The following is a 54,994-nucleotide window of genomic DNA, read 5'->3' on the forward strand; positions in this document are numbered from 1 at the left end:
GCACGGCGCCACGGGGCGTCCGCCGACTTGTAGATGATGTGGCGGAGATCGTTGAGGCGGCCGGGACTGGCCGGCTTGCCGGCGGCAAGCCACGCCTCACGCGATTGCCCGCCCTTCCAGGCGCGCGTGGTGAAGCCGAGAATCTCGACCTTGACGCCGCAGCGCTCCAGCGTGCGGGCGAGAATGTCGGCGCAAGTCGCCGCGACCGTGATCGGCCTGCCGCGCATCGAGCCGGAATTGTCTAAGAGCAGCGTCACCACGGTGTCGCGGAACGTCGCCTCCTTCTCGTGCATGAAGGACAGCGGGTGATAGGGATCGGTCACCACGCGCGACAGCCGCGCGGGGTCCAGAATGCCTTCTTCGAGGTCGAACTCCCAGGCGCGGTTCTGCTGCGCCATCAGACGGCGCTGCAGCCGGTTGGCGAGCCGGGCGACGATGCCCTGCAGATGCGCGAGCTGCTTGTCGAGATAGGCGCGCAGCCGCTCCAGCTCGTCATGGTCGCAGAGGTCCTCGGCGGCGATGACCTCGTCGAACTTCGGCGCGAAGGCGTGGTATTCCGGCCCGCGCGGCTCGTTCTTGCCATGCGAATTCGGCCGCGTCGCCTCGCCCGGCGTCTCGTCGTCGCCGAGCTCGCCGTCATCGAAGGTGTCGGAGGTCGAGGCCTGCGCGCTTTCCATCGCGCTCTCGCTCATCTCCTCGCTCGAGGCCTGCGCCTGGTCGGCGCTCATCTCCTGCGCGGCGTCGGAATCGGGCGAGCCCTCGGCGCCGGACTGATCGTTGTCACCGTCCTGGTTCTCGTCGTTCTCGTCATTGTCTTCGCTGTCGGCGCTGCGCTCGTCGCCGATCTCGAGCGCCGTCAGCAGATCATGCACGGCATCGCCGAACCTGGTCTGGTCCTCGACCACGGTATCGAGCCGGTCGAGCCGCCTGCCGATCTTGTCTTCGAGGATGGGACGCCAGAGATCGACCATCTTCTTCGCGGCCGTCGGCGGCGCCATGCCGGTCAGGCGTTCGCGCACCAGCATCGCCAGCGCGTCGGCGAGCGGCGCGTCGGCGCGATCGGTGATCTCGTCGAACTTGCCGCGATGGAAATGGTCGTCGAGCATCGCGGTGAGGTTTTTCGCAACGCCCGCCATGCGCCGCGCGCCGATCGCCTCGACACGGGCCTGCTCCACCGCCTCGAACACGCCGCGCGCCTGCGGATTGCCCGGCATCAGCTTGCGATGCACCTTTGGATCATGACAGGCGAGCTTGAGCGCGATGGAGTCGGCGTGTCCGCGCACGATCGCGGCATCACGCCTGGTCATCTTTCGCGCGGGTTCGGGCAGCCGCGCCTTGCCCGGCGCGAGCCCGGGACGCTCGGCGGCGAAGCTGACGTCGAGCTCGGGAGCCTTGGCGATCGCCTTCAGGCAAGAGGCCACCGAGCGCTTGAACGGCTCGGTCGGGGCTTCCTTGGTGTTGCGGAACTTGGAGTTGGAGGTGGTCATTTCACCCTATCCGTCGTCCCGGCGAAGGCCGGGACCCATAACCACCGGCCGTAGTCGGTCAGGGAAAATTATTGGCGTCGCTTCATTCTGAGAGACCTCGCGGTATGGGTCCCGGCTTTCGCCGGGACGACATCACACAAGATCAGGACAGCGCCACGTTCACCGCCGATTCCGGCAGCTCCGCGTTGAAGCAGCGCTGGTAGAACTCGGCGACGAGGGGACGTTCGAGCTCGTCGCATTTGTTGAGGAAGGTGACCCGGAACGCAAATCCGATGTCGCTGAAGATGTCGGCGTTTTCCGCCCAGGTGATCACCGTGCGCGGGCTCATCACCGTCGACAGATCGCCATTGGCGAAGGCGTTGCGGGTGAGATCGGCGAGGCGAACCATCTTGTTGACGATGTCGCGGCCCTCCTGGGTGCGATAGTGCTTGGCCTTGGCCAGCACGATCTCCACTTCCTCGTCATGGGCGAGATAGTTCAGCGTGGTGACGATCGACCAGCGATCCATCTGGCCCTGGTTGATCTGCTGGGTGCCGTGATAGAGGCCCGAGGTGTCGCCGAGGCCGACGGTATTGGCGGTCGAAAACATGCGGAACGACGGGTGCGGCTTGATCACCTTGTTCTGGTCGAGCAGCGTCAGGCGGCCGGAGACCTCCAGCACGCGCTGGATCACGAACATCACGTCCGGGCGGCCGGCGTCGTATTCGTCGAACACCAGCGCGATGTTGTGCTGGAGCGCCCAGGGCAGGATGCCGTCGCGGAATTCGGTGACCTGCTTGCCGTCGCGGACCACGATCGAGTCCTTGCCGACCAGGTCGATACGGCTGATGTGGCTGTCGAGGTTGACGCGCACGCAGGGCCAGTTCAGCCGCGCGGCGACCTGCTCGATATGGGTGGATTTGCCGGTGCCGTGATAGCCCGTGACCATGACGCGGCGGTTGTGGGCGAAGCCGGCGAGAATAGCGAGCGTGGTGGCGCGATCGAAGCGGTAATCGGAATCGACTTCGGGCACGTGAGGATCGACTTCGGAATAGGCTGGGACTTCGAGATCGCTGTCGATCCCGAACACCTGGCGCACCGACACCTTCATGTCGGGCAAACCGGAAACTCCCTCAACTTTGGACATCGCGGCGGTCGTCATCAATCCTCCGAGGTCCCGGGCGATCCCGTGACCAGTTATTGCACGTTGGCTGCGGCTGGGTGCGATCGCGAACCTATCAGAGACAACGTGCGGGCAGAAGCCCGCCCCCCAATCAAAGTTCCGTTGTCTTTTCATTTAGATAGGCAAGGAACGCGATTTTTGGAAGGCTGCTCTGCGAATCACGCTTGAATTTCGTGCCGAAGGCACGGTCCTGCCCACGCGGGTGGCACTTTTACCGCGCCTCGTTACTTATGTAGGGTCCGAACCCAAAGGCCGATCCCCCGGGCCCAATCCCACCACAGAGACGATGTGACGTCCTTTCTCGATCCCCTCATTTCATTCGTCTCGGCCCATGCGTGGCTGGCCTATCTGACCCTGTTCCTGGCGGCCCTGCTGGAGGCGGTTCCGGTGGTGGGGTCAGTGATCCCCGGCTCGACCATCATCCTGGCGCTAAGCGCCCTGGTCCCGGGCGGCGAGCTCAGGCTGCAATGGGTGTTGCTGGCGGCGGCGCTCGGCGCAGTGCTCGGCGACGGTTCGGCCTACTGGATCGGCCACCGGCAGCAACGGGAGATCCTCAACACCTGGCCGCTGACCAATTATCCGCGTGTGGTCGAGCAGAGCGAGAATTTCTTCCACCGCTTCGGCACCTGGGCGGTGTTCTTCGCGCGCTTCGTGCCGCCGATCCGTGCCTTCGTCCCGGTCACCGCGGGCGCGCTGGGCATGCCCCCGGCCCGCTTCTATGCCATCAACATCCCGGCGATCCTGGTCTGGGCGCCGGCGCATGTGCTGCCGGGTGTTTTGGCGGTCTCAGTGCTGCACGAATATGCCGGGCTGCACCACCATGGACATGTCGGCAAGCATATCTGGATCCTGACCGTGATCGGCGTCGCGATCGTGCTGGGGCTGGCTGTCTGGATCTATCGCCGCCGGAACGGCGGCGGTGTGGCGGTGGCGAAGCCGCGGGGGTAGACCTCTCCCTGCGTCGTCCTGGCGAAAGCCAGGACCCATTGCCACAAGGGGCGGTTTGGCGAAGAATCGTCGTTCGGTACTCCCGGCGCCCCCATCGATAGATTCCGCGGTATGGGTCCTGGCTTTCGCCAGGACGACGGCGGAGAATGCGGCCCGCGCGGAATTTCTAATCCGCAACCCCCGCCCTCCGCCCCGGCGCCGGTCCCACATACCTTGCCCGCGGCCTGATCAGCTTGCCGTGCTGTAGCTGCTCGCTCGCATGAGCGATCCAGCCGACGCTGCGGGCCATCGCGAACAACGCGAGCTCGCTGCCTCCAGGCAAGCGCAACGCGTGCACGAGCACCGCGAGCGCGTAATCGATGTTGACGAGCTCGCCGGTCGCCTCCGCGATCCGCTCCGGCACCTCCTTGGTGAATTTGCGCGGTGCGCCGGTGCGGGCCAGGGCATTCAGCAGCGACTGCGCGCGCCGATCGCCCCGCTTGTAGACGCCGTGACCGAAGCCGGCAAAACGTTCGCCGAGCGCGACGCGTTCGCGGACCATCGGCTCGACGTCACGATCCACCAGCGCCTTGACGAGCTGCGAGGCGAGCACGCCGGCACCGCCGTGCTTCGGTCCTTTCAGCGCGGCGAGGCCGGCGATGACGGAGTCATAAAGATTGAGGCCGGTCGAGGCCGCGCAGCGCGCGGTGAAGGTGGACGCGTTCAATTCATGCTCGGCGAGCAGAACCAGCGCGCGACGGACGAGATCGGCCGCGTGCTTGTTATCGGGCGCCCAGGCCCTCGCGATCTGCTGGTGCAGCGGCTCGGCGGACGGCTCAGTATTGAGCATGGTCGCGACCAGGAGCCGGACGATGCGCGCACCGACCATGGCGCGGCCATCCGGCGCACGCGTGAACGCGCGGGGATCGGCGCTCGATGCGAGCGCCAGCACGGCAATGGCGCGATCGATCGGTGCCGCCCGGCGCGCGGCCTGTGCGATCGCGCGCATCTCCTCGGACATCGCGGGCTGATTATCCGGCGCAAACGGATCGACGCCGGAGACGTCCCACAGAAGCGTCGCCGTGTGCTCCAGCGTGTCGTGCTCGGCGAGATCGACGCAATTGACGCCGCGATAGATCGCGCCGTCCTCCGTGATGGTGGAGATCTCGGTGTCCATGACCGGCAGATCGGCATCGAAGCTGCGCAGGCCGCGCGGCTCCGGCGACGGCACCCGGCGCTCCTTCAGGGCCCGGACGTCCTCGGCGCGATAGCGGTTCTTGCGCGAGTCCGGCGTCGGCTCGGAGCGGACCAGGCCGCGGCTGACATAGGCGTAGAGCGTGGCCGGCGAGATCGCGAGCTCGGCGGCGGCTTCCCGGGCGGAGAGGTAGAGACCTTCCGAATTTTTCATATTGATTTATGTAATCAAGATTGATCAATCTGTCGAGAGGCCTGACCTTTGGCTGGTGCAAAGGAGATTTGGGCCATGAACATCCACCTCACCAAGAGCCAGATCGGGCTGGACGGCGTTCCCGCGGCCGAAACCGTGCTGAGCCATGTCGACGGCGAGCGCGGCGAGTTGATCATCGCTGGCGAGCATGTCGGCCGATTGGCGAGCCAGTCGAGCTTTGAGGGCGTCACCGCCCGGCTCTGGAACGGCGCCAGCACGACCACGCTGAGCGAAGCCAATGTGCGCGCGAGCCTCGGCGCCGCACGCGACCGCGCCTTCGCGCGGCTGGATGAGTTGCTGCCGGCAACGCGCGGCATGGGCGTCGTCGACGGGTTTCGCGCGGCGGTCGCGGGACTTCGCGCCGAGCATGGCCTCGCCCATGAGGCGACGATCGTCGGCGCATTCCCGGTGATTGCGGGCGCGCTCGTCCGCCGCGCGAGGGGTCTCGATCCCGTGGCGCCCGATCCCAACGTGAGCCACGCCGCCGATACGCTTCGCATGCTGCACGGACGCGCGCCTGAACCACGCGAGGTCACGGCGCTGGACGCCTATCTCGTCACCGCCAGCGACCACGGCATGAACGCCTCGACCTTCACCGCGCGCGTGGTGGCCTCGACGCAGGCTGACCTGTTTGCCGCCGTCACCGCCGGCTATTGCGCGCTCACGGGCCCGCTGCATGGCGGCGCGCCGGAGCCAGTGCTGGAAATGCTCGACGCGATCGGCTCGCGCGAACGCATCCAGCCGTGGGTGGACGCAGCACTCGCCCGCGGCGAGCGCATGATGGGTTTTGGCCACCGCGTCTATCGCGTGCGCGATCCGCGCGCCGACGTGCTCAAGACCGCGATCGAGGCGCTGGCCTCGGACGGCGCCAACCTGCCCTTTGCCGGCGAGGTCGAAGCCTATATCCGCAGCGCCTTGCGCAGGAAGAATCCGGACCGGCCGCTGGAGACCAATGTCGAGTTTTTCACCGCGATCCTGCTCGATGCGCTGGCGATCCCGAGGCAGGCCTTCACGCCGATCTTCGCGGTAGCGCGCGCCGCCGGCTGGACCGCGCATGCGCGCGAGCAGCAGCGAACCGGGCGGCTGATCCGGCCGAGCTCTTCATATGTGGGGGCGATGCCGGAGGGGTGATGAAACGTAGCCTTCTGTAACGGGCCTTGGTTAGTCAATCCCTTTTGCGTCATCCTCTTGCCGGGAACCTGCTTCTGTACGGGATCGGCGCGGTGGCCGTCACCTGATGGGGTTCTAGAGAGGAGCAGGCTGGCCAATCTACGGAAGCGTGATCGCATCGCTGGATGCGTCGACAACCTGGATGGCGGCCTGGCCTGATCCATCGTCCCGGCGAAGGGACTTCGCATCGGGAAGGCTGGTGTGGTACCTGCCCGAAAGCCTGTTTGCTCCTGCTTTAGGCCGCCATGGCACTTGCCTTGGCAGTTGAGTTGAACGGCACGTTGTCCTTGAGCATGCGAAGCATGATGACGGCAAGTTTGCGCGCCAGCGCTACCTTAGCCTTGCTCATGCCGGCACGCTTGGCGATCCGCATCGCCCAGCTTTTGAGTTGGGCACAGCCCCTGATCGGCTTGGTCAGAATGATGTGAGCAGCCTCATAGAGCGCCTCGCGCACGGAAGCGTCCCCATTTTTGCTGATCCGGCCAGAGTAATCGGTCTCGCCTGACTGGCGCTTCTTCGGCGTCAATCCGAATAGCGGCCCCGCCCGCTTCGATGAGGTGAAGCGAGAGGGATCATCGATGGCGCTGGCATAGGTCAACGAGATGACCGGTCCTACGGCTGGGGTCGACATCAGCAGCTTGGCCTTGGCATCCAGCAGCGACATCGCCCGCACCTGTTTCTCAAAACCGTTGAACTCGCGCAGCAGCACCGTATGAACCGCGAGCGTCGCTGCGGCGATCGCCTCAAGGGCCGGATGGCCGGCCACCAGCTCGCCGATCCGTGTCGCAAAGTTACGTTTTGTCGTCTTGCCGACCTTCAAGCCGAAACCACGCAAGATCCCTCGCAAGCTGTTCTCGATGTCCTGAAGCTTGGCCTGGATCAGCTTGCGCGCCGTCAGCATCGCGCGGATCTCCTGTGCGCTCATCGATTTGCAATGCACCGGCCGGAACCAGCCGAGCCGCATCAATTGGGCGATGTTGCGGGCGTCATTGCGATCCGACTTCACCGGCATCGCCTTGAAGGCATTGCTCACGTGGCGTGTCTCCAGAAGCTCGACTGTGAGGCCTGCCTGCTTCATGGCCGCGTAAAGCCACTGCGACAGCGGTCCTGCCTCGAGGCCGATCCTGGAAAGCTCGAACCCAAGCGAACGGAACCAGGCGATCAGCGCCTCCGGCTCGCTTGCTGGTTTGGCCTCCCGAACGATCTTCCCGGTCCCATCAACAACGCACACGCTGGAGCATTCCAATGACACATCGATTCCGGCATAATGGTCCATGGTCGTCTCTCCTCGATGCTTGGAGCAAGGCCTAGCCTCGACTCCGCTACACCATCAATGTGAGGGACGACCGCCAACCTTCCAGCCAAGCCGCGCGACGCGCGCCATCACATAGCGCCGTAGCTAGCGCGGCTTGGCCGCGGAGGCCGGCCCGTTACCCCATCTGGATGGAACGGCGTTCTTTCCCTCTTCCCTTGTGGGAGAGGGTGGCTCGCCGCGCAGCGGCGAGACGGGTGAGGGGTTCTCTCCCCGCACAATCCCTTGCATTGGAATTTGAGGAAGCAACCCCTCATCCGGCGCTTCGCGCCACCTTCTCCCACAAGGGGAGAAGGGAAGACAGTGCGCGGCCTCAGGCCTCGCGCACCACGGTCTTCAGATAATTATACGCCTTGATGATTTCGATCAGGCGATCCTCAGTGGAGCGGTCGCCACCGTTGGCATCGGGGTGGTGCTGCTTCACCAGAGCCTTGTACTTGGACTTGACGTCGGCGAGCGTGGACTCGGGGCCGAGGCCCATCACCTGAAGCGCCTTGCGCTCGGCGTTCATGATCTTGCGCGTCTCGGCCTTGGGCGCGGCCTGCGGACCGGCGCGCCAGCCGGTGCGGCCGTTGAGCTCCTGGAACATGCTGAACGGATCGAAGGCGCCGTCGATCTCGGCTTCCGCGCCTTTCTTGACGCCGCCATTGGCGCCCATCTTCCAGGTCGGACGATGACCGGTCAGCGCATCTTTCTGATAGCGCGCGACGGCGTCGGCATTCATGCCGGAGAAGAAATTGTAGTTCTGGTTGTACTCGCGCACATGGTTCAGGCAGAAGTGCCAGTACTCACGCTGATTGTCGCGACCCTTGGGCGCACGATGCGCGCCCTTGTTCTGACACCCGGTCCATTCGCAATTGACCACGGCGTCGCGCGGCTTCACTTCCGGCTGCTTGCCTTTCGGCTTGATCCGGATGGAGTCGAAGAACTTTGATGAATCGATCGGCATGGCTGACTTTGACTACGCAATGCAAAAACCTTCAAGTCTTGACATTGCAATTAGCTGAAAAGCATAGCCGAAACTATGCTGAGGCGTCCTTGAACGACCGCCAGAGGCAGCCTATGCAATACGGAGAGCGATCCCGCACCGTAATGACCCAGATGGCCATCAGAGACACTATCAGCAACAAGTTGCAGGAAGCTTTCACGCCGGAAAGCCTGCAAGTCGTCGACGAGTCACATTTGCATGAGGGCCACGCCGGCCATCGGCCGAGCGGCGAGACGCACTTCCGCGTTTATATTGTGTCTTCCGCCTTCAAAGGGAAGAGCCGGGTCGATCGCCACCGCATGATAAATTCGGCGCTCGCCGCGGAACTCTCCGGCAGCGTGCACGCGCTGGCGATCCACGCGCAAGCGCCGGGAGAAGGCGGGAGCTAGCTCGCCGATACGAGCGTCAGACGGCGCCATTTCTCCTCATCCTGAGGAGCGCGCACTTGCGCGCGTCTCGAAGGATGCAGGCCCCCGCTGCGGCATCCTGGCCTGCATGGTTCGAGACGCGCCTTGCGGCGCTCCTCACCATGAGGGGCAACAGGGTCATGCGAATCCTAAAACGACGTCCCGGCTCGCCGCCGCTTGGCTTCCTCCATCTCCGTCTCGCGCGGCACCGGGGAAATACGGAGCGCGGTGATGCGGTTGCGTTCGCGACGGAGGACGCGGAAGCGGAAGCCGTGAAAGGTGAAACTCTGGCCGCGGTCGGGGATCGAGCGCGCCTCGTGGATGACGAGGCCGGCGACCGTCGTTGCCTCTTCGTCGGGCAGGTGCCAGTCCATGGCGCGGTTGAGGTCGCGGATCGGCACCGAGCCGTCGACGACGACCGAGCCGTCCGGCTGGGCGCGCACGCCCGCGACCACGACGTCGTGCTCGTCGGAGATGTCGCCGACGATCTCTTCCAGAATGTCTTCCAGCGTCACGAGCCCTTCAACTTCGCCGTACTCGTCGACGACCAGGGCGAAATGGGTCTTGCGGCGGCGGAACGCCTTGAGCTGCTCGGAGACGGGCCGCATCTCCGGCACGAACCACGGCGGCAGCGCGATGGTGGAGACGTCGATGCGCGAGGTCTCGCCGTCGGCCGCGCGGATCGCGCGCAGCAAATCCTTGGCGTGGAGCACGCCGATGATGTTTTCCGGCTTCTCGCGCCACAGCGGGATGCGGGTGTATTCGGCCGCCAGCACCTCGCGCACCAGATCCTCCGGCGGCAGGTCGGCGTTGATCATCGTCATCTCGGTGCGATGGATCATGACGTCGGAGACCTGGAGCTCGCGCAGATCGAGCAGCCCGCCGAGCATGTCGCGGTCGTGCTTCTCGAACTTGCCTTCATGGTGCAGCAAGTCGACCGCTCCGCGCAGGCGCTCGGTCGGCGACAGAATCGCCTGGTGCTCGCCGGCAAGGCCAAACAGGCGCATCAACAAGCGCACGATGACTTCCACGATTCGCAGCAGCGGCCCCAGCACGTACATCGTCAGCCGCATCGGGCGCGCCACCGCCAGCGCCATGCGATCGGGCGCGTTGATCGCGATGGTCTTGGGCAGCACCTCGGCGAAGATCACGACCAGCGCGGTCATCAAGCCGGTGGCATAGAGCACGCCGACATCGCCGAACCAGGCCGTGAAGATGCTGGTGGCCAGGGCGGATGCGCTGATATTGGCGATGTTGTTGCCGAGCAGCAGCGCGCCGATCAGGCGCTCGCGCATGTCGAGCAGTTGCGAGACCACGTCGGCGTCGCGATTACCCTGCTTGGAGAGCCGCAGCATGCTGGCGCGCGAGGCGCCGGTCAGCGCGGTCTCGCTCGCGGCGAAGAAGCCGGAGACGAGCAGGCAGAGAATGACGATGGTGAATCCGAGCCAATCCATGAACCACTCTGGTTTCTCGTTTTGACGCGTTTTCTTGACGCGAACCGGTACCCACTTCGCTCGAAAACGCTTTAGCGCCGTTCAACCGCGTGTCACGCCTTGTGGGCGAGCTTGTCCTTGAGGAAGTCGCGCACCGGAGCCGGCTCCACGTTCTTCACGACGACGGCGCGCCCAACGGCCTCCAGCAGGATGAAGGTGAGCCTGCCGCGCTCGACCTTCTTGTCCTGCGCCATCAGCGCCATCAGCGCGTCGGCATCGGCAAGCCCCTCCTGCGCGAAGCCCGCGATGTCCTGCAAGCGCGTCGGCAGGCCGGCTTCGATCAGGTGGCGCTCGACGCGCATCGCATCGGCTTCGGCGATCATGCCGAGCTTCGCGGAAAACTGCGCCGCCAGCGTCATGCCGATCGAAACGCCCTCGCCGTGAAACAGGCGGTCGGAGAAGCCGGTCGCGGCTTCCAGCGCATGGCCGAACGTGTGGCCGAGATTGAGCAGCGCGCGCTCGCCGGTCTCGCGCTCGTCGCGCGAGACCACGCCGGCCTTGGCGCGGCAGGAGGTCGCGATCGCATGCTCGCGCGCCGAACCGCCTTTGGAGATGTCGGAATGGTTCTTCTCGAGCCAGGCGAAGAACGCCTCGTCGCCGAGCACGCCGTATTTGGCCACCTCGGCATAGCCGGCGCGGAATTGCCGGGGCGACAGCGTGTCGAGCACGGCGGTGTCGGCAATCACCAGCACCGGCTGGTGGAAGGCGCCGAGCAGATTCTTGCCCTGCGGCGAGTTGATGCCGGTCTTGCCGCCGACGGAGGAATCGACCTGCGCCAGCAGCGAAGTCGGCACCTGCACGAAATCGACGCCGCGACGCAGGATCGCCGCGGCAAAGCCGGCGAGATCGCCGACCACGCCGCCGCCGAGTGCGATGACGAGATCGTTGCGCTCGATTTTCGCGGCAATCAGGGCTTCGCTGACTTTTTCGAGACCGGCATAGGTCTTCGAGATCTCGCCTTCATCGACGACGATGCGCGATGTCGCAATGCCGCTGGCTGCAAGCGAAGCCTCGGCGGGTTCGAGCCAGTATTTCGCGACGGTGCGATCCGTCACGATCGCGGTGCGCACGCCGGGACGCAAACGCGCGACGCGTTCGCCGAGCGAAGCCAGCACGCCGCGGCCGATGACGATGTCATAGGCGCGATTCTCCAGTGCGACCTCGACGTTGACAGGATTGGAATGTTTCAAGGGCGCGGTCATCGTGCGGCACTCGCGACGTCGGCTGGTGGCGGGGACGCCCGTTCGCCGCAAAGATGCGCGCGTAGCGTCTCGATGGTCTCGTCGACGATTCTGTCGTGCGGCACGTCGCGCGAGGCGATAGTGAGGTCGGCATGGCCGTAGACCGGCTCGCGCTCGGTGAGCAGGCGCGTCACGGTCCCTTCGGGATCGGCGGTCTGGAGCAGCGGACGGTCGGCGCGCCGGCGCACGCGGCGCATGATGACGTCGTGATCGGCCTTGAGCCAGATCGAGATCGCCTTCGCCGCGATACGGCCCCGCGTCTCCTCGCGCATGAAGGCGCCGCCGCCGGTCGCCAGCACGATGGGGCCGCCGTCGAGCAGACGCGCGATCACGCGGGCCTCGCCGTCACGGAAATGCGGCTCGCCGTGGCGCTCGAAGATTTCCGGTATGGTCATGCCGGCCGCGGCCTCGATCTCGGTGTCGGCATCGACGAAGGGCAGCTTGAGCCGGAGGGCCATGCGGCGGCCGATGGTGGATTTGCCGACCCCCATCATGCCGACGAGCACGATCGAGCGCGTCCCCAGCGCCGACAGAATGTCGGCCTCGGGCGAGGCTTGGATCGGCAACGCGGCGTCGGGCATCGGTCTCGCTCGATTGGGTCTCGCTCGATCTGCCGCCAAAGGCGGCATCCTTTGGCCACCTATACGACCCCGCAGGGGCCCTCGCCAGAGGACTCTTGCCACGAAACGGCGAACGTGTTGGATGATTTCATTGGTTAATTTGCCCGCCAAGCCCCTGACCGAGACCCTCTCCGAGATCCTGCCGATGCCCAGCCTGTTCCGCTTCCTGACGGTCGTCGCCGTGATCGCCGGCGTCGTCTATGGCGTGGTCTTCGCGCTGGCGAACTTCGTCAATCCCAAGCCGCGGGAAATGACGGTGACGATCCCGCCGGATAAGTTTCTCAAGAAATAGGGGCTAGCCTCCGGGGCATGCGTGTAAAGCCCTCAGATACAAAACTCACCGGCCTGTTCCTCGACATGCTCGCGGCGGAACAGGGTGCCGGCCCCAATACGCTCGATGCCTATCGCCGCGACCTCACCGACTTCTCCGAGTTTCTCGGCCGCGTCGGCCATGCATTCGCGGACGCGGAAACGCAGACGCTGCGGGACTATCTCGCCGATCTCGACACGCGCGGCTTCAAGTCCACCAGTGTCGCGCGACGGCTGTCGGCGATGCGGCATCTCTATCGCTTCCTTCTGAACGAACGCATCAGAACCGACGATCCCGCGGCGATCCTGTCCGGGCCGAAGCGTGGCCGCGGCCTGCCGAAGGTGCTGTCGATCGCGGATGTCGACCGCATGCTCCGCCGCGCCAAGGAATTGAGCGAGGCGGAAGACGCCTCGCCCTCGAAGCGGCTGCGTGCCCTCAGACTCTATTGCCTGCTCGAGGTGCTCTACGCCACTGGCCTGCGCGTCTCCGAGCTGGTGGCACTGCCGCGCACGGCCGCGAAGCGCGACGCCCGCATGATCGTGGTGCGCGGCAAGGGCAACAAGGAACGGCTGGTGCCGCTCAACGAGGCCTCGCGCCAGGCGATGGCCGATTATCTCGCGGCGACGGAGGCCGCCAAGGACAACAACAAGTCCGACAAGAAGAACAGCGTGGCGGTCTCGAAATGGTTGTTCCCCTCGTTCGGCGAGAGCGGACATCTGACGCGGCAGCATTTTGCCCGCGATTTGAAGGAGCTTGCGGTCGCTTCAGGGCTGCAGGCCCGGCTGGTCTCCCCCCACGTGCTGCGCCACGCCTTCGCCAGCCACTTGCTTCACAACGGGGCCGATTTGCGCATCGTGCAGACGTTGCTCGGCCATACCGACATCTCGACGACCCAGATCTACACCCATGTGGTCGAGGAGCGGCTGAAGAGCCTGGTCCGCGACCTGCACCCGCTGGCGGAGAAGTAGTTGCTGCCGCAGCCCGGATGGAGCGCAGCGTAATCCGGGGTTCTCGCCTCGCGGAAAGACCTTCCCGGATTGCGCTTCGCTCCATCCGGGCTACGGACCACAGCCGAAACCGCCTTGACTTCGGCCACATCTCCGCAGAAAGAGCCGGGGCCTTACGATGATTTGGCCGGTACTCCCAGCGAGTACACAAGCCAACTCGTTGACGAACCTACACTTCTTTCCGCGACATCGAATCCGCTTCGCCGCCTCGCCCCGTTCTCCCTATATTGAGTTGATGCCAGACCAGATGCGCAGCTATCTCGATTTCGAAAAGCCCGTCGCCGAGCTCGATTCCAAGCTCGACGAATTGCGGACGCTTGCGGCCTCCGGCAGCGATATCGCCGAGGAGATCGGGCGGATCGAGGACAAGGCGGCGCAGGCGATGGCCGACCTCTATCTGAACCTGACGCCGTGGCAGAAGACGCTGGTCGCGCGGCATCCGCAGCGGCCGCATTTCAACGACTTCATCAAGGGCCTGATCACCGAGTTCACCCCGCTCGCCGGCGACCGCAAGTTCGGCGAGGACGAGGCGCTGGTGGCCGGCTTCGGCCGCTTCCGCGGCGAGGCCATCTGCGTGATGGGCCAGGAAAAGGGCGATTCCACCGAGAGCCGCATCAAGCATAATTTCGGCATGGCGCGGCCCGAGGGCTATCGCAAATGCGTGCGGCTGATGGAGATGGCCGAGCGGTTCGGCCTGCCGGTGCTGTCGCTCGCCGATTCCGCCGGCGCCTATCCCGGCATCGGCGCGGAAGAGCGCGGCCAGGCCGAGGCGATCGCGCGCTCCACCGATGCCTGCATGGCGCTGACCGTGCCGAACGTCGCCATCATCACCGGCGAGGGCATGTCGGGCGGCGCCATCGCCATCACCACCGCCAACAAGGTCCTGATGCTGGAGCACGCGATCTACAGCGTGATCTCGCCCGAGGCGGCGTCCTCGATCCTCTGGCGCGACGGCTCCAAGGCGCAGGAAGCCGCCAACAACATGAAGATCACGGCCCAGGACATGCTCCGCTTCGGCGTGATCGACAGCATCCTGAAGGAGCCGGTCGGCGGCGCCCATCGCGACCCCGCCGCCATGATCGCCACCACGGGCGACGCCATCGCCAAGGCTTTTGACGAGCTCCGGGGCCTCGACGGCGACGCCATCCGCAAGCATCGGCGGCAGAAATTCCTCGATATCGGCCGGAAACTGGGCTGATTCGGCCGGGTTTGGGGCCCCGCCGGACGCGTCACCCTCCGCTGTCGTCTTGGCTTTCGCCAGGACGACGCTGAATTTGAGGCCGGCCAAACCGTCCCGTAGGCCCCCGGTAACGCCGCGTTAACCCTTTTTTTGCCCAAATCAGCGATCTCAGTACTGGTTTGGCCGGAAGGCCCAAGTTTCAGCCCAGTTTAAGTCTTCGTTGACCACGCCTTTGGGCCAACGGGCTCGTGATCCCCGTTCGGGTTGCGACCACATGACCCAGAGGTTAGAATTTTAATCAATGGCTTCAGGGCATAAGCGCTGGAGCGTGATTGCGAAAAAGCCCGTCGCGACGGGTCCGGGTCTCCGGTCGGATCATGCTTCAAGATTGGGGTTTGCGCGCGATGCCTTGGACGGTGTGGGGTCCATCTTGATTTCTCGTTCGCTTGCTCGCGCGTTTCTGGTTTCGGTGGCGCTTGCCGCCAGCCTTGTGCTGGCCGGCTGCGACACCGACCAGGTTTCGCTTGCGACCAATGCCAAGGCCAACCAGCCCGTCCCGCCAAAACTTCTCGCCGCGATGGTCGAGAAGGACATGGACCTGCAATCGCCGATCCTGGTGCGCCTGTTCAAGCAGGAGGCCGAGCTCGAGGTCTGGAAGCAGACCCGCAACGGCCAGTTCGCGTTGCTCAAGACCTATCCGATCTGTCGCTGGTCGGGCGACCTCGGCCCGAAGGTGCGCGAAGGCGACCGCCAGGCGCCGGAAGGATTCTACTCGATCAATCCGGGCCAGATGAATCCGCAGTCGGCGTACTATTTGTCGTTCAACACGGGCTATCCGAACGCGTTCGACAAGGCCTTGGGCCGCAGCGGCTCGCAGCTGATGGTGCATGGCGATTGTTCCTCGCGCGGCTGCTACGCGATGACGGACGAGCAGATCGCCGAGATCTACTCGCTCGGGCGCGAATCCTTCTTCGGCGGCCAAAAGGCGTTCCAGCTGCAGGCCTATCCGTTCAAGATGACGCCGGTGAACATGGCCAAGCACCGGAACAATCCGAACATGCCGTTCTGGAAGATGATCAAAGAAGGCTATGATCATTTCGAGGTGACGCGCCAGGAGCCGAAGGTCGATTTCTGCGAGAAGAAGTACGTGTTCGACGCGGCGAAGGCGCCCGACGCCAAGCGTGATCCGGTGTTCGACGCGTCCGCAAAGTGCCCGGCCTATGTGATCCCCGAGGAGATCGCCAGCGCCGTGCGCGAGAAGGAAGCGCGCGACCAGGCCGAGTACAGCAAGCTGGTTTCGCGCGGCACGCCCGTTGCGCGCATGAACACCGGCATCGACGGCGGCATGAACAAGATCTTCGCCGCGAAGATTCCGGAAGGCTCGACCGGTCTGTCGGAGGGCGCCGAAGGCACGACCTTGCAGATGCTGGCGATGGCGAAGGCGCCGGGCACGATCCCGGGACACGTCAATCCGCCGAAGCCGAATCTCGATGCAGCCGCGCCCTCGCCGCAGGAAGAGCCGGTCGTCGCCGTCAGCGCGCCCGCCGCCAACGCCCGCGTCGCCACCGCAGCCCCGCCCGAGAAATCCGGCTTCTTCTCGAATCTCGGCCGCAAGATGGGCGTGGGCAACGCCGACGCGACGGCGACCACGCCGCCGCCGCAGGCCACGGCATCCGTCGCCCCGGCCGCGACGACCACGACGCCGCCCACCGCAGCGTCCCGGCTGAAGGCCGCGGTGACCCGGTTCGTGCCGGGTCGCGACACATCCAGGGATGCAGCGAAGGATGCGCCGAAGCCGGCTGTTGCCGCAGCCAAGCCCGCCGAACCTGCGAAGCCCGACACCCGCCTCGCGGCGACGCGCCCGACGCTGAAGCCGTCGGTGTCGGATGGCGCGGGTGAAGCGACCCAGATCATGGGCGCCGCGCCGGTGGTGCAGTCGAATTCGTTCGACAGCCGGTTTGGGGCGGTGAAGTAGGGCGGGCGGAACCTCTCGCCCTTCCCGAATCTTACCAAGCTGACGGCCGTCCCGTGTGATGAGCGGCATTCCAAGACCTGAAGCCCTTGAATTGCGATGATATCCGCGCCATGATATACAATAATCTTGTATATCATGGAGCTTCCCATGCTGGTCTCCAGATGGGGTAACAGCCTCGCAGTCCGCCTGCCTAAGGCACTCGTTGAGGCCTTGAACCTCTCCCCCGGTGACGAGCTCAACGTCGTAGAGGCTTCGACAGGCCAGATCGCAGTCGAGAAGGTCGACAGACGAGCGGAATTTCTCAAGCAAGCCGAGCAGTTCCGGATCCCCCTCCCCGAGGGTTACAAATTCGACCGCGACGAAGCGAACGAGAGATGAGCTCGTTCTTCGACAGCAACATCTTGGTCTATGCCTTTTCGGCCGACATCCGGCGCGAGCGCGCGCTGACCACAATTGCTGGCGGCGGCGTCATCAGTGCGCAGGTGCTGAACGAGTTCACCAACGTCCTGCGCAAGAAGCAAAGACAGGACTGGTCCGTGATCGAGGCTGCGGTGCAAGCCATCCGATTTCGGTTTCCGGATATCACACCGCTCACCGCCGACACGCACGCTACGGCGCTTGCGCTTGCGCGCGACCATACGCTTGCCTTTTACGATGCTCTGATCGTAGCGGCCGCAATCGAGGCTGGCTGCGAGACGCTGTATAGCGAGGACATGCAGCACGGCCGCAGCATCGGCGGGCTGTCCATCGTCAATCCGTTTCTCGCCGGTACTTCCCCGTCACCCTGAGGTGGCCGCTTCTTCAGCGGCCCTCGAATGGCCACGGCCCGGCTGGTGGATTGGCGTTCATCCTTCGAGGCTCGCTTTGCGATGCTGCGCATCGGGCGCTCGCATCTCAGGATGACGGAGTTCGCAGAGTGCGTGCTGCGAGCGACGCGCTTCACGCGCGCTCTTACGGCGCCAGATACCGCAGCAATTCCGGATTGCCCCTCACCTCGCCTGCCTCGCCTTGCAGCGCGACGCGGCCGCGGTCGAGCACGTAGGCGTAATCGGCGACGCGCAGTGCGAGGTCGAGGTGCTGCTCGACGATGATGACGGCGATGGTTTTCGCGAGTTCGATCAGGCGCTCAGTGATCTCCTCGATCACGCCGATCCAGACGCCCTCGGTCGGCTCGTCGAGCAAAAGCAGTTTTGGATCGCCCAGCATGGCGCGGCCGATGGCGAGCATCTTGCGCTCGCCGCCGGAAAGCGTGCCGGCGGGCTGGTCGAGGCGCTGGCCGAGCTTTGGGAAGATGGTCAGCACGTGGTCGACGGCGTCAGCTTTTCTGCTCGCGAGCGAGCCGACCGCGAGGTTGTCGCGCACCGACAGGCGCGCGAACACCGAATGCTCCTGCGGTACGTAGCCGATGCCGGCGCGCACGCGCTCCTGCGTCGCGCGGCGGCTGATGTCGCGGCCGTCGAAGGCGACCTCGCCCTTCCACGCCGGCAGCTCGCCGACGATGGTCTTCATCAGCGTGGTCTTGCCGGCGCCGTTGCGGCCCAGCACGGCGACACCGCCGCGCCAGGGAATGCCGAGGTTGACGTCGAACAGGACCTGGCTGCGGCCATAGCCGGCGTCGAGATGCTTGATGTCCAAAAATTCAGGCACGGCGCAAATAGATCTCCTGGACGGCCTTGTTGGCCTGGATCTCCGACACTGTGCCGGATGCCAGTACCTTGCCCTGGTCGAGCACGGTGAGGCGATCGCAGATGTCGCGGATGAAATCGAGGTCGTGCTCGACGATGACGAGCGAGCAATGCTTTTTGATCGGCTGCAACAGTTCGCCGGTGACGCGGCGCTCCTCCAGGCTCATGCCGCCGGTCGGCTCGTCCAGCAGCAGAAGTTTCGGCTTGCCGGCAAGTGCCATCGCGATCTCCAGCCATTGCTGCTGGCCGTGCGACAGGGCCGCGGCCGCGTCGAACGCGCGATCGGCGAGGCGGAACTGCGTCAGCATGGTCATGACCTGATCGTGCAGGAGCCCGCGCGTGCGCGAGAACACGAGGTCGAACAGCGACGACTGCGCCTGCAACGCGAGCAGGATGTTGTCATAGAGCGTCAGCGTCGGCAGCACGGATGTGATCTGGAATTTCAGGCTCATGCCGGCGCGGGCACGCTCGGTCGGCGTGAACGCGGTGATGTCGGTGTTGATGAAACGCACCTTGCCCTGCGTCGGCATTTCGGCGCCGGCAATGCACTTCATCAGCGTGCTCTTGCCGGAGCCGTTCGGACCGATCAGGCCGTGAAACTCGTTCTCGCCGACAGTGAGCGCGGCGCCATCGAGCGCGGTGAGCTTCCCGAAGATCTTCTTGACCCCGGTGGCTTCAAGGAGCGGCATCGCGCTTCTCCTTCCCGGTCTTCCTGGATTTGCCACCAAAGCTGCCGACCCGCTCGCGCTCGCCGAGCACGAAACTGATCAGGCCGAGCGGCCGGAACAGGATCACGAGCAGGAGCAGCACGCCGAGGATGATCGGCCAGACCTCGCGATAATTGTCCGAGAGCCAGAAGCTGACGCCCTCGACGATGACGGCACCGATGACGGCGCCGATCAGCGTGCCGGAGCCGCCAAACAGCACATAGAGCACCACTTGCGTCGAGACCACGACGCCGACCATGTTGGGCCAGACGAAACCTTCGTGGAAGGCGTAGAGGCTTCCGGCAAGACCCGCCACCGCGCCGCCGATCGCAAAAATGATCGCCTTGAGGTGCTGCGCCTTGTAGCCGAAAAAGGCGATGCGCTGCTCGTTCTCGCGCAATCCTGCGAGCGCCAACCCGAACTGCGAGCGCACCAGAAAACGGCAGAGGAGATAGACCACAATAAGAAGGCCAAGCACGAGATAATAGAACGGCGGCCCTTCCGAGAATTCGTAACTGCCGAGCGTCATCGACGAGATCGAGGGGATACCGTTCTGGCCGCCGAGATAGTACCAGCCGCGCGCCAGCCGATCGGCGGCGTAGGAGCCGGTCAGCGTGCCCAGCGAGACGAAGATCACGCTGGAGGGATGCCGTCCCAGCAGCAGGAAGCCGCCCAGCAGCAGCGCAAAGGTGAGGCCGATCAGCGTCCCCGCAGGGAGCACCAGGAAGATGTTGGTGATGTTGAGGTCGCGCGCGAGCAGCGCCACGCCATAGCCGGCCGAGCCGAAAAACAGCGCCTGGCCGAAGCTCATGATGCCGGCATAGCCCCAAACCAGGTCGAAGGAGAGCGCGAACAGCGCGAGGATGATCACCCGCGTCGCGAACACCGTGAGGTAGTCCTGCAGCACCAGCGGCGCGAACAGCGCAGCGGCGAGCACGACGCCCTCCACGATCGGCAGGATTTTCCGCACCGAACCGGCTTGCCCTGCTGATCCGTGTTCAACCATGGCAACGTTCGGCTCCCCGCCGATCTCGGCGGGGACTGCCTGCTTCACTGCGCCCATCGCTTTCGGCATTCGACTTTAGCATTCCTTGGGATCGACGAGCCCGTCGCTGCGTCCGACGATCTCGTAGTTCCCGCCCTTGGCGACCGCAGTGTACATCTTCATCTTGCAATGCCGCTTGCCCGGCACCATCTCGGCCGGTCCGCCGGGGCCTTCGGCGATCTTGGCGTGGTCGAGTGTAGCCGCGACCGACTCGCGGTCGATCTTGCCGGCTTCCTTGACGGCGGCTTCCCACAGCTTCAGCCCGCGATAGGTGCCGGTGGCGGCGCTGCCGGCGGCGAACAGGAAGTTGCCCGGGAAATCCTTCTCGTAGGCCGCCTGGATTTTCGCGTCGAACGGGTTCTCCTTGGTCAACACCTTGAAATAGTCGAGACAGCTGGCGAGACCCTCGATCTCGGCGGCCTGATTGATGTTGAGTGTGTTCTCGTCATAGTAGACGCAGGCCAGCCGTCCGCCGTTCTTGAGGAAGCCGGCTTCATAAAGCTGCTTGAAGAACGGGCCGACGCCCGGCGGGATGACGGTGTTGAAGACGACGTCGACCTTGTTGGAGATGATGCGGTTGACGGTCGAGGAGAAGTCGACCTGGTCGAGCGGATAATATTCCTCGAACACGACCTCGCCGCCGTTGGCCTCGATCACCTTGCGCGCGTAGACGTTGAGCGTGTGCGGCCAGACATAGTTGGCGCTCGGCAGCGCGAACTTCTTGCCGCCGTTCTTGATCAGCCAGGGAATGAACTCGTCGCACTGCTGCGCGGGCGTCGGCCCGGTGCAGAACAGATACGGCGTGCACTCCTTGCCTTCGTAGAGCTGCGGATAGATGTAGAGCGTCTTGCCGCGCGCGACGATCGGGTCCTTGATGGCGTTGCGCATCGACGAGGTGATGCCGCCGAGCACCATGTCGACCTTGTCGCGCTGGATCAGCTTGCGGACGTTGCCGACCGCGACGGATTCGTTCGAGGCGGTGTCCTCGATGTAGAGCTCGAGCGGGCGGCCGAGCAGACCGCCGCCCGCGTTAATCTCCTTGATCACCATCTTGGCGACGTTGGCGTCGGCATTGCCGGCGTAGGCGATCGGCCCCGTGAGGTCGGTGGCGATGCCGACCTTGATCGGGGCTTCGGCCGCATTGGCCCAGGGCGCCGGGATCACCCAGCTGCCGACGCCGGTTGCGACCGCGCCGGAGGCAAAGGCGAAATTCGAGAGGAAGCGGCGGCGGGAGAGCTGAGTACGATCGGACATGTGACTAAACCCCTTTTCCAGCAATGAGGCCCTGCGGCCGGAATTTGATGAAGACGATGGCGAGAACGAAGACGAGGACATCGGCCACCACGGGCGCCATCACCCAGGGCAGCGCGGCACTGAGCGTGCCGATGACGCCGGCGCCCGCGACCGGCCCAATGAAGGAGCCGACGCCGCCGACCATGACCGCGACAAAGCCCTGGATCAGGAAGCGCAGGCCGAGATCGGCGAACAGGCTGAACACGGGGACGATCAGCGCGCCGGCAAGGCCGGCAAGCGCCGCGCCAAACGCAAAGGTGGCGCCATAGATCAGCGGCGTGGAGATTCCGGAGGCGCGGGCCAGCGATGGATTTTCCAGCGTGGCGCGCACGCGCAGGCCGAAGCTGGTGCGCGCCAGCAGCAGATAGCAGCCGCCCATCACCAGCGCCGTGATGACGATAATGGTGAAGCGCCAGGCCGAAATGTGCATGGCGCCGATATCGATCGAGCCGCCGATCGGCTCCGGCACGGTGAGATAGAAGCCGCCGATCAGGCCGCGCACGGATTCGCGGATGATCAGGCCGAGCGCATAGGTGCCGAGCATGGCGACGATGGGGGCTGCGTAGAAGCGTCGGATGATCAGCGCCTCCAGTACGAAGCCGAGCGCGCCGACGACGAAGGGCGCGGCGACCATGCCGGCCCAGATCGGCAGGCCCTTGGCGTAGGCGAGATAGGTAATGTAGGCCCCGAGCAGGACGAACTCGCCCTGCGCGAAGTTGAAGATGCCCATCATGCTGGCGATGATCCCGAGGCCCAGCACGATCAGGACGATGATCGCGCCGAAGCTCAGGATCTCGAACGCCGCGACGAACGCGTTAGCCATGCGCCGGAGCCTTTCCCGTTCCGAAGGAATCGGAACGGGGCTCCGGCATGTTGTCTTGACGCGTCCGAAAACGCTTCCCTGTTCCGTTGGCCCGCATCAATGCCTCGCTCACATCTTCTTCCAGTCGCCGATCTGCTCGAAGGCATGCGCGGCGCGGTAGATGGTGGATTCCTCGAACATGCGGCCGACCAGCATCAGGCCGACGGGCAGGCCGTCGACCATGCCGCAGGGCAGCGACATCGCCGGATGATGGGTGATGTCGAACGGCGCGGTATTGGAGATCATCTCCAGCGCACGCGCGACATAGTCCTCGCGGGTGGCCGTGGGTTCCGGCAGCTTCGTCGCCTTCATCGGCGTGGTCGGCAGCAGCAGCAAATCGTAGTCTTTGAAGGCCTTGTCGTAAGCCGCGGTCAGGCGTCGCGAGATGTTGAGCGCCTTGCCGTAATAGCGGGGACCGAAAGTATTGTTGATGTAGGTGCCGAGCAGCAGGAACAGCTTTGTGGTTTCGGACAGGGAATCCGCCTGCCGCCGCCAGCCGCGATGGAAGTCCATCAACGTGGTCGAATAGAGGTCGGACCGGCTCAGCCCATAACCGTCGCCATACATCATGGTCTGGGTCATGCCCTCGGTGCCGATCGGCGTCCAGATCGCGGGGCCGGCGAGATGCATCGGGATCGAAACCGTCTCGACGGTGGCGCCGAGATCCCTAAAACGCTTTGCGGCCTCCCGCACGCTCTCGTTCACGGCGGCCTCCGCATTCGCCTGCTCAAAACCTTCCTTGAGGATGCCGATCTTCATGCCCTTGACGCCCTGGCCGAGCGCCTTGGTGTACTCCTCGACCTTGGGCGCCTTGATGCGGGGATCGTAGCCGTCGTCGCCGGCCAGCACTTCGAGCAGCAGCGCGTTGTCGGCGACGGTCGCCGTCATCGGGCCGGTATGATCGACGAACACCTCGATCGGCATGATGCCGGTGTAGGGCACGAGGCCCCAGGTCGGCTTCATGCCGTAGGTGCCGCAGAACGAGGACGGCATGCGGATCGAACCGCCCTGGTCTCCGCCGATCGCCATGTCGACCTCGCCGAGCGCGACGACGACGCCTGAGCCTGACGACGAGCCGCCGGCCGAATAGCCCATCTTGTGCGGATTGTGGACGGCGCCGACCGCGTTGGTGTGGCTGCCGCCGGACATGCAGAAGGATTCGCAATGGACTTTTCCGGCGATCTCGGCGCCGGCATCCAGCATGCGGGTGACGATGGTGGCGTCGAAATCGGGGACGTAACCCTCGAGCGTCGCCGAGCCGTTCATCATGGGAACGCCGGCGAGCATGATGTTGTCTTTCAGTGCCACCGTCTTGCCCTTGAGCTTGCCGCTCGCCGCCCCCTTCACGGTCGACTTGCGATACCAGGCGTTGCGCGGGTTCTCTTCCGGCGAGGGCCGATAGCCCGGCGTGCGGGGATATTTGACCTCCGGCACCTCGTCGGGCATGGCTCCGACGAGGTTGTAGGCTTCGATCGAGCCCTGCATCAGGCCGCGGAACGAGGCGACATCGTCATCGGACAGCGAAAGGCCGCACTGGTCGGCGACACTGCGCAATTGGGCTGGCGTGGGAAGGACAACTGTCACGGCGCTCTCCTGAAGTTTCTTGATCCCTGGCATTGGACGGAAGCCGTCCTGCGCCTGCATGGCACGGGTCGGTCGGCTTCGCTTCGATACTACAGACGGAAATATTTTCCTTTTCAAGTATTATTTTGGATTCGGGCGCTTGCAGATGGCCGCGCCGGCATCAGATCGGTTTGATCAGCTTGAAATCGAGGCCATCCGCCCCGGCGAGATACATTTGCATCCGGGTGTGACCGTTCCTGACCGTGACGGGGCCGCGCGCGCCGCCATAGACGATGTTGCGGCCGGCCGCGAGCATCGGCCCCATCGCCAACGTGCCCGCCTTGTTCGCCACGGCCTCGAGGAAGCGCAGTCCCTCATAGCTGGATTGACCGAGCGAGCCGATCGGGGGGCCGTTCGGCCCGAACATCGCGCGATAGCGGCTCTGGAAGTCGTCGTTGGCCCGCGATCCGATGCCGGGAAAATAGCCGGAGGCGCAGAACAGATTCTCGCTGTTGTCGGCGCCGATTCCGAGCAGCACGGTCTCGTCCATCGCCCCGGCAAGCCGCAGCGTCGTGGCGCCAAGACCGCATTCGCCGAACGCGCGATTGAACGTGATGCTGTCGGTGCCGATCAACGAGATCAGGACGACGTCCGGCCTCGCGGCACGGATGCGCTCCAGATGCGGCTCGTGGTTGTCTTCGCCGAGGGGAACGAACTCTTCGCCGACGACATGGCCGCCGGCCTCCTTGATGTAGCGCTTCACCGCGCGGTGCGATTGCCAAGGCCAGACATAGTCGCTGCCGATCAGGTACCAGCGCGCCGCCTTCTTGACGTCGGCGAGCCAGTGAATCGAGGGGCGGCTCTGCCAGCGCGGCGTCTCGCCGATCGCCATGACCCCCGGCGTCTGCTCGCCGCCTTCGTAAACGGGCGTGTAGATGTAGGGGATGCGGTGGCGGGTGGTGACCTTGCGCAGCGCCACACGCACCGCGCTGGTATGCAGTCCGACGATGAGGTCGATCTCATCGGACGCGATCGCCTGCTCGGCGCGGCTCAGAATCTCGTCGAGCGGGCCGCCGGCGTCGTAGATCGAAAGCTCGATCTCGCGCCCGAGAATGCCGCCGCGCTTGTTGATCTCGGCGACGGCGAGCTGCGCACTGCTTGTCGCGCACGGGCCCCAAACGCCGGGCGAGCCAGTGCAGCACATGAAGCCCCCGATGCGGAGCTTGTTGTGTGCGCCGCGGCGCTTCATGAAATGCGCGTCAGCCGGCGACAGGTCGAAATCCGCTGCCGCGGACGACAGATTCCTGAACAGCAAGGACGGCGGTAACGCCGGACCGCCGTGAGCCGGGAAGTTTACCGTCGCGCGCACGCCAACTCCTGTCTGACACCAGGCTTGAAAGCTCATTCGAGAGGCGGCCGCGGCACCCGCCCTATTGTTGGGCAATATCCTATTTTGAAAATATTGAATATTCAAGAATTGAAGTGCATATAGATGCAGCATCGATTGCAAGACATTCACTCATTTGGGTCAAGACAAAGTCTTAGCCGTGGCAAAACCGAACACCCCGATCACCGAACACCTCGCCTACCTGCTCGCGCAAGCCAACCGGGAGATCAACCGGCAGCTCGAACTGCGGTTGAGCAAGGAAGGTGTACCCGTCGAGCAGTGGCGCATCCTGAAAGTGCTGTCGGATGGCAACGGCCATTCGATGGGCGAGCTCGCGGATGCCGTGCTGCTCAACCATCCGACGCTGACCAAGATGATCGACCGCATGGTCTCGGACACGCTGGTCTACCGCGTGCAGGACCCGAACGATCGCCGCAAGGTCCTGATGTTCATCTCCGATCGCGGCAAGGTGCTGAGCAAGAAGCTCAACTCGCTCGCGGTCGACCAGGAGGAGCACATCCTGGAGAGCTACGGCGACAAATCGACGAGCGAGTTGAAGCGGCTGCTGGAGAGCTTGATCGACAGCTCGAATTGAGTGGCGGCGAGCAGTTTGCGCGTCTCGCCGCAGGGCCGTAGCCCGGATGGAGCGCAAGCGTAATCCGGGTCTTTCCCGCACAGCGACAGGATTCCCGGATTGCGCTTCGCTCCATCCGGGCTACGAGTTCGCGCAAGCCGCGGCTTTCGCGGGACAGTGAGGCGCCGACGTCGGCGCCTCACATTCGAACCTTACGCATACCGCCCGTGGCAATGCTTGTACTTCCGTTGGAAGTAAAATTGTGGAGTCGTTTCAACAGCCTGCAGCGCTGCAAACAGGGCTGTCAATCTTTTGTCAAACGGCCTACCTTTTATCCTGTGCATCGTGGGCTGCTGATGCACTCCTGCTCTCCCAGAGTCTCTAATGCGTTTTGCTTCGCCCCAGTGTCTTGGACCCCGCAACTAGCCCCAACGCATCGTCGGGGCTCGTCTTGGGCTGCTGGGGCAATTTTAGCGTTTTGGGGGCTGCTAGCGACCGAAGTTTTCATCGGGGAAATTGATGCGCTGCAGGATGCGCCAACGCCGTCAGCTCGAAACCAGATTGCGGGTGCGATGAAGCGATCCCGAAACAGAAGGGGCGCAGCTTCATCGGGTGGATAGGGAATTTCGGGTCATGTTGCGCATCATCAACGCTCTCTATGAAGAGTACTGCCAGGCTCGTATCGACGAGATGCTGCGGCTCGATGCGGTGAAGTAAGCAGGCCTCATCAACCAAGGCTGGCTCCGATGGTGCGTACGATCGTACTTGCCGGATCTCTGATGGCGGTCGGGTGCCTTGGTGCTGTCGCTCAGCAGGCTATCGACGATCAATATGCGGACCTGCAGAAGAATTTCGCCGAGGCCTACAATCGTAAAGATGTCGACGCCATGGCTGCAGTGTTCACCGAGGATGCGATCAGAGTAACGCCAAGCGGGATATTCGTCGGCCGAGAAGCCATTCGCCGCAACCTGCAGGACGTCGTCAGCCTTGATCTGCACGACTACTCGGTAGAACGCAACGTATCCCGGTCCATCGGCAGCTTCGTGTTCAATGCCGGCGAGTGGCAGGCCAAGCTCGGCGATCAACCGCTACACGGCTACTATACCGCAATCTTGGTGCGTGACGGGGGCGTGGCAAAGATCATGGAAGAGACCGTGACCGTAGCTGCACCAAGGCCTTGATGGGGCTGCGTTCTATTTGGAACGACTGCAAGGGCTCCGTTCGGAGTCTAAATACCAATAGAGAAATGACCGGCTCGATGTGGCACTCACTCGCATCCACATTAAGTTTCTGTAAGGTGCCCAGATCGAGCATCTGTCGGCGATAAATACAACGACTTTCCCTACGGCCCTAAAATCTGGCTGCCTGGAAGCACTGGCATCACATGCCTTCACTCGCATTAATGACTTGGCGTGGTCGATATCGACGCCCTGTTAACGTCTGACAGCGGAGAACAGAATGGTTCGGCGAGAACCAAAGCCTGCAACAACTTAAAGCGAAGGCCCTTGGCCCTAGCACGATGAGGGCAACGCTACGCTGCGACCCTCAAGGACTGTAGATGTCGACCAATTGGCTCTACAGACCTAGCGTTGAAGAACTGAACGTAAACGGGAGACCGCTCAACCGCCCCGTACCAGCAATGGTGATTCAAAATTGGTGTGTGGTGAAGGTTATTCTTCAAAGCACTTTGGCCGTCTGTCGGCTGAAGTGTGAGCGGACGGAGACATTGGCGGTAGGTTGATCCAACATCCGAAACCTCAATCACGGTCCACGAGCGTAGCGAGTATCGCCGCAGGCGATTGTTGGTGGTTAGACCATGGTGGCCACGGCGCTGATGGTGAGGCCGAAGTTGCTTCGGTCATTGAAGTGAATGACCGCCACCAGTTACACCGAAGCCAACAAGAGCTTCGCAGCGGCTTCGCCGCCTACATCATGGTGGTGATGTTAGTTCGGCTGAAGTGTGATTGAAGGCAACCGCCAGATTGGCTTCTAGGTACTTTGGTCTGTGACCACCTTTGTTGCAATTAGAACACCACCACCAAGATGGCCACAGCCACCTTTTGGGTTCGTCTGGCAAGGCTGCTAGCGAAGCCGGGAATATTTCGGAAAATAATAACAAATAAATGCTTGAAGCAAAATAGGGAGCCGCCATATCCCTCGAAGCTTGAGGGCGAAAGCCTAGGAGCACTCAAACGATTGACACGGCCAAGGACCCACGCCTTGGCCGTTTTTTTTTGCTCAAGGAAACAACTATGAACGATACAGTACCATTCGGAAGAACCGCACCTCCCCAAGACAGCGTCAGATTTGGTGGCGGCTGGCGGCCAGGTGATAAGGCCGAGCTGTCATTGCCTGCCCTGCTGAACGAGCAGGATGAACCCACGTCAGACCCCAACGAAATGCTTCAGCATTGTGTGCAGGGCTACAAGCAGTTTCGGGCGACCTCTGCAACCGACGCTGTCATTCAATGTGCCTTTCTCGTCAAAGCCGTGAGACAGGGCACGGCACAAATGAAGGCGTTCTGTGAACAGGTCGGACTTGATCCAAAGTCTGCTACGTTCCGGAAAAAGCGCACGATCGGCGAAAATGCACGGCGTCTGCTCACGTGCGGCGACGTCCTCCCTTCGGCATGGACTACCTTGTATGAGTTGGCGAGGCTCAAACCTGCCGAATTTGATGACCTCGTCGCAGGAACCGTTTTGAAACCGGAAATGACTGCGAAGGACCTCAAGGAGGCACGGTCAGGCAAAAAAGCAGGCACGCAGACGAGCAAATCAGCGCCAAACCAGCCTGCCCTTGAAGGGGAGCCTTGCCGCCTCGTTGTGGATGCGACGGGCCTGACGAATGACAAGCAGCTAGACGTTTTTCGAGAGCTACAAAAGTTAGCAGCGGGTTACGACCTTGTTGTAACAGGTCTGCCTGAGTTTTTGGCCCAGCAACTCTTGGAGGTGGCATAATGGTCGACCGTCCATTATCGCTTGCCGAGCGATTGCGTCCTAAAGACCTGCGAGACCTAGCTCTTGCCGAAAAGACTATTGGTCGACTTCAAACGATGCTCGACGCCAAAGAGCCCGTCAATATGCTGTTCTATGGCCCGCCAGGAACCGGGAAAACCTCAACGGCTAAGATGTTCGTGGAAGCCCGTGGCGAACTAGGGTGCTTGGAGCTGGATGGCTCCTTCCAGACGGGTGTCAGCGAGATGCGGAATCTGGTCGATAGGTTTGCCAGTTGCTATCCTTTGGACCCCGGCATGAAACTTTGTTTCATCGATGAAGCCGATTACCTGTCTCAGAACGCTCAAGCTTCCTTGCGTGGGATCATCGAACGGTATGACGCAACTTGCCGCTTTATTCTTGCAGTCAACGACCTGTCGAAGATGCACGAGGCGATTCGCTCCAGAACCGTTTGCATTGATTTTGCAGTAGCGGTCGTTTCGCCCAGCGTCAGGGAACGGGTGCAGAGACGGATCGAAGCCAGATTGAGCGAGCTTGGCGTAACCTTTGATGCAAAGCGCCTCGACCTGATCTTTTCAGTCTACTTTCCTGATCTCAGGCGAGTGGTGAAGCAGCTCGAGTTTGAGTTCGGCTCCACGGGCACATTTGTTCAAAATGGAACGTGACGGCCAACTCTGAAGCCAGCCTAAGGTCAATTGGTAGCCGTGGTCGTGTCTACGACCACGGCTATCCTGCACAGCAGGCTCTGGCCGTCGCTTTCGTTGATGCATAAGAGGTGTGAGTCCCTGGGGCGCAGCATTTCGAGCATATCGATCGATCGTTCTGCTCAACCGGCTTGCATAGACCAGAACGAAGGCAACGGCGTTGCTTCTGATAACGGCTAATGCCCATCACTCCCTTCGAATTCCGAAATATTCCAAGATGGGGAATTGTGCAGTGCATTTGTCGACTTGACGCCCACGGAACAGCTATCGCCGCCTAGCGCCCGATACGTTGTCGTGCATACTCATGAAGCCCGGTCGAGAAGCCTAGAAAAAGCGCAATAGCCGGAGCTTTAGGGAGGACGAGGATGCGTAGTGATTACGTCAAGTTCGCCTATTCGGTCGCCATCACAGCGGCAACTATTGCCGCTCTCACCGCCAATGCCAATGCGCAAAAGAAGTACGACCCCGGAGCCTCCGACACCGAGATCAAGGTGGGCAACATCATGCCCTATTCAGGTCCAGCATCGGCCTACGCCACGATCGGCAAGACCGAAGCTGCCTACTTCACCAAGATCAACTCTGAAGGCGGCATCAATGGCCGCAAGATCAATTTCGTCTCATATGACGACACGTACAGCCCGCCAAAGACAGTCGAGCAGGCTCGAAGGCTTGTCGAAAGCGATGAGGTGTTGCTGATCTTCAATCCGTTGGGCACCCCTGGCAACACTGCAATCCAGAAGTACATGAACTCTAAAAAAGTGCCCCAGCTCTTCGTTTCGACAGGCGCCGCCAAGTGGAATGACCCGAAGAACTTCCCTTGGACCATGGGATGGCAGCCCAGCTACCAGGTCGAAGCTCGCATTTACGGCAAGTACATTCTGCAGAATTACCCGGGGAAGACGGTCGGGATCCTGTACCAGAATGACGATTTCGGTAAGGATTATGTCGTCGGGCTGAAAGATGGCTTAGGCGATCAGGCCGGGAAGCTCATCGTCGTGGAAGCGCCCTATGAAACGAGTTCACCGACAGTCGATTCTCAGATCGTCCAAATCAAGGGTGCAAACCCGGACATCTTCGTAAACATCGCAACTCCTAAGTTTGCTGCTCAAGCCATCAAGAAAGTAGCCGAGCTCAACTGGCACCCCGTGCAGTTTCTTACGAACGTTTCTGGCTCGATTGGGGGTGTCATCAAGCCTGCCGGTTACGAGGCCAGCCAGGGCATCTTATCTACGGCGTACCTGAAGGATCCAAAGGACGCCGAGTGGAAGGATGATGCTGCCATGACCGAGTGGCGAGCATTTATGACGAAGTGGTATCCCGAAGGCGACCTCGACGATTCCGCAACCGTGTTTGGCTACGGTGTCGCCAAAGGTCTGGAGCAAGTACTCCGCCAGTGCGGTGATAACCTCACACGTGAGAACGTCATGAAGCAGGCTGCTAGCCTCGACTTCGAAATCGGCATCTATCTGCCAGGAACTCGGATCAAGACAGGCCCGAACGATTTCGCTCCCATCGAACAGCTCCAAATGATGCGCTTCAAAGGGGAGAGCTGGGAACGTTTCGGGCCGGTAATGAGCGGCGAGAAAGGCTCCTAAGTCTTCGGTTGGATGAGCGACGTGGCTCGCATGGCTCTCTATGTAAGAGCGATGCGGGCCGCTTTCCTCACGTTGATCGTCCCAGTCTTGTTCTCGGCAAGGCTCCTCGCCATCCATTCTCTTTGGCCAGATCTCGGAGCTTCGTCAGCAGGAGGCGGCGGGCCTGATTACTCACGATATGCAACGAGCCCTGACGTCCGGCTATTGTGAGCTCTTCATCATTCATTCTCTTGACACGATATTCGGCACAACTGCAGCGATGATAGAGCGAATAACGGATGTCGATAAGCTCATCGAAGCTAGCAGGGGTGTTCTTACTGAGCCAAAGGACGATGTCTTGGTCGGGGGTAAAATTTCGCGGCTGATCGCGGTGCTTGAATTTCACATTCCTCGGCGCCTCGGAAGCTAGGCCGGGCTCACCTAAGAACGGGCCTGCTGTTACATGTATCATTAGAGTCTCCATTGCGGCGGGATGCCGCTTACAAAGACTATTTATCGGTGCAGTTTAACTGTGAGCCAGACGACCAGGACCCATCACCCCGAGGCGGTAATCCGTTCACATCCTTCGGTTTGCCGGAGTGCCCCGTATCGGTTTGCCCGAGGCATAGGTCGGACCTTCCTTTGCCGCCCTAACCTGCCGGTCTCGCTCACCGCAGAGATCGTCAACCTTGCTCAGCATCCGCTGAAGCAGGGTCTCAGCGGAGGCCGTCGATAGCCCCGCCCGTTGAAGCTGTAGGATTTCCTTGCGCTGGCGGCTTACCTGCGAGCGCATACGCTCGATTTCCGAGCGGAGATATTCGAGTGTGGGCATGACCAAACCTGGAATTTGGCTCACTAGAACGAACCAAGAACTTAGAGTCAAGTCCTATAGCCGAGGGGATGAGCAGGTGAGCTATCCATGTCTGCGGCTTAGCCAAGTCTTAGTTGCCGGTGAGCGACAACAACATCGATGGTGGCATTTGCCTCTCCGACTGCCGGGGATAGCACTGAAGCGCCCCGCCCAGACGTGATGAGGGCGGCCTGCATCTTACGCCTGTGTGATCCCTGTGTAATTGCCCCACGCCTACTGCATTGCAAAACCGATAAACGTTGAGCGGCCCATACGTTTCGGGCCTAATCTGTTGTCTGCCAAATTGCTTGATCCAAGGGGGAGGACACGATGAAGTTCTTACTCGGAATTCTTTTCGCATCACTTTTCACATTCGCAGCAAACGCCCAAGACTCGCCGTTTCGAAAGGAACTGAAGCGAGCAGATTTGACCGGGACGAATATGGAGGTCGTCACAAGCATTTCCGAGATTAAGCCTGGCGACACTTCAACGCTCCACATCCACCACGGAGAGGAGTCCTTTTATGTCTTAGAGGGTGGCACCATTGAACTTCCAGATGGCAAACAAGTACCCTTTGCGACCGGCATTGCTGCCGTAAACGTGCGGGACGTTCCGCACGGAGCGTTCAAAGTGATTGGTGATAAGACAGTAAAGCTGCTGACGGTGCACATAGTCGATAAGGGCAAGCCGCTCTACGACAAGCCGCCTCCCAAATAGGAAGCCCTGACACGAGGCTGCTGGTTTTCCTATTCGGCGATCGCTACCCTCGTAATGGCGGGACGCAAACAAGTGGCCCTAGTCCAATTGAACCAATCACTTTTTCGGGCTTGTCCGATTTTTTTCGATGACCCAGGGGATCAACCCTTCGTATTGCAACTCAAGGGAGGCGAGTTTGACCGCTTATTTCGTTGTCCAGGTGACCGTTAGTGATCAGGCCCAATATCAGAAATATCGTGAAGCAGTTGTCCCACTCATGGCGAAGTTCGGCGGCAAAGTACTCGCAAGAGGTGCCAAGGTCGATGTATTCGAAGGTGAACACGACACTCGACCGGTCGTAATGTTTGAGTTTCCGTCCATGGATGCCATTCATGCATGGTGGGACTCACCCGAATACGTTCCTGTCAAGAAACTGCGTGAAGGAATCGCAACCATCAATGCGTGGGCGTTCCCGGGCAGCTAGGTTTGTGGTCTCGCATCTAACGCAGCACGTGCGTTTAGACGGAGCTTGCCTATAGTCTGCCAGGGTAATCAGTTCAGCCTGAAAATCGTCTGCCCCAATCGCTCCTTGAGTGTTTCTAAAAACGACATTCTCGTATCGGACGGAGTAGCTTGCAGTCCTGTCGAGGGTGCGGGCACAATATTCAACGGCTTGGCTGCTCGATGACTGGTCACTGTTTTCGCAGGTTCACTTTTTGCGGTCAGCTTCGGCTTCGGGACCTCGCCGCTTGATTGCGGTCCCCTTTTAGGACTGACGTCGAGTTCAGCAAAAGCGCTCGGCAGAGGCTGAGCAGATTGCACTGATGTTATGGGTGTAGAAGGGCCGATGTTCGACGGAGGCGCAATGGTCGGCAAGCTGGTATCAATTAATACCCGTTCAGGTGCCCGCTCGGCTGAGCTGATCCTGATGCCCGGTCGCTCTGCGTCGGTGTTGCCAGGGACCATCGCCCTGTATGGGAAGCACCAGCTGACACCGATCAGCAATAGGGCGAGAGCACTGCCGACAAACCCGAAATATTTCATCAAAGGCATAGGCCGCCCTCCGTTTGGCGACGACCTTGCGACGTGGTTGTTAGCAGAAAGCTAAAGGTAGAGTAAAATTGAGGACATGGTTAGCACGTATGCTGCGTCGCAGAAGTAGCTATCCTGACGAGCGTTCGTGAGATGCTGCGTCATAGACTTCGATCTTCAGCATCGGATACTTGGCCAGCAAATCGGCTGCCGCTTTCGTGGCGGCGCTCTCATCGACGAATTCGGTTCTCGAAACGCCCATCGACCACGATCGCATAACCGTCGGCCGGCGCAAGGTTTGCGCAAGGTATACGCCAGAGCGAAGAGCCGACGTCGGTTTGGGGCAGTCATATTTCTGTCGGTGAGCGCTCCGATTCAGTATTCATAAATGAGTTCGCTATCGTGACCAGGTGTACAGCGGCGGTGCCCAACTTCTCCATTTCCTTGTCAGCAGTGTAGGCTGTCGCCGCTCGTCGATATGCGATTGCAACGGTTGCGTAGGCGTCCGTGATCAGCACAGCTGAATGATCGTGCTGATCTTTCGCATTCTGATTGCGTACTTGGACGACCCTCGTCGCTGCCTGTGCGGTCATCTCGGCGAGCTTCTCGTTGCTGACGCTGGGATCATCAATACCGGGCTGACATGCAGAAGCTGCCCCAGCGATTACCTGATAGTATTGGTGCTTTTGCCAATCACTGGCGGTGAGGTAACTTTGGAGCAGGCGGCGAGCCCTAGCCTCAAGGTGCTTTCGATCGTCTCGGATCTTTTGATGATTTGAGCTAAACCAGCTAAACATCGTTCGCCTGTACTCATGCACGCTGGTGGAGCCAAAGCGCAAGCGGCGCATAAAGTTCCACAGGCACCGTCGGGGCGAGCGCTAAGCGAAGGGCTCCGACGATGTGATGAGGGGCAGTAATCCAGCTTACGGCTAGGTTGCCTCTTTTGCCGAACGCTATTAGCGGCAAAGTCTACCGCTGATGGCCGAGCCCGATCCCGAGCTTCAGTGCCTTCTGTCGCAAGGATCCTACGGATCTTTTCGTCAACTTAGAAATCTTGGCGACAGGCGTTCTCGCTTTCGAATGAGCTCGCAGCTCCTTTACATCGGCCGTGGTGTATTCCCGTCTCACTGTCTTCTTCGACTTCTTGGCCATTGCACTCTCCTATTCGGAGGGCCTTCTATCACAGCGAGTTCGATGTACAATATAATTGGCTAACGTCGCACTCACATTGTCACTCTCAGCAACAGGTGCCCGCTTCTACTTTCTTTCCGGTGGGAAATGAAAGTCTCGTCTAAGTACCATAGACATGTACGACGGGTTGTGAGCTCGCAGACCTGGCATCGACTTTGCTATTTGCGATGCTTCGTTTCGAAACTGGTGCAATCGCTTTTCTACATCGCCAATCTGAGAAACGTCGAGATTCATTCGAATCGCGGTGCCCTGCAGGCTGGTTGAAGCCCCTCCGCACGAGCAAGTGGTGGCAGCAGGACCCAAGCGGTTCTTGCGTGATGACCGTGAAGGTGGGATCGAAGCGTGTGGAGTTCGAAAAGGGCAAGGCGGCCATCTCAGTCGGATCGATCGAGAAACTGCCGGGGGTGATCGATTCGCTGATCAAGGCGGTGCGTGCTGGCGAACTCGATATCCAACTGAGCGAAGGTAAGGGACCGAGGTCGGCGCCATCACGAAAGATCGCCTAATATCCTCGCCGCTGGTGCGACCGCACCGGCGGCTGACGTTCGCACTGCACCCGAGAACTCTGCCAACCTGAGCCGACAGTGGCTCGCAGGCGATCCGCGCTGCTTCATGCACCGGACTCGGTCGCGCCGCCGCTCATGCGACGTGTCGGCCGCCTCCAGGGTGAGAGGCCTACCTACCGCCTCCGCCGGTTGTGATGTCGCAACATTTCACCTACCGTGCAAATTCATAGCTGAGTCTGCAGGTATTTGAAAATGCGTTTCCACAATTTTACTTCAAATTCGTTGGCAAGAGTAATCCGCGCAGGAGACTCGCACCGTTTCGATATTGATTTGGTGAAAGACAGAGACCTCATTCTGGCTGGTGCGGTTACTACAGCGAATGACGCGACGATAGACTTTACTCCCTCTCACATTGCCAAAGTAAATAGTCGCCCATGTGTTTCGCTGAAGAACTATGGTGCCTGCCTAGCGTTACGATCAATTTCGATGCACCTATCTCGAAAGTTTCATTTGCGACTGATGAACCGAGATGAAATCGTGCTTGGAGTTATTAGGGCTCTGAACGATGCCGCTCCGATGTATATCGTTCGCCGGGATATCAAGTCCTTTTACGAAACGGTACCAACGCCGCGGCTAAAAGAGCGGCTTTCGCTCGATACCTCCATTTCTAAGGCCGCCCGCCAGTTGCTGAAGCAATTTTTCGAAGTTTACTGCCCCGGTGATATCGGCATTCCACGCGGTCTCTCCTTGAGCGCGACTCTGGCCGAGCTGTCTTTGGCCGAGTTCGATCGAACTATTCAACGGCTGCCCGGCGTGTATCGGTACTTTCGGTTTAGCGATGATATTTTGCTGTTCTGCTATAAGCAGCCCGACGAGGTCATGCTTCGAATGGAGGAGGCGCTTCCTGTTGGAATGCAGTTCAACTCAATTAAATCGAGCATCATACCAATAACAAAGACCGAGAAGAATGCCGCGAAGGACGTTGAGCTTGAGTACTTAGGGTATAAATTTACGCTGAGCGAGCTTGCGAGGAGCGACAAGGCGAAAAAGGTTAGAGTCGCACTTTCAGAACGCAAGATCTCCAAGCTAAAGACGCGAATCTTTTTGTCATTCAAACGATATTCAAAGGACAGGAACTACTACTTGCTCCGAGACAGGTTGCGTTTTCTCAGCGGAAATTATCGCGTACGTCGGTTTGGCATAAGCGCGGTCAAAACATCCTCCCACATTAAATCTGGGATCTACTACAGCTACCGACAGTGCGGGACCTACGCCGCATACAAAATAAGCTCCTACGATTGTCGGGAGCTGAAGGCCCTTGATGGATTCTACTTTTCACTAATCAAGAGCACGCGAAGCCAATTCTTCTGGCTCCTCAAAACCGCATTGAGCCCACAGCAATATAGCGAACTAAGGTCTATCTCGTTCTTTGCAGGCTTTGACAAACGAATAGCCATCCGTCTCACTCCTTCTCAAGTTCGAGACATTAAGGCGGCGTGGAAAAATGCCTAACTTCCTGGACAATGCTTTTGATTTGAGAGCTTTACTGACGGACACCCTTCCATATGAGGTTCCCGTCGTTTTCTCGAACGACAAGCTTTATCGAACATTGGGAACCGTGCGGTCTGACGATGAACTCAATGTGGCGCTAGAAAAGATAAACCGCGAGCCGAAGGACTACACTATCCCTTATACTTATAACATCAGAAAGAACCGATTTAGCTTCACAACATTGGGCATCATTCACCCGTTGCTACAGCTTCGAATTGCCCGTTTTTACACCCTCCATTCACACGCTCTGCTCTCTAGCTGCTCCAAAAGCGACTTCTCGCTCCGCAGGCCGTTTGCAGTCGCTCAGCGATTTACGGACCTAGCGATAAGAGACCAGTCGTCCGCGGCAAAGTCGGGTGTTGTGCATGAAACTCCAGATCAGCTAACCGGCAACCCCTTACCCATGTTGCGGGCGACCTCAAATACGCCGACCCCATTGCGCAACGCATTGACTGCATAGAAGTGCCGCAAGCTATAGAGCGAGTACTTTTCGCCAAACGTGCTCCGTTCTACCCCAGCTTCCTTCAGCGCAGCATTTAGCTGGTCAATTAGCGTACTGATCTCCGATCCATCTGGCATAGCGAACAGCAAGCCAGCAGGACTTTCTGTCCGCCGCTTTGTCAAATATTTGTCTAACCGCTTGACGGCCACCGATCTGACGATCGCATCCCGCTCGCCGGTTTTTCCTCGCACCACAAAGCGATAATTGCTGCGTCCTTTATCGTCCTTGAATGGGTGAACGTCCCGCACTTTCAGATTGTTCGCCTCTCCAGGTCGGAAGCCGGTGCAAGCGACTATCAAAACGTATATCTGCAGCAGCTCTCGGCTCTTTCTTGTTCGCACGTCACGAGCTGTCTTGATGCGTCTACACAGCGTCCGCCATAGCTGGCGAAACTCCCATTGCTCAAACGCAGGCCGTACCCGCTTCTTCTTTGGTGTGAACGTTGCGATGATATTCGGCCGGTTGCCTCTCAGGCCTTGCTCAGCGGCCCACTTCACCATGGCCTTGCCAAGCATCATGTCCCATTGCAGCGTCTTGTCAGTCGGATGCCGTTTGGCGTTCTTCGGCATCACTGCGAATGATGCGTAGTAATCCCGCCGCCACGGAATGAAATCCCGCATCACCTTGTCGTCGATATCTTCGACCGGCATCGCACCAGCGTATTCCCGCCAGAACTTCGAAACTCGCCTGATTTGCCGCAGCATTCCAGCTGAGGTTTTGCCGTGCGCATGGTCCCGCTCACGAAAGCGGATGTAGTCGTCAATGACGGCAGCGAACAATTTGGATTTTGGCAGAAGGCCCTGCTCGGCTCTGTGTTCTAATTGGAACAGCAGGCGGCGACCCACTTGAACGGCGTTATCCTCGATCGTGGTCTTCAACGACCGAGTTACATATTTCCCCGGTGAAAGCCGCAGGCGGGCGTAGTAGGTGCCATTGCGTCGAAAAACCGTGAGCTTGCCATCCTCAAGATAGCGAGCGCCGTCCATTCGTGGTGCCCCTGAAGTTCGGCAAGCACCACCGGGATCGAAACGCTTTCAAGAGTTAGACGGCTGAAAATTTACAGCGGGTGGTTCGGCCGTCTAACCTATTGATTTGCCTCGCTAAGCATACCGCCCGTGGCAGTGCTTGTACTTCTTGCCTGAGCCGCACGGACAATCCTCGTTGCGGCCGATCTTGCCCCAGCTTGCCGGGTTCTTGGGATCACGCAACGCGGCGTCGGTGGCCTGCGCTCCGAGCGTGACGCTGGCGAGTGCCATTTCGTCCTCGCCGGTGTTCGGATCGAACTTGTGCGCTTCCATCGGCGGCAGCACCGGGGCTTCCTGCTCCGGCGGCACGATCTCGACCCGCATCAGCTGCGCCGTGACGGCCTCGCGCAGATGCGCGCTCATCTCCTGGAAGAGGTTGAACGCTTCGGTCTTGTACTCCTGCAAAGGATCGCGCTGGCCGTAGCCGCGCAGGCCGATGACCTGGCGCAGATGGTCGAGCATGATCAGATGCTCGCGCCACAGATGGTCGAGCGTCTGCAGCAGAATGGTCTTCTCGACGTAACGCATCACGTCGGGGCCCCATTGCCCAACCTTTGCGGCCATGTGCTCGTCGGCGCGGGTCTCGATGCGCGTGAGCAGCTCCTCGTCGGCGATGCCCTCTTCCTTGGCCCAGTCATCGACCGGCAGGTCGAGATCGAGCACGCGCTTGAGCTCTTCCTTCAGGCCCGCGACGTCCCACTGCTCGGCATAGGCATGCTCGGGCACGTGCTTGGCGACGAGGTCGTCGATGAAGGCGTGGCGCATGTCGGCGACGGTCTCGGCGACGCTGTCATCCTTCATCAGGTCGACGCGCTGGTCGAAGATCACCTTGCGCTGGTCGTTCTGGACGTTGTCGAACTTGAGCAGGTTCTTGCGGATGTCGAAGTTGCGGGCCTCGACCTTCTGCTGCGCCTTCTCGAGCGCCTTGTTGATCCAGGGATGGATGATGGCCTCGCCCTCCTGCAGGCCGAGACGCTGCAGCATGCTGTCGAGGCGATCCGAGCCGAAGATGCGCATCAGATCGTCTTCCAGCGACAGGAAGAATTTCGAGCGGCCGGGGTCGCCCTGACGGCCGGAACGGCCGCGGAGCTGGTTGTCGATGCGGCGGGATTCGTGGCGTTCGGAGCCCATGATGTAGAGGCCGCCGGGCTTCTTCACGGTCTTGGCCGGCTTCGAACCCTTCGCCGGCTCGATCTCGACCTCTTCCTCGGCCTTCAGCACGATCTCGCGGAAGTGCTCGATGTCGGCCTTGATCTGCTCGATCTTCAAGGCCTTCTCGGCCTCGTCCTCGATCGACGCGGCCTCCTGCTGGATGCGCATTTCCAGCGAGCCGCCGAGCTTGATGTCGGTGCCACGGCCGGCCATGTTGGTTGCGATCGTGATCGCGCCCGGGACGCCGGCTTCCGCGACGATGTAGGCTTCCTGCTCGTGGAAGCGCGCGTTCAGCACCGCGAACAACTTTGCCGGTTTGCCGGCGCGGGCCGCTGCGTACAGCTTCTGCATCGAATTTTCGTTGCCGAAATCGATCTGCCGATAGCCGTGCTTCTTGAGATATTCGGCGATCACTTCCGATTTTTCGATCGAGGCGGTGCCGACCAGCACCGGCTGCAGCCGCGCATTGGCGCGCTCGATCTCGGCCAGGATCGCGGCGTATTTCTCGTTCTGGGTGCGATAGACCTCGTCGTCCTCGTCGAGACGGGCGACCGGCAAATTGGTCGGGATTTCCACGACCTCGAGCTTGTAGATGTCGAACAATTCGTCGGCTTCGGTCAGCGCCGTGCCGGTCATGCCGGCGAGCTTTTCGTACATCCGGAAATAATTCTGGAAGGTGATCGAGGCCAGCGTCTGGTTTTCCGGCTGGACCTGCACGTGCTCCTTGGCTTCCAGCGCCTGATGCAGGCCTTCGGAATAGCGGCGGCCCTGCATCATGCGACCGGTGAACTCGTCGATGATGACGACCTCGTCGTCGCGGACGATGTAGTCCTTGTCGCGCGTGAACAGCGTGTGGGCGCGCAGCGCCTGGTTGATGTGGTGCACGACGGAGACGTTCTCGACGTCGTAGAGCGACTCGCCCTTGAGCTGTCCGGCATCGCGCAGCAGCGTCTCGATCTTCTCCATGCCGGCTTCGGTCAGCGTCACCGTGCGCTGCTTCTCGTCGACATCGTAGTCGGACTTGTCGAGCTTGGGCAGGAAGCCGTCGATGGTGTTGTAGAAGTCGGAGCGGTCGTCGAGCGGGCCGGAGATGATCAGCGGCGTCCGCGCTTCGTCGATCAGGATGGAGTCGACTTCGTCGACGATGGCGTAGAAGTGCGGCCGCTGGACCATGTCCTCGAGCCGGTACTTCATGTTGTCGCGCAGATAGTCGAAGCCGTATTCGTTGTTGGTGCCGTAGGTGATGTCGCAGGCATAGGCGGTCTTGCGCTCGGAATCGTCGAGGCCGTGCACGATCACGCCGGTGGTCAGGCCGAGGAAGCCGTAGATCTGGCCCATCCAGGCGGAGTCGCGGCGGGCGAGGTAGTCGTTGACGGTGACGACGTGGACGCCCTTGCCGGCGAGCGCATTGAGATAGACCGCGAGGGTTGCAACCAGGGTCTTGCCTTCGCCGGTCTTCATCTCGGCGATGTCGCCCTCGTGCAGCACCATGCCGCCGATCAGCTGGACATCGAAATGGCGCTGGCCGAGCGTGCGCTTGGCGGCTTCACGGACCGTGGCGAAAGCGGGGACCAGAAGGTCGTCCAGGGTCTTGCCCTCAGCGAGCTGCTGCCTGAACTCGACGGTGCGGGCCTTGAGGGCCTCGTCGGAGAGTTTCGAGACCTCGGGCTCCAGCGCGTTGATCGCGTTGACGCGGGACTGATATCCCTTCACCCGCCGGTCGTTGGCGGAGCCGAAAAACTTGCGGGCGAGCGCGCCGATCATGCTTAGTTCCTGTGTTCGCGATTCAACCGCGTTCGCGTTGCAGCCAAGAGGTTGTCACCCGCCTGCCTATCAACTCACCGTGACGCCTGCTGGGCGCCGGAGCCCGGACTGCGGGGGGTCCATCCGCCATATGGGTGGGAGTTGGGCAAGTCTGGGTTCAACGGCCAAAAACGCAGCAAAATAAACGCCATCGCATGGACGCGACCGGGCAGAGATATGGCCCGGTCAGGGCCTTGTCAACGGCGGGTGCATTGCGGCTAATTCATCATTTTGACAGACTTTTCGCGTTGCCAAGGCCCCCTGAATTGGGCGAGTGTCCGCCCCGCTCGAGCAGCCCCCTGCTTCAACAAAAGGATTTTCCATGACCACCTCGTTCCCGGTAACCAAAACCGGCCTGCGCTTCGGCCTCGCCACCGCCCTCGTGGGCTGCCTTGCGCTGGCGCTGATCGCGGGTCCCGGCCGGGCTGCCGACGATCCGGTGCTGGCGAAGGTCAATGGCGCTGAAATCAAGAAGAGCGACGTCGCCATGGCCGAAGAGGAACTCGGGCCGAGCCTCGCCCAGATGGACCCGGCGACCAAGGACGAGAACGTCCTGTCCTTCCTGATCGACATGAAGATCGTCGGCAAAGCAGCCGAAGACAAGAAGCTCGCCGACGGCGAGGAGTTCAAGAAGCGGCTCGCGTTCGCCCGCAACCGCCTGCTGATGGACAGCCTGCTCGCCGGCGAGGGCAAGGCCGCCACCACCCCGGATGCCATGAAGAAGGTCTATGAGGAGGCCTCCAAGCAGATCACCGGCGAGCAGGAAGTGCACGCCCGCCACATCCTGGTCGAGACCGAGGACGAGGCCAAGGCGGTGAAGGCCGAGCTGGACAAGGGCGCCGACTTCGCCGAACTCGCCAAGAAGAAGTCCAAGGATCCGGGCTCGGCCGACGGCGGCGACCTCGGCTTCTTCACCAAGGAGCAGATGGTGCCGGAATTCTCGGCAATCGCCTTCGCGCTCGAGCCGGGCAAGATCTCCGACCCCGTGAAGTCGCAGTTCGGCTGGCACGTCATCAAGGTCGAGGAAAAGCGCAGCCGCAAGGCGCCTGATTTCGAGCAGGTCAAGGCGCAGATCGAGCAGTATGTCACCCGCAAGGCCCAGGCCGACTACGTCGCCAAGCTGCGCGCGGAAGCCAAGGTCGAACGGCTGGACCAGCCGGCGGATGCGGCCAAGGACGCCAAGCCTGCCGATGCCAAGCCTGCCGATGCGAAGCCGTCCGACAGCAAGATGGCGCCGCCCGCGAAGAAGTAAGAATTCGCTGTCACTTCGGTGACGCCGAGGGTATCTAACGTCGCAATGGCCGGGCATCGCCCGGCCATCTGCATATCCAGACCCCATCAAGGCGCCCGCGATGTCCTCCTCCGTCTCTCCCCTCGCCCCGAAGAACGTTCCGAACATGCCCGTGATCGCGGGGGTCCGTCTCGCGACGGCCGAGGCCGGCATCCGCTACAAGAACCGCACCGACGTTCTACTCGCGGTGATGGACAAGGGCACCGCGGTCGCAGGCGTCTTCACCAAGTCGAAATGCCCCTCCGCGCCGGTGGAATGGTGCCGCGCCAAGCTCAAGGGCGGCAAGGCGCGCGCGCTGGTGGTCAATTCCGGCAACGCCAATGCATTCACCGGCAAGACCGGCCGCAGCTCCACCGCACTGACCGCCAAGATCGCCGCCAAGGCCGTCGGCTGCCCCGAGGGAGAAATCTTCCTGGCCTCGACCGGCGTGATCGGCGAGCCGCTGGATGCGACCAAGTTCGACGGCGTGCTTGGTCGGCTCGCGGAAACCGCCGAGGCCGGCGATTATCTCGCCGCCGCCAAGGCGATCATGACCACCGACACCTTCCCGAAGGTCGCGACCGCGACCGTGAAGCTCGGCAAGGCCAAGGTCACGATCAACGGCATGGCCAAGGGCGCCGGCATGATCGCGCCCGATATGGCGACGATGCTGTCCTTCATCTTCACCGACGCACCGATCGCGCCTGCCGCGCTGCAGGCACTGCTCAAGAGTGGCGTCGAAGACACGTTCAACGCGGTCACGATCGACGGCGACACCTCGACCTCGGACACGCTGCTGGCCTTTGCCACCGGTGCTGCTGCAGAACACGGCGCGCCGAAGATCAGCCGGGCCAGCGACCCGCGCCTGAAAGCCTTCGTCAAGGCCTTCAACCAGGTGCTCGCCAATCTTTCCGAGCAGGTGGCCCGCGACGGCGAAGGCGCACGCAAGCTGGTCGAGATCACCGTCGAGGGCGCCAAGACCAAGGCCTCGGCGCGCAAGATCGCGATGTCGATCGCGAACTCGCCGCTGGTGAAGACCGCAATCGCCGGCGAAGACGCCAATTGGGGCAGGGTGGTGATGGCGGTCGGCAAGGCCGGCGAGCCGGCCGACCGCGACAAGCTCTCGATCTCGTTCAACGGCATCCGCGTCGCCAAGAGCGGCGCGCGCGATCCGTCCTATGACGAGGCGCAGGTGTCGGAAGCGATGAAGGCGCCGGAGATCGCGATCAAGGTCTCGCTCGGCCTCGGCAAGGGCCGCGACCGCGTGCTGACCTGCGACCTCACCAAGGAGTATGTCGCGATCAACGGGGATTACAGGTCGTAGAGTTTACGGCTGCCTTACCCCGCAATCCGCGCGTCGGCGACCGCCTTCTTGAACAGCGCGTTCATCGCGGCCGAAATGCCCTGGGTGGGGCTAACCTCGAAATAGAATCCCGGCGAAGCGCAGCTCTCCATGTTCTGCGCGATCTTGCTGTTCGGAGACGGCCCCCACGGCCCGGAATTAAAGGGCGATATCCATGTGTTGTACCAGCCGTCAGTAGGCGGTTGGTATGTCGTGTACAGCACCGCGATCTTGATGCCCCGGTTCTTGATGGTCGTGCAGAGCGCCGGATTGATCGGCGACTGACAGCGGTTCGATGACGCGAGAGGATACGAAGAAGACGAGACACTACACATCGTCGTGCCCGAGTTGGCTTCGTCAGCGACCCCATCGGATACAAAAAACAGATATTTCATCGGTGACGCGGACGTCCCTGCTCCAGGCGAGGCGATTGCGCTATTGATTGCGGGAAAAATAGTGGTGAGGGGAGTATCTTTGTCGATAGTATACACGTCATTCTGACCGGCCACCGCCATCAGGTCGATGTTTCCCGCCGCCGTCTTGGCGGAGGTCAGACTCGACGAGAGCGCGAACAGATTTCTCAATCCGATCGTCGCCGACGAAGCGCCGAAATCGTAGATCGCCATTCTGAACTGGTTCGCGTAGGTCTGCGTGCTCTGGGCCGTGTCCATCAAGTTGGCGCTCGCCTGGCGCACCACGTCAATTCGGGTCGTGATGCCATTTGCTTTGGCGATGTCGTAGTTGCTTGTGCCGGCCGCCTTGGTGGTGTCGTGACAGGCAAATGCACATCCACCCGTCTTCGCCTGCAAATTCGTGATGTCGGTCGGTGTCGCTGCGACACCCATCGACGGAGAATTGTCCAGCAGGAGATAGAAGTCGACATAGAGCGGCATATTGACCGTCGACGCCGACGTGCCGCTCATGGTCAGCGTGGTCTTGCCCATCAAGCCGAGAAACATGGTGTTGATGGAGGCGGTGAACGAGACGGTCGAGTTGATGGTCGAGCCGGTCTTGACGACGGTCTGGGTGACGCTGTTGAGCGTATAGCCGGTCAGGTTGGCGCGATTGGCATCGAAGATTTTCTGGGCGTCGGTGACGCCGACCGCGATCGAGCCGTCCGCGGTCATCGAGCCCGCGGCGGCAAACCCCGGCGAGGCTTTGGCGATGGCACCGACGCTGGCCGCGTCGGCCGCGCCCTGAAGTTTCGCCCGGACCTGCGTCGCGCGGGAGTAGTCGATCGCACTGCCGACGAACGTGATCAGGGGCACGCAGCAGATTGCGAAGATCACCGCCACATTGCCGCGCCGGTCGCGGAGGAACCGGCGGAAGATGGTACGACACTCAGCGCGCATGGATCTGGCCCGGATTGGTTTCGGCGTTTCCACTCTAGGAACCGTGGATTAAATATGACTTATGGAGACCTCGGAAACACGGGCCTTAACAGGGTTAACGAACCGTTGCGAATGACCTTCAGCGAGCGACATTCCAGGCATGGCTGATCTCAAACTGACGCTGGTGGTGGCCTGCGCGCTGGTCGACGCCGACAACCGCGTCCTGATCGCGCAGCGCCCCGAGGGCAAGACGCTGGCCGGCCTCTGGGAATTTCCCGGCGGCAAGTGTGAGCCCGGCGAGCGGCCGGAACAGAGCCTGATCCGCGAACTCCACGAGGAGCTCGGCATCACCGTCGCGGAGCCCTGCCTGGCGCCGCTGACATTCGCAAGCTACGGCTACGAGACCTTCCACCTCCTGATGCCGCTCTACATCTGCCGACGCTGGGAGGGACAGGTCGCGCCACGCGAAGGCCAAACCCTGGCCTGGGTCCGCGCCAACAAGCTGCGCGACTATCCCATGCCGCCCGCGGACATTCCGCTAATCCCGCATTTGATTGATCTGCTGATGTGAGCTCAGACCTCATCCTGAGGAGACCGCGCAGCGGTCGTCTCGAAGGATGGCTGCGGATGAGAGCCGGGCCTGCATGGTTCGAGACGGCGCTGACGCGCCTCCTCACCATGAGGATTACTCTTTCCCCGCCTTCTTCACCGCCTCCGCCAGGCTCGCCTTCGCTGAGCCGGGCTTGAGCGGCTGCTGCTGGCTCGCATGCGGGGCCCAGCCGGAGAGCCAGATGATATCGAATGTCGCACGGATGCGGCCGTCGGCATCGGCAAAGCGTTCCGCGTAAATTTCGGCCATCCGCAGCAGCGTCGATCGTCGGCTCGGCGTGCGCCGCCGCTCGATCAGCACATTGGCGGCGCCCATGCGCCTGATATCCTGCATCAGCGCGAACGCGTTGCCATAGCGCACCACGACGCGGTCGACATCGGTGACCGGCAGCGCAAATCCTGCTCGCTGCAACAGCGCACCAATGTCGCGCAGATCGGCAAACGGTGCGACGCGCGGCGACACGCCGCCCTCGCATTCGGCCTCGGCGGCGGCAAAAGCCTGGCGCAGCTCGGTCAGGCTGTCGCCGCCGATCATCGCCGCCAGCAGCAGCCCGTCCGGCCTCAGCGCGCGACGGATTTGCGCGAGCACACCCGGCAGATCGTTGACGAATTGCAGCGCCAGCGCCGAGACCACGAGATCGAGGCTTTCGGGCGCAAAAGGCAGCTTCTCCGCACCCGACGCATCGAGCTCGATGCGCTCGATCGAGGGCAGTCGCGCGTGCAGCACCGCGAGACCCTCGCCGGGCGTCCAGAGATCGGCCGCTGTGTGAAACTCCCGCATCACCGCGGCCAGCCGGTCGGACATGTCCTCGGCGACCCGATCCAGCAGGAAGCTCACGGCCCCTTGCGCCTGCGCGCGGCGCTGTCGCGCGTGCAGCAAAGTACGGTCGAACAAAGCGGGCGGGATTTGCGGGTCTTGAGCCATGCCGCTGGTTACGCCGATCATGCTGGTTCTGGCAATCCACTGCGCCTGGCGCTAGCCTTGCCTCGTGAGACCGACACCGGCCCCTCGTGTTCCAAACTAGCAATGCGCACCAGGTCCGGGGCGCGCCGGAGCATCAAACGATGATCACCTGTTACCTGCGATACGAGATCCCCCCGGACAAGCTCGCTGAATTCGAAGCTTATGGCAGGATGTGGCTGGAACTGGTGCCAAGATTCGGCGGCATCCACCACGGGTACTTCCTGCCGTCGGAAGGCGCGAGCGACCTCGCCCTCGCAATGTTCAGCTTCCCGAGCTTCGCGGCGTACGAACAATATCGGAAGGACAGCGCCGAAGATCCGGATGTCCAGAAAGCGATCGACTTCGCAAGGCAAACGCGTTGCTTCCGCCGTTATGAGCGATCCTTCTTCCGGCCCGTGCTGCCGAAAGAACCATAGGCCGGGCACGAACAAGAACAGCCCATTGGCTTGAGCGTGGCGCAGGACGGCGCTAACCTTGCCCAATGGACGCCGAGGCATCACCACGCTCCATTTCCAACCATCTGCGCGGCGCGATCGAGGCCTGCCGCGGGGTATTGGCGCATCTGCCACGGCTTGCGCTCGACATCGCGCTGCCGACGCTGTGCGTGTCCTGCCGCGAGCCGGTCGACGGGGAGGGCGTGTGCGCGGCGTGCTGGGCGCGGCTGTCGTTCATCGAACGGCCCTACTGCCCGCGGCTCGGCATTCCTTTTGTGTACGATCCCGGTCCCGACATGCTGTCGATGGAGGCGATCGCGAGCCCGCCGGCCTACCAGCGGGCGCGCGCCGCTGTGCGCTATGACGACGTCGCGCGCACCCTGGTGCATGCGCTGAAATACCAGGACCGCACGGATTTGGCGCCTGCGATGGGCCGTTGGATGGCGCGCGCGGGCGGCGAGCTGCTCGCCGAGGCCGACATGCTGGTGCCCGTTCCCCTGCACTGGCGAAGGGCCTGGCGCCGCCGTTACAACCAGTCCGGGGCGCTGGCGCGGATCATCGAGCGGCAGAGCGGGTTGAAAGCGAAGGCTGAGGTGCTGCGCCGGGTCCGCGCGACCGAGCAGCAGATCGGCCTGTCGCGGGCCCAGCGCGCCACCAATGTGCAGGGCGCATTCCAGGTATCCCCCGATCGTCAGGCGGAGGTCCAGGGTCGGCGCATTGTCCTCATCGACGACGTCCTGACGTCCGGGGCGACGCTGGATGCCTGTGCGCGGGCCCTGCTCCGGGCCAAAGCGGCGCAAGTGGACGTGCTGGTGTTTGCCCGGGTTGTCGAGACCCGGTGAAGTCCCATATAATTCAATGAATTCATGACATGAAAGCGCCAGGCAAGATGACCGCTGCTGTCGAGATCTACACGAGGCCGGGCTGCGGCTATTGTTCCGCCGCCAAGTCGCTGCTGACCCGCAAGAAGGCGACCTTCACGGAGTTCGATATCGCCAAGAACCCGTCCTGGCGCCAGGAGATGTACGATCGCGCAGGCGGGGGCTCGACCTTCCCGCAGATCTGGATCGGCGGAACCCATGTCGGCGGCTGCGACGAGCTCTACGCGCTCGATCGCGAAGGCAAGCTCGACGCCATGCTCGAAAGCGTCAAGGCGGAGTCATGAGCGACAACAGGACCTTCACGGCGGCGATGGTGCAGATGCGCACCGGCCTGATGCCCGAGCCGAGCCTCGCGCAGGCCACCAGGCTGATCCGCCAGGCTGCGGCCAACGGCGCCGACTACGTGCAGACGCCCGAAGTCAGCAACATGATGCAGCTCAACCGCAAGGCCCTGTTCGAGCACCTCCAGAGTCAGGACGACGACAACTCGCTGAGGGCGTACCGGGCGCTCGCGGCCGAACTGAAGATCCACATCCATGTCGGCTCGCTGGCGCTGCGCTTTTCCGAAGAGAAAGCGGTCAACCGCTCCTTCCTGATCGGGCCCGAGGGCAATGTGCTCGCGAGCTACGACAAGATCCACATGTTCGACATCGAGCTGCCGGACGGCGAGAGCTATCGCGAATCCGCCAATTACCAGCCGGGCGAGACGGCGGTGATCTCCGACCTGCCCTGGGGCCGCGTCGGCCTGACGATTTGTTATGACGTGCGCTTCCCCGCGCTCTACCGCGCGCTGGCCGAAAGCGGCGCATACTTCATCACGGTACCCTCGGCCTTCACCCGCAAGACCGGCGAGGCGCATTGGCATGTGCTGTTGCGTGCGCGCGCGATCGAGACCGGGTGCTTCATCTTCGCCGCGGCGCAGGCAGGCCTGCACGAGAACAAGCGCGAGACCTATGGCCATTCGCTGATCATCGATCCCTGGGGCGAGATTCTCGCCGAGGGCGATGTCGAGCCCGGCATCATCATGGCAAAAATCGACCCGGCCAAGGTCGAGACCGCGCGCCGCGCCATCCCCTCGCTCCAGCACGGCCGCCGCTTCGGCGTCGCCGACCCCAAGGCGGGGCCGGACCATCTGCACCTGGTGCGGGGATCGGCATGATCCGCTACGCGCTCCGCTGCGACCGGAGCCACGACTTCGAGAGTTGGTTCCAGAGCTCGGCCGCGTACGATTCTCAGGTGAAGCGCAAGCTCGTGACCTGTCCGATCTGCGGCTCGGCCAAGGTCGACAAGGCGATCATGGCGCCGCGCATCGTCGGCAAGAAGGGCCGCGGACGCGCCACGCCGCCGCCCGAGCCCACCGCCACGACGCCCGCGCCCGAGGCTGCGCAATCCGCACCGACCTCGCTGTTGATGGCGCAGGAGCGCGAGCTGCGTGCCAAGCTCAAGGAGCTGCGCGACCACATCGTGAAGAACGCCGACAATGTCGGTGAGCGATTCGCCACCGAAGCCCGCGCGATGCATTACGGCGACAAGGAGCATCGTCCGATCTACGGCGAGGCCTCGCCCGACGAGGCCAAGTCGCTGATCGACGAAGGCATCGAGGTGTCGCCGCTGCCGACGCTGCCGGAAGATCGGAATTAAACTCCCACCAGCACCGCCACGCCGATCACGATCAGCGCGATGCCAATAACCTCGCGCGGCGCGATCGGCTGCTTGAACGAATAATACGCCACGCCTTGCGCGAACAGCACCTCGATCAAAGCGAGGGTGCGGACATTGGCGGCGGCCGTCAGCGCGAACGCCAGGAACCAGAACTGCGAGGCGAACGCGCCCATGAAGCCGGCGAGCAGCGATGGCTTCCAAAGCCCCAGGATCGCCTGAAGCACCTTCGGCGCGCGCCAGAGCAGATAGATCGTCAGGATCAGCGTCTGCACGAACAGGCCGAGCACCAGCGTGAAGGACGCCGCCGTCACGAACGAGACATCAGGCACGTTGATGATGGCGCCGCGGAAACCGACCGCCGACAACGCGAACGCTGCCGCCGCGACGAGACCGGTGATGGTCGGCTTCAATTCGGCAAAACTCTTCTCGCCGCCGGGCCGCAGCGCGGTGATGACGACGCCGATTGTCGCGATCACGATCGCAAGCACCTTCAGCCATGTCAGATGATCGCCGAGGAAGACGAAGCCGAAGATGGCGGTCTGGATCGCCTCGGTTTTCAAATAGGCGGTCGTCACCACGAAGGAACGGTCGTTCATGGCGAGCAGCATCAGGCCGGTCGCGACGATCTGGCTGAGCGCGCCGAGCAGCAGCCACGGCCAGAACACGCCGGGCGGCATACCGAGATGATCACCGGTGGCGACCAGCACCACCGCCAGGAACAGCAGCGAGAACGGAAAGCCGAACAGGAAGCGGATATTGGTTGCGCCCCAGGTCCCCAGCGGCTTCGTCAGCGACCGCTGCATCGCGTTGCGCGCGACCTGGCCGAGCGCGGCAATGACGGTAAAGGGAATCCAGAGGCTGGCGATGGTGAACATGGGTGGGATGGCGGTGGGAGGAAGAGGACGTTGAGGTCAACGTGCCGCTCGCGCTCAAGCAGGTCAATCACGCCGATGTCATGGGTGCGATGCTTGCCTGACAAACTCGGTGTCGTCCTGGACAAGCGAAGCGCAGATCCAGGACCCATTACCCCAGGGAGCGGTTTGGCGAAGATTCGTGGTTATCAGCCCTCGCCTAACTAGACCCTGGGGGAATGGGTCCTGGCTTTCGCCAGGACGACGCCGAATGTTTGGAAGCGGCGCGGCCTCACACCATGCCTTCCGCCACCACCATGTAGTTCACGTCCATGTCCGACGAGAGGGTCCATCTGTCGGCGAAGGGTGAGTAGACGACGCCGGTCTGCTCGGTGATGACCAGGCGGTTGTCGAGCAGGTACTTCGTCAGCTCGTCGGGGGTGACGAACTTGTTCCACTCGTGGGTGCCGCGCGGCAGCCAGCGCAGGACGTATTCGGCGCCGACGATGGCGAGCGCAAAGCTCTTCCAGTTCCTGTTCAGCGTCGAGACCACCATCAACCCGTTCGGCTTCAGCATGGCGGCGCAGCGCTTCAAGAAAACGCCGACATCGACGACGTGCTCGACCACCTCCATCGCCAGCACGATGTCGAAGCGCTCGCGCGGGTCGATCTCCTCGACCGTGGTGCAGCGATAGTCGATCGCGAGATGCGCCTTGTCGGCATGCAGCTTCGCGGCCGCGATGTTGCTGACCGACGGATCGACGCCGATGACCTGCGCGCCCAGGCGCGACAGCGGTTCGCAGAGCAGGCCGGCGCCGCAGCCGATGTCGAGCACCCGCAGACCGCCGAGGCAGTTGAGGCTGCGCACATTACGCTCGAATTTGCGGCAGGCGGCATCGCGGATGTAGCCGAGCCGCAGCGGGTTGATCCGGTGCAGCGGCGCCATCTTGCCGTTGGGGTCCCACCACTCGGCCGAAAGTTTTGAGAATTTCGCGATCTCGGCGGCGTCGACGGTCGAGCCCGGCGGGGTGGTTGCGGTTGCGGAAGTATTTTGCTGCATGCTCATGGGTTGCGCGCGGTCCTACCGCGTGGTGATCGAACTGCGGAAGGCGAGCGGCGAAGCGATGGTCCGGATGGTTTCGCGACCTTCCCCCACGCCATTGATGGTGACGTCGCCATAGTTGAGAATACGTCCAAGAATGGTCTGATTCACATCGACGCTCTCGACCTTGTCCAGCGCCATCTCGAAGGTGCGGCGCTTGATGAAGCCGGTCTTGTGCACGACCCGCAAATTGGTGACGTCGGTCTCGGTGGTAAAGCGATGGAACCAGCCCTTCACGGTCCAGTACAGCGCCGCCAGAGCCACCAGGCCGGCCGCGCCGAGACAGAGCAGGACGAGCCCCTCGACAATGGTTTGCCGGGATAGGACGAACAGGACCAGCGCCACGATCCAGGCCAGGATCGCCGGAAAATAGAAGATCCAGTGCGCATTGGTCGAATACAGCACCCGCTCGCCCGGTTGCAGGATCTCGTCGATATAACGCGCCATGACCTCGATTAACCCATTGCCCGGATTGGTCCACGCAGGAACCCGCTTGCCCCCGGCCCCGCCCCTCTGTATACGCGCGGTCGGTATCGCAGGCACCCGTCCAGCGCGGGTCACCATACTTATCCTTATGAGGGAATGCACGCGTCGTCATGAGCCGCCTCGTGATGAAATTCGGCGGCACATCCGTCGCCAACATCGAACGTATCCGCAACGTCGCACGCCATGTGAAGCGTGAGGTCGACGCCGGCCATGAAGTGGCCGTGGTCGTCTCGGCGATGTCCGGTAAAACCAACGAGCTGGTGGCCTGGTGCACCGAGGCCTCGCCGATGCACGATGCGCGCGAATACGACGCCGTGGTCGCCTCGGGCGAACAGGTGACGTCCGGCCTGCTTGCCATCGTGCTTCAGGGCATGGGTATCCAGGCCCGTTCCTGGCAGGGCTGGCAAATCCCGATCACGACCAGCGACGCCCATGCTTCGGCCCGGATCGAGGGCATCGACGGCAGCGAGATCATCAGGCGCTTCAGGGAGCGCAAGGAAGTCGCCGTGATCGCCGGCTTCCAGGGCATCAACCCCGAGACCAACCGCATCACGACGCTTGGCCGCGGCGGCTCCGACACCTCGGCCGTGGCAATCGCCGCAGCCGTCAAGGCGGACCGCTGCGACATCTACACCGACGTCGACGGTGTCTACACAACAGATCCGCGGATCGTGCCGAAGGCCAAGAGGCTCGACAAGATCGCGTTCGAAGACATGCTGGAGCTAGCCTCCCAGGGCGCCAAGGTGCTCCAGGTCCGCTCGGTGGAACTCGGCATGGTCCACAACATGCCGATTTTCGTCCGATCGAGCTTCGACAAGCCCGAGGATATCGACCCGCATGCCAACCAGCCGCCCGGCACGCTGATCTGCAGCGAGGAGGAGATCATGGAAAGCCACGTCGTCACCGGCATCGCCTTTTCAAAGGACGAGGCCCAGATCTCGGTACGCCAGATCGAGGACAAGCCCGGCGTGGCGGCGTCGATCTTCGGCCCGCTCGCGGAGGCCAACATCAACGTCGACATGATCGTGCAGAACGTCTCCGAGGACGGCAAGACCACCGACCTCACCTTCACGGTTCCGGCCGCCGACTACACCAGGGCCAAGGAGACGATCACCGCGGCCAAGGGCCAGATCAATTATGCCCGGCTCGACACCGCGACCGACGTCGCCAAGATCTCGGTGATCGGCAGCGGCATGCGCAGCCATGCCGGCGTTGCCGCCCAGGCGTTCTCGGCCCTCGCAGGACGGAATATCAACATCCGGGCCATTACAACCTCCGAGATCAAATTCTCGGTGCTGATCGACACCGCCTATACCGAGCTTGCGGTGCGCACCCTGCATACGCTCTACGGTCTCGACCAAGCTTAGGCTAATTTTCTCTTAGCGGTCGCAGCAAACGCTGAGGTCTCCACACTTTCGCGTTTGGCAGGCGTTTTGCTTGGCAAAACAAGCCCCAATTCGCTATACGGCGAACAGGGTGGGCTGCCGGAAACTGTGCCCCAGTTGAGGCGGTGCTGATTCGGCCCAGGCAACCGCCGGGGCTGGCGCCGGACGAGCAAATTTGTTGTTTTTCTGGATTTCTGGGCGAGCCGCCGCGGGTCCTTTCGGCCCCGGCAGACGGAGGAGATTGACGGTTCATGCGGAGCGCGTCGGGAGGTCCCCGCGTCTTGTTGAGACGGCTCCGCGAAACCATGGCGGAGCAGGTCTCGGCCCAGGAGCGGCTCGACAAGATCGTGGTGCTGATCGCGGCCAACATGGTGGCCGAGGTGTGCTCGGTCTATGTGCTGCGCGTCGACAACACGCTCGAGCTCTATGCCACCGAAGGTCTCAACCGCGAGGCGGTGCATCACACCGTGCTGACCGCCCATGAGGGCTTGGTTGGCCTTGTCGCCAGCGAGGCGACCCCACTCAATCTGAACGACGCACAGAGCCACCCGGCGTTCTCGTTCCGCCCCGAGACTGGCGAAGAAATCTACCACTCCTTCCTTGGCGTGCCGGTCCTGCGCGCCGGCAACACGCTCGGCGTGCTGGTGGTGCAGAACCGCGCCAAGCGCAACTATGTCGAGGAGGAGCTCGAGGCGCTTCAGACCACCGCGATGGTGCTGGCGGAGCTGATCGCCTCCGGCGAGCTGTCCGCGCTGGCCCAGCCGGGCCATGAGCCCGCGGCACGTCATTCGGCGCAGAAGGTCGGCGCCATCCTGTCGGAAGGCATCGCGCTCGGCCATGTCGTGCTGCACGAGCCGCGCGTCGTCATCAAGGACTACATTGCCGAGGACCTGCCGAAGGAGATCAAGCGGCTCGACACCGCGCTCGCCAAGCTGCGCGCCGATCTCGACCGCATGCTGGAGCGCGGCGACGTCGCGGAAGGCGGCGAGCATCGCGAGGTGCTGGAAGCCTACCGCATGTTCGCCAACGACCAGGGCTGGTCGCACAAGCTGCACGAGGCGGTCGCCACCGGCCTCACGGCGGAAGCCGCCGTCGAGCGTGTGCAATCCGACACCCGCGCGCGCATGCTGCGCTCGACCGATCCCTATTTGCGTGACCGGCTGCATGATCTCGAGGATCTCGGCTATCGCCTGATGCGGCAGCTGGTCGGCCAGGATCACGCGCCGTCACGCGAACAATTGCCCGACAATGCCATCGTCATCGCGCGCGCGATGGGCCCGGCGGCGCTGCTCGAC

Annotated in this window: 56 protein-coding genes (2 of these 56 only partly in view); 28 read left to right on the forward strand and 28 right to left on the reverse strand. The window is 62.1% G+C overall.

All coding sequences use genetic code 11. The features are described 5' to 3' along the window. On the reverse strand, positions 1-1,487 hold the 5' portion of the coding sequence (gene cobT / locus AC0L3J_RS23145) for a cobaltochelatase subunit CobT (RefSeq protein ID WP_354207464.1). 415 nt of this gene lie to the left of the window's left edge; the window shows 1,487 of its 1,902 coding nt (coding positions 1-1,487); it begins with the start codon at positions 1,485-1,487; its stop codon lies beyond the left edge, outside the window. A gap of 142 nt (positions 1,488-1,629) precedes the next feature. Further along, on the reverse strand, positions 1,630-2,628 hold the full coding sequence (cobS, locus tag AC0L3J_RS23150) for a cobaltochelatase subunit CobS (protein WP_473294352.1): 999 nt from the start codon (positions 2,626-2,628) through the stop codon (positions 1,630-1,632). Between the two features lie 309 nt (positions 2,629-2,937). On the opposite strand from cobS, the gene AC0L3J_RS23155 reads away from it, so the two are divergent. Further along, complete coding sequence (locus AC0L3J_RS23155) at positions 2,938-3,597, forward strand: DedA family protein (RefSeq protein WP_027567981.1); 660 nt, start codon at positions 2,938-2,940, stop codon at positions 3,595-3,597. 166 nt (positions 3,598-3,763) lie between these two features. Here AC0L3J_RS23155 and AC0L3J_RS23160 read toward each other — a convergent pair whose 3' ends face one another. Further along, positions 3,764-4,984: a citrate synthase gene (locus AC0L3J_RS23160; protein ID WP_473348376.1), complete on the reverse strand. Its 1,221-nt coding sequence runs from the start codon at positions 4,982-4,984 to the stop codon at positions 3,764-3,766. 75 nt (positions 4,985-5,059) lie between these two features. Between AC0L3J_RS23160 and AC0L3J_RS23165 the strand changes: the two genes are divergently transcribed. Further along, entirely contained in the window at positions 5,060-6,154 is a 1,095-nt protein-coding gene (locus AC0L3J_RS23165; RefSeq protein WP_473348377.1) for a citrate synthase/methylcitrate synthase, read from the forward strand. Between the two features lie 274 nt (positions 6,155-6,428). Here the strand turns inward: AC0L3J_RS23165 and AC0L3J_RS23170 are convergent, their stop codons facing one another. Together AC0L3J_RS23170 and AC0L3J_RS23175 are read right to left on the reverse strand one after the other, a co-directional pair. Continuing rightward, complete coding sequence (locus tag AC0L3J_RS23170; protein ID WP_473348378.1) at positions 6,429-7,469, reverse strand: IS110 family RNA-guided transposase; 1,041 nt, start codon at positions 7,467-7,469, stop codon at positions 6,429-6,431. Between the two features lie 349 nt (positions 7,470-7,818). Further along, a complete protein-coding gene (locus AC0L3J_RS23175; RefSeq protein WP_027515160.1) occupies positions 7,819-8,454 on the reverse strand; it encodes a J domain-containing protein in 636 nt (211 codons plus the stop codon). A gap of 152 nt (positions 8,455-8,606) precedes the next feature. Here AC0L3J_RS23175 and AC0L3J_RS23180 point away from each other — a divergent pair, with 152 nt between their 5' ends. Then, a complete protein-coding gene (locus AC0L3J_RS23180) occupies positions 8,607-8,882 on the forward strand; it encodes a BolA family protein (protein WP_026232423.1) in 276 nt (91 codons plus the stop codon). A 167-nt stretch (positions 8,883-9,049) separates the two neighbouring features. Here AC0L3J_RS23180 and AC0L3J_RS23185 read toward each other — a convergent pair whose 3' ends face one another. From AC0L3J_RS23185 to AC0L3J_RS23195, 3 genes are all read right to left on the reverse strand, one after another. After that, entirely contained in the window at positions 9,050-10,354 is a 1,305-nt protein-coding gene (locus tag AC0L3J_RS23185; protein ID WP_007599226.1) for an HlyC/CorC family transporter, read from the reverse strand. A gap of 92 nt (positions 10,355-10,446) precedes the next feature. Next, entirely contained in the window at positions 10,447-11,595 is a 1,149-nt protein-coding gene (aroB, locus tag AC0L3J_RS23190; protein ID WP_473348379.1) for a 3-dehydroquinate synthase, read from the reverse strand. After that, positions 11,592-12,215 (reverse strand): shikimate kinase, encoded by a 624-nt coding sequence (locus tag AC0L3J_RS23195; RefSeq protein ID WP_456766657.1) that lies wholly within the window; start codon positions 12,213-12,215, stop codon positions 11,592-11,594. The genes aroB and AC0L3J_RS23195 overlap by 4 nt, the downstream gene beginning before the upstream one ends. Positions 12,216-12,399: 184 nt before the next feature. On the opposite strand from AC0L3J_RS23195, the gene AC0L3J_RS23200 reads away from it, so the two are divergent. The 6 genes from AC0L3J_RS23200 (at position 12,400) to AC0L3J_RS23225 (ending at position 17,514) form a co-directional block, all read left to right on the forward strand. Continuing rightward, positions 12,400-12,546: a histidine kinase gene (locus tag AC0L3J_RS23200; RefSeq protein WP_247495705.1), complete on the forward strand. Its 147-nt coding sequence runs from the start codon at positions 12,400-12,402 to the stop codon at positions 12,544-12,546. A 17-nt stretch (positions 12,547-12,563) separates the two neighbouring features. Next, positions 12,564-13,532 (forward strand): site-specific tyrosine recombinase XerD, encoded by a 969-nt coding sequence (gene xerD, locus AC0L3J_RS23205; RefSeq protein ID WP_473348380.1) that lies wholly within the window; start codon positions 12,564-12,566, stop codon positions 13,530-13,532. A gap of 274 nt (positions 13,533-13,806) precedes the next feature. After that, positions 13,807-14,769, forward strand: a complete 963-nt coding sequence (locus AC0L3J_RS23210; RefSeq protein ID WP_007599220.1) for an acetyl-CoA carboxylase carboxyltransferase subunit alpha — start codon at positions 13,807-13,809, stop codon at positions 14,767-14,769. A gap of 412 nt (positions 14,770-15,181) precedes the next feature. Further along, a complete protein-coding gene (locus AC0L3J_RS23215; protein WP_473348381.1) occupies positions 15,182-16,726 on the forward strand; it encodes a L,D-transpeptidase family protein in 1,545 nt (514 codons plus the stop codon). 147 nt (positions 16,727-16,873) lie between these two features. After that, positions 16,874-17,104 carry an AbrB/MazE/SpoVT family DNA-binding domain-containing protein gene (locus tag AC0L3J_RS23220; protein WP_473348382.1) on the forward strand — a complete coding sequence of 77 codons (231 nt, stop codon included), beginning with the start codon at positions 16,874-16,876 and terminating at the stop codon, positions 17,102-17,104. Beyond that, positions 17,101-17,514 (forward strand): PIN domain-containing protein, encoded by a 414-nt coding sequence (locus tag AC0L3J_RS23225; protein WP_473348383.1) that lies wholly within the window; start codon positions 17,101-17,103, stop codon positions 17,512-17,514. The genes AC0L3J_RS23220 and AC0L3J_RS23225 overlap by 4 nt, the downstream gene beginning before the upstream one ends. Before the next feature lie 163 nt (positions 17,515-17,677). Here the strand turns inward: AC0L3J_RS23225 and AC0L3J_RS23230 are convergent, their stop codons facing one another. From AC0L3J_RS23230 to AC0L3J_RS23260, 7 genes are all read right to left on the reverse strand, one after another. Then, positions 17,678-18,373, reverse strand: coding sequence for a branched-chain amino acid ABC transporter ATP-binding protein (locus tag AC0L3J_RS23230; protein WP_007599215.1), 696 nt, complete (start codon positions 18,371-18,373; stop codon positions 17,678-17,680). Then, positions 18,366-19,100: an ABC transporter ATP-binding protein gene (locus AC0L3J_RS23235; RefSeq protein WP_473348384.1), complete on the reverse strand. Its 735-nt coding sequence runs from the start codon at positions 19,098-19,100 to the stop codon at positions 18,366-18,368. The genes AC0L3J_RS23230 and AC0L3J_RS23235 overlap by 8 nt, the downstream gene beginning before the upstream one ends. Continuing rightward, the gene (locus AC0L3J_RS23240; RefSeq protein WP_473348385.1) at positions 19,087-20,193 is read right to left on the reverse strand and encodes a branched-chain amino acid ABC transporter permease; all 1,107 of its coding nucleotides are present in this window, start codon (positions 20,191-20,193) and stop codon (positions 19,087-19,089) included. Before AC0L3J_RS23240 ends, AC0L3J_RS23235 begins: the two co-directional genes overlap by 14 nt. Before the next feature lie 6 nt (positions 20,194-20,199). Next, complete coding sequence (locus AC0L3J_RS23245; protein WP_007599205.1) at positions 20,200-21,417, reverse strand: substrate-binding protein; 1,218 nt, start codon at positions 21,415-21,417, stop codon at positions 20,200-20,202. A 4-nt stretch (positions 21,418-21,421) separates the two neighbouring features. Then, entirely contained in the window at positions 21,422-22,279 is an 858-nt protein-coding gene (locus AC0L3J_RS23250) for a branched-chain amino acid ABC transporter permease (protein ID WP_063992465.1), read from the reverse strand. 108 nt (positions 22,280-22,387) lie between these two features. Further along, a complete protein-coding gene (locus tag AC0L3J_RS23255; protein ID WP_473348386.1) occupies positions 22,388-23,902 on the reverse strand; it encodes an amidase in 1,515 nt (504 codons plus the stop codon). 160 nt (positions 23,903-24,062) lie between these two features. After that, positions 24,063-25,250 carry a substrate-binding domain-containing protein gene (locus AC0L3J_RS23260; protein ID WP_473348387.1) on the reverse strand — a complete coding sequence of 396 codons (1,188 nt, stop codon included), beginning with the start codon at positions 25,248-25,250 and terminating at the stop codon, positions 24,063-24,065. A 178-nt stretch (positions 25,251-25,428) separates the two neighbouring features. On the opposite strand from AC0L3J_RS23260, the gene AC0L3J_RS23265 reads away from it, so the two are divergent. Further along, complete coding sequence (locus AC0L3J_RS23265; protein ID WP_007599198.1) at positions 25,429-25,863, forward strand: MarR family winged helix-turn-helix transcriptional regulator; 435 nt, start codon at positions 25,429-25,431, stop codon at positions 25,861-25,863. Between the two features lie 483 nt (positions 25,864-26,346). Here AC0L3J_RS23265 and AC0L3J_RS23270 read toward each other — a convergent pair whose 3' ends face one another. Further along, positions 26,347-26,577 carry a hypothetical protein gene (locus tag AC0L3J_RS23270; protein ID WP_473348388.1) on the reverse strand — a complete coding sequence of 77 codons (231 nt, stop codon included), beginning with the start codon at positions 26,575-26,577 and terminating at the stop codon, positions 26,347-26,349. 11 nt (positions 26,578-26,588) lie between these two features. On the opposite strand from AC0L3J_RS23270, the gene AC0L3J_RS23275 reads away from it, so the two are divergent. From AC0L3J_RS23275 to AC0L3J_RS23290, 4 genes are all read left to right on the forward strand, one after another. Then, positions 26,589-27,023 carry a YybH family protein gene (locus tag AC0L3J_RS23275; protein WP_473348389.1) on the forward strand — a complete coding sequence of 145 codons (435 nt, stop codon included), beginning with the start codon at positions 26,589-26,591 and terminating at the stop codon, positions 27,021-27,023. 1,071 nt (positions 27,024-28,094) lie between these two features. Further along, the gene (locus AC0L3J_RS23280) at positions 28,095-28,799 is read left to right on the forward strand and encodes a hypothetical protein (RefSeq protein ID WP_473348390.1); all 705 of its coding nucleotides are present in this window, start codon (positions 28,095-28,097) and stop codon (positions 28,797-28,799) included. Further along, positions 28,799-29,461, forward strand: a complete 663-nt coding sequence (locus AC0L3J_RS23285; RefSeq protein WP_473348391.1) for an AAA family ATPase — start codon at positions 28,799-28,801, stop codon at positions 29,459-29,461. The genes AC0L3J_RS23280 and AC0L3J_RS23285 overlap by 1 nt, the downstream gene beginning before the upstream one ends. Before the next feature lie 404 nt (positions 29,462-29,865). Further along, the gene (locus AC0L3J_RS23290; protein WP_473348392.1) at positions 29,866-31,095 is read left to right on the forward strand and encodes an ABC transporter substrate-binding protein; all 1,230 of its coding nucleotides are present in this window, start codon (positions 29,866-29,868) and stop codon (positions 31,093-31,095) included. A gap of 67 nt (positions 31,096-31,162) precedes the next feature. Here the strand turns inward: AC0L3J_RS23290 and AC0L3J_RS23295 are convergent, their stop codons facing one another. Then, positions 31,163-31,480 carry a hypothetical protein gene (locus AC0L3J_RS23295; protein ID WP_473348393.1) on the reverse strand — a complete coding sequence of 106 codons (318 nt, stop codon included), beginning with the start codon at positions 31,478-31,480 and terminating at the stop codon, positions 31,163-31,165. Positions 31,481-32,254: 774 nt separating this feature from the next. Here AC0L3J_RS23295 and AC0L3J_RS23300 point away from each other — a divergent pair. Beyond that, complete coding sequence (locus tag AC0L3J_RS23300) at positions 32,255-32,641, forward strand: cupin domain-containing protein (RefSeq protein WP_473348394.1); 387 nt, start codon at positions 32,255-32,257, stop codon at positions 32,639-32,641. Between the two features lie 175 nt (positions 32,642-32,816). After that, the gene (locus AC0L3J_RS23305) at positions 32,817-33,104 is read left to right on the forward strand and encodes a DUF1330 domain-containing protein (RefSeq protein ID WP_473348395.1); all 288 of its coding nucleotides are present in this window, start codon (positions 32,817-32,819) and stop codon (positions 33,102-33,104) included. A 68-nt stretch (positions 33,105-33,172) separates the two neighbouring features. On the opposite strand, the gene AC0L3J_RS23310 is transcribed toward AC0L3J_RS23305, so the two are convergent. From AC0L3J_RS23310 to AC0L3J_RS23325, 4 genes are all read right to left on the reverse strand, one after another. Further along, positions 33,173-33,673, reverse strand: coding sequence for a hypothetical protein (locus tag AC0L3J_RS23310; RefSeq protein ID WP_473348396.1), 501 nt, complete (start codon positions 33,671-33,673; stop codon positions 33,173-33,175). A 109-nt stretch (positions 33,674-33,782) separates the two neighbouring features. Continuing rightward, positions 33,783-33,914, reverse strand: coding sequence for a hypothetical protein (locus tag AC0L3J_RS23315; RefSeq protein ID WP_473348397.1), 132 nt, complete (start codon positions 33,912-33,914; stop codon positions 33,783-33,785). A gap of 85 nt (positions 33,915-33,999) precedes the next feature. Continuing rightward, positions 34,000-34,500, reverse strand: a complete 501-nt coding sequence (locus tag AC0L3J_RS23320; RefSeq protein ID WP_473348398.1) for a hypothetical protein — start codon at positions 34,498-34,500, stop codon at positions 34,000-34,002. A 121-nt stretch (positions 34,501-34,621) separates the two neighbouring features. After that, positions 34,622-34,804 (reverse strand): hypothetical protein, encoded by a 183-nt coding sequence (locus AC0L3J_RS23325; RefSeq protein WP_473348399.1) that lies wholly within the window; start codon positions 34,802-34,804, stop codon positions 34,622-34,624. Positions 34,805-35,010: 206 nt separating this feature from the next. Between AC0L3J_RS23325 and AC0L3J_RS23330 the strand changes: the two genes are divergently transcribed. Beyond that, complete coding sequence (locus AC0L3J_RS23330; protein ID WP_473348400.1) at positions 35,011-35,349, forward strand: DUF6641 family protein; 339 nt, start codon at positions 35,011-35,013, stop codon at positions 35,347-35,349. Positions 35,350-35,601: 252 nt separating this feature from the next. After that, positions 35,602-36,861, forward strand: a complete 1,260-nt coding sequence (gene drt3a, locus AC0L3J_RS23335; protein WP_473348401.1) for an antiviral reverse transcriptase Drt3a — start codon at positions 35,602-35,604, stop codon at positions 36,859-36,861. 417 nt (positions 36,862-37,278) lie between these two features. Here the strand turns inward: drt3a and AC0L3J_RS23340 are convergent, their stop codons facing one another. After that, positions 37,279-38,388, reverse strand: a complete 1,110-nt coding sequence (locus tag AC0L3J_RS23340) for a tyrosine-type recombinase/integrase (protein WP_473348402.1) — start codon at positions 38,386-38,388, stop codon at positions 37,279-37,281. Between the two features lie 114 nt (positions 38,389-38,502). Beyond that, positions 38,503-41,343, reverse strand: coding sequence for a preprotein translocase subunit SecA (secA, locus tag AC0L3J_RS23345; protein WP_473348403.1), 2,841 nt, complete (start codon positions 41,341-41,343; stop codon positions 38,503-38,505). A gap of 361 nt (positions 41,344-41,704) precedes the next feature. On the opposite strand from secA, the gene AC0L3J_RS23350 reads away from it, so the two are divergent. After that, a complete protein-coding gene (locus AC0L3J_RS23350; protein ID WP_247363088.1) occupies positions 41,705-42,634 on the forward strand; it encodes a peptidylprolyl isomerase in 930 nt (309 codons plus the stop codon). A gap of 100 nt (positions 42,635-42,734) precedes the next feature. Beyond that, positions 42,735-43,976, forward strand: coding sequence for a bifunctional glutamate N-acetyltransferase/amino-acid acetyltransferase ArgJ (gene argJ / locus AC0L3J_RS23355; protein WP_456766667.1), 1,242 nt, complete (start codon positions 42,735-42,737; stop codon positions 43,974-43,976). Between the two features lie 14 nt (positions 43,977-43,990). On the opposite strand, the gene AC0L3J_RS23360 is transcribed toward argJ, so the two are convergent. Then, the gene (locus AC0L3J_RS23360; RefSeq protein ID WP_473348404.1) at positions 43,991-45,346 is read right to left on the reverse strand and encodes a TadE/TadG family type IV pilus assembly protein; all 1,356 of its coding nucleotides are present in this window, start codon (positions 45,344-45,346) and stop codon (positions 43,991-43,993) included. 139 nt (positions 45,347-45,485) lie between these two features. On the opposite strand from AC0L3J_RS23360, the gene mutT reads away from it, so the two are divergent. Next, on the forward strand, positions 45,486-45,896 hold the full coding sequence (gene mutT / locus AC0L3J_RS23365; protein WP_473348405.1) for an 8-oxo-dGTP diphosphatase MutT: 411 nt from the start codon (positions 45,486-45,488) through the stop codon (positions 45,894-45,896). Between the two features lie 114 nt (positions 45,897-46,010). Here the strand turns inward: mutT and AC0L3J_RS23370 are convergent, their stop codons facing one another. Further along, entirely contained in the window at positions 46,011-46,880 is an 870-nt protein-coding gene (locus AC0L3J_RS23370) for a methyltransferase domain-containing protein (protein WP_473348406.1), read from the reverse strand. A 119-nt stretch (positions 46,881-46,999) separates the two neighbouring features. Between AC0L3J_RS23370 and AC0L3J_RS23375 the strand changes: the two genes are divergently transcribed. The 5 genes from AC0L3J_RS23375 to AC0L3J_RS23395 all read left to right on the forward strand — a co-directional run bounded on the left by AC0L3J_RS23375 (position 47,000) and on the right by AC0L3J_RS23395 (position 49,854). Further along, positions 47,000-47,314, forward strand: coding sequence for an NIPSNAP family protein (locus AC0L3J_RS23375; RefSeq protein ID WP_473348407.1), 315 nt, complete (start codon positions 47,000-47,002; stop codon positions 47,312-47,314). Between the two features lie 65 nt (positions 47,315-47,379). Then, positions 47,380-48,174: a ComF family protein gene (locus AC0L3J_RS23380; RefSeq protein WP_473348408.1), complete on the forward strand. Its 795-nt coding sequence runs from the start codon at positions 47,380-47,382 to the stop codon at positions 48,172-48,174. Positions 48,175-48,221: 47 nt separating this feature from the next. Beyond that, positions 48,222-48,497: a glutaredoxin 3 gene (gene grxC / locus AC0L3J_RS23385; RefSeq protein WP_473348434.1), complete on the forward strand. Its 276-nt coding sequence runs from the start codon at positions 48,222-48,224 to the stop codon at positions 48,495-48,497. Then, positions 48,494-49,372, forward strand: coding sequence for a carbon-nitrogen hydrolase family protein (locus tag AC0L3J_RS23390; protein WP_473294373.1), 879 nt, complete (start codon positions 48,494-48,496; stop codon positions 49,370-49,372). The genes grxC and AC0L3J_RS23390 overlap by 4 nt, the downstream gene beginning before the upstream one ends. Beyond that, the gene (locus AC0L3J_RS23395) at positions 49,369-49,854 is read left to right on the forward strand and encodes a DUF1178 family protein (protein WP_247464461.1); all 486 of its coding nucleotides are present in this window, start codon (positions 49,369-49,371) and stop codon (positions 49,852-49,854) included. The genes AC0L3J_RS23390 and AC0L3J_RS23395 overlap by 4 nt, the downstream gene beginning before the upstream one ends. Here AC0L3J_RS23395 and AC0L3J_RS23400 read toward each other — a convergent pair. The 3 genes from AC0L3J_RS23400 to AC0L3J_RS23410 all read right to left on the reverse strand — a co-directional run bounded on the left by AC0L3J_RS23400 (position 49,851) and on the right by AC0L3J_RS23410 (position 52,275). Then, entirely contained in the window at positions 49,851-50,750 is a 900-nt protein-coding gene (locus tag AC0L3J_RS23400) for an EamA family transporter (RefSeq protein ID WP_473294374.1), read from the reverse strand. The two genes, AC0L3J_RS23395 and AC0L3J_RS23400, sit on opposite strands and share 4 nt — an antisense overlap. Positions 50,751-51,018: 268 nt before the next feature. Then, the gene (ubiG, locus tag AC0L3J_RS23405) at positions 51,019-51,792 is read right to left on the reverse strand and encodes a bifunctional 2-polyprenyl-6-hydroxyphenol methylase/3-demethylubiquinol 3-O-methyltransferase UbiG (RefSeq protein WP_473348409.1); all 774 of its coding nucleotides are present in this window, start codon (positions 51,790-51,792) and stop codon (positions 51,019-51,021) included. Positions 51,793-51,807: 15 nt separating this feature from the next. After that, entirely contained in the window at positions 51,808-52,275 is a 468-nt protein-coding gene (locus AC0L3J_RS23410) for a PH domain-containing protein (RefSeq protein ID WP_473348410.1), read from the reverse strand. Positions 52,276-52,424: 149 nt separating this feature from the next. Between AC0L3J_RS23410 and AC0L3J_RS23415 the strand changes: the two genes are divergently transcribed. Together AC0L3J_RS23415 and ptsP are read left to right on the forward strand one after the other, a co-directional pair. Next, positions 52,425-53,681 (forward strand): aspartate kinase, encoded by a 1,257-nt coding sequence (locus tag AC0L3J_RS23415; RefSeq protein ID WP_473348411.1) that lies wholly within the window; start codon positions 52,425-52,427, stop codon positions 53,679-53,681. 269 nt (positions 53,682-53,950) lie between these two features. After that, positions 53,951-54,994 carry the beginning of a phosphoenolpyruvate--protein phosphotransferase gene (ptsP, locus tag AC0L3J_RS23420; protein WP_247432538.1) on the forward strand. It continues 1,224 nt past the right edge of the window, so only the first 1,044 of its 2,268 coding nucleotides appear in the window; its start codon is at positions 53,951-53,953; its stop codon lies off the right edge, out of view.

It is taken from the genome of Bradyrhizobium sp. Kon37 (genome assembly GCF_055807535.1).

What these genes read in the sequence shown, in the direction of transcription:
- AC0L3J_RS23300 (WP_473348394.1), top strand. Translation starts at nt 32,255, where the DNA reads ATGAAGTTCTTACTCGGAATTCTTTTCGCATCACTTTTCACATTCGCA.
- ubiG (WP_473348409.1), bottom strand. Translation starts at nt 51,792, where the DNA reads ATGAGCATGCAGCAAAATACTTCCGCAACCGCAACCACCCCGCCGGGC.
- AC0L3J_RS23330 (WP_473348400.1), top strand. Translation starts at nt 35,011, where the DNA reads ATGCTTCGTTTCGAAACTGGTGCAATCGCTTTTCTACATCGCCAATCT.
- AC0L3J_RS23415 (WP_473348411.1), top strand. Translation starts at nt 52,425, where the DNA reads ATGAGCCGCCTCGTGATGAAATTCGGCGGCACATCCGTCGCCAACATC.
- xerD (WP_473348380.1), top strand. Translation starts at nt 12,564, where the DNA reads ATGCGTGTAAAGCCCTCAGATACAAAACTCACCGGCCTGTTCCTCGAC.
- AC0L3J_RS23180 (WP_026232423.1), top strand. Translation starts at nt 8,607, where the DNA reads ATGGCCATCAGAGACACTATCAGCAACAAGTTGCAGGAAGCTTTCACG.
- AC0L3J_RS23380 (WP_473348408.1), top strand. Translation starts at nt 47,380, where the DNA reads ATGGACGCCGAGGCATCACCACGCTCCATTTCCAACCATCTGCGCGGC.
- AC0L3J_RS23360 (WP_473348404.1), bottom strand. Translation starts at nt 45,346, where the DNA reads ATGCGCGCTGAGTGTCGTACCATCTTCCGCCGGTTCCTCCGCGACCGG.
- AC0L3J_RS23395 (WP_247464461.1), top strand. Translation starts at nt 49,369, where the DNA reads ATGATCCGCTACGCGCTCCGCTGCGACCGGAGCCACGACTTCGAGAGT.
- argJ (WP_456766667.1), top strand. Translation starts at nt 42,735, where the DNA reads ATGTCCTCCTCCGTCTCTCCCCTCGCCCCGAAGAACGTTCCGAACATG.
- AC0L3J_RS23370 (WP_473348406.1), bottom strand. Translation starts at nt 46,880, where the DNA reads ATGATCGGCGTAACCAGCGGCATGGCTCAAGACCCGCAAATCCCGCCC.
- grxC (WP_473348434.1), top strand. Translation starts at nt 48,222, where the DNA reads ATGACCGCTGCTGTCGAGATCTACACGAGGCCGGGCTGCGGCTATTGT.
- AC0L3J_RS23170 (WP_473348378.1), bottom strand. Translation starts at nt 7,469, where the DNA reads ATGGACCATTATGCCGGAATCGATGTGTCATTGGAATGCTCCAGCGTG.
- AC0L3J_RS23210 (WP_007599220.1), top strand. Translation starts at nt 13,807, where the DNA reads ATGCCAGACCAGATGCGCAGCTATCTCGATTTCGAAAAGCCCGTCGCC.
- AC0L3J_RS23280 (WP_473348390.1), top strand. Translation starts at nt 28,095, where the DNA reads ATGAACGATACAGTACCATTCGGAAGAACCGCACCTCCCCAAGACAGC.
- AC0L3J_RS23390 (WP_473294373.1), top strand. Translation starts at nt 48,494, where the DNA reads ATGAGCGACAACAGGACCTTCACGGCGGCGATGGTGCAGATGCGCACC.
- AC0L3J_RS23195 (WP_456766657.1), bottom strand. Translation starts at nt 12,215, where the DNA reads ATGCCCGACGCCGCGTTGCCGATCCAAGCCTCGCCCGAGGCCGACATT.
- AC0L3J_RS23220 (WP_473348382.1), top strand. Translation starts at nt 16,874, where the DNA reads ATGCTGGTCTCCAGATGGGGTAACAGCCTCGCAGTCCGCCTGCCTAAG.
- aroB (WP_473348379.1), bottom strand. Translation starts at nt 11,595, where the DNA reads ATGACCGCGCCCTTGAAACATTCCAATCCTGTCAACGTCGAGGTCGCA.
- AC0L3J_RS23165 (WP_473348377.1), top strand. Translation starts at nt 5,060, where the DNA reads ATGAACATCCACCTCACCAAGAGCCAGATCGGGCTGGACGGCGTTCCC.
- AC0L3J_RS23290 (WP_473348392.1), top strand. Translation starts at nt 29,866, where the DNA reads ATGCGTAGTGATTACGTCAAGTTCGCCTATTCGGTCGCCATCACAGCG.
- AC0L3J_RS23350 (WP_247363088.1), top strand. Translation starts at nt 41,705, where the DNA reads ATGACCACCTCGTTCCCGGTAACCAAAACCGGCCTGCGCTTCGGCCTC.
- cobS (WP_473294352.1), bottom strand. Translation starts at nt 2,628, where the DNA reads ATGACGACCGCCGCGATGTCCAAAGTTGAGGGAGTTTCCGGTTTGCCC.
- AC0L3J_RS23200 (WP_247495705.1), top strand. Translation starts at nt 12,400, where the DNA reads ATGCCCAGCCTGTTCCGCTTCCTGACGGTCGTCGCCGTGATCGCCGGC.
- mutT (WP_473348405.1), top strand. Translation starts at nt 45,486, where the DNA reads ATGGCTGATCTCAAACTGACGCTGGTGGTGGCCTGCGCGCTGGTCGAC.
- AC0L3J_RS23410 (WP_473348410.1), bottom strand. Translation starts at nt 52,275, where the DNA reads ATGGCGCGTTATATCGACGAGATCCTGCAACCGGGCGAGCGGGTGCTG.
- AC0L3J_RS23375 (WP_473348407.1), top strand. Translation starts at nt 47,000, where the DNA reads ATGATCACCTGTTACCTGCGATACGAGATCCCCCCGGACAAGCTCGCT.
- AC0L3J_RS23245 (WP_007599205.1), bottom strand. Translation starts at nt 21,417, where the DNA reads ATGTCCGATCGTACTCAGCTCTCCCGCCGCCGCTTCCTCTCGAATTTC.
- drt3a (WP_473348401.1), top strand. Translation starts at nt 35,602, where the DNA reads ATGCGTTTCCACAATTTTACTTCAAATTCGTTGGCAAGAGTAATCCGC.
- AC0L3J_RS23185 (WP_007599226.1), bottom strand. Translation starts at nt 10,354, where the DNA reads ATGGATTGGCTCGGATTCACCATCGTCATTCTCTGCCTGCTCGTCTCC.
- AC0L3J_RS23240 (WP_473348385.1), bottom strand. Translation starts at nt 20,193, where the DNA reads ATGCCGAAAGCGATGGGCGCAGTGAAGCAGGCAGTCCCCGCCGAGATC.
- secA (WP_473348403.1), bottom strand. Translation starts at nt 41,343, where the DNA reads ATGATCGGCGCGCTCGCCCGCAAGTTTTTCGGCTCCGCCAACGACCGG.
- AC0L3J_RS23225 (WP_473348383.1), top strand. Translation starts at nt 17,101, where the DNA reads ATGAGCTCGTTCTTCGACAGCAACATCTTGGTCTATGCCTTTTCGGCC.
- AC0L3J_RS23160 (WP_473348376.1), bottom strand. Translation starts at nt 4,984, where the DNA reads ATGAAAAATTCGGAAGGTCTCTACCTCTCCGCCCGGGAAGCCGCCGCC.
- AC0L3J_RS23340 (WP_473348402.1), bottom strand. Translation starts at nt 38,388, where the DNA reads ATGGACGGCGCTCGCTATCTTGAGGATGGCAAGCTCACGGTTTTTCGA.
- AC0L3J_RS23325 (WP_473348399.1), bottom strand. Translation starts at nt 34,804, where the DNA reads ATGGCCAAGAAGTCGAAGAAGACAGTGAGACGGGAATACACCACGGCC.
- AC0L3J_RS23315 (WP_473348397.1), bottom strand. Translation starts at nt 33,914, where the DNA reads ATGGGCGTTTCGAGAACCGAATTCGTCGATGAGAGCGCCGCCACGAAA.
- AC0L3J_RS23250 (WP_063992465.1), bottom strand. Translation starts at nt 22,279, where the DNA reads ATGGCTAACGCGTTCGTCGCGGCGTTCGAGATCCTGAGCTTCGGCGCG.
- AC0L3J_RS23310 (WP_473348396.1), bottom strand. Translation starts at nt 33,673, where the DNA reads ATGCCTTTGATGAAATATTTCGGGTTTGTCGGCAGTGCTCTCGCCCTA.
- AC0L3J_RS23175 (WP_027515160.1), bottom strand. Translation starts at nt 8,454, where the DNA reads ATGCCGATCGATTCATCAAAGTTCTTCGACTCCATCCGGATCAAGCCG.
- AC0L3J_RS23275 (WP_473348389.1), top strand. Translation starts at nt 26,589, where the DNA reads ATGGTGCGTACGATCGTACTTGCCGGATCTCTGATGGCGGTCGGGTGC.
- AC0L3J_RS23285 (WP_473348391.1), top strand. Translation starts at nt 28,799, where the DNA reads ATGGTCGACCGTCCATTATCGCTTGCCGAGCGATTGCGTCCTAAAGAC.
- AC0L3J_RS23235 (WP_473348384.1), bottom strand. Translation starts at nt 19,100, where the DNA reads ATGCCGCTCCTTGAAGCCACCGGGGTCAAGAAGATCTTCGGGAAGCTC.
- AC0L3J_RS23400 (WP_473294374.1), bottom strand. Translation starts at nt 50,750, where the DNA reads ATGTTCACCATCGCCAGCCTCTGGATTCCCTTTACCGTCATTGCCGCG.
- AC0L3J_RS23320 (WP_473348398.1), bottom strand. Translation starts at nt 34,500, where the DNA reads ATGCGCCGCTTGCGCTTTGGCTCCACCAGCGTGCATGAGTACAGGCGA.